The sequence below is a fragment of the Anaerotignum faecicola genome, from assembly GCA_024460105.1.
Classification (GTDB): domain Bacteria; phylum Bacillota; class Clostridia; order Lachnospirales; family Anaerotignaceae; genus JANFXS01.
Window position 1 is genome coordinate 173,015 of the sequence record JANFXS010000003.1, and the last position, 57,671, is coordinate 230,685.

A 57,671-nucleotide genomic window follows, 5' to 3' on the forward strand; every position below is an offset into this window, starting at 1 on the left:
CTGTTCCATAATATTCCCGGCAATTATAAAAAACGGTATCGCCAACAATGAAAACTTGCTCGATGAAGAAAATACGTTTATTGGTATCATCTCCATAGGAAGATCCGCAGCAATAACAGCAATTACGCTTGAAATCCCAAGGGAGATTGCTATTGGTATATTGCATATAAGCAATACCGCAAAAAGACCGAATAAAATTCCAGCTACACTCATGCCGTTTTCTCCCCTTTCCCCGCTAATTTAAAAATTTGTTTTTTCAACGTAATTATATATCTGAGTATAAGAAGCGCCGAACCGACAGGCACTGTCAGCCCGTAAATCCATTCAGGCCACTGCATCGTTGCGGAAACCTGCTTTGACGTATATTCCTGTATAACCATACCAACACCGTAGTACAGAAGCATCATGCAAAAACCCATTGCAAATACGGTTGAAATAATCATGAATAATTCCTGCCCTTTTTTTGGAAGGAAAGATGTAAAAAAATCCAATCCGAGATGCGCTTCCTTCCTAATGGCTATAGACGAACCGGCAAGCGAAGCCAATACGAATAATCCTGTTACAATTTCTTCTGTAAATGATAACGACATATGAAGGCCGAACCTTGACACAACATTTATGAACGTAAGCACAAGCATAACTGTAAACGTAAATATACAAATATAATTTTCAATACTGTCTATTATTTTTTCAAACACTTTCATTTACACTGCCCCTCCTCTTTTTATACGGGGATAGAGGAAAAATTTCCAATATCCCCTTGATAAAATATATTACTATTCAATACCAAAGGCTGTACAAGCTTCTTCGCCGTATTTTTCTTTCATCCTCGCATAGTAATCGTCAAGTTCCGATTTAAATACTTCTATCTGTTCCGGGGTAAGTTCTGTTAACTTATTTTCAGCGTAATCAACAACAAGCTGTTTCTTTTCTTCTTCCGTATCGACAACATTCTGGCATCCAACCTTACATGCCTCCGCAGCGGCTTCCTGAAGAAGCGCCTTTGTATTGTCATCATATGAATCAAATGTAGCTTTATTAAATACAAGGGCAAACGCTCCGTAACTATAGTTCCATGCAGTCGTAAATTTCTGAACCTCATAAAATTTGTTTGTTACAATCAAATCAAAACCGTTTTCCTGCCCATCTACAGTGCCCTGTTGTAAAGCTGTAAAAAGTTCTGAAAAACTCATAGCCACCGGATCGGCGCCAAACTCCTTAAAAAATTCAACAAAAACGTCGCCGCCCGGAACGCGGAGTTTCATATTTTTCAAGTCTTCCGGTTTCGTTACTTCCTGCTTATTATTTGTAAGCTGCCGGAAGCCGTTATGTATTGCTCCGAGATATTCAATTCCCTGTGCGTTTAAAGCCTTCTTAATATATTCCCCGCCGGTCCCTTCCAAATTAGCCTGGGCATCCTCATAACTTTCAAAAGTCCATGGAAGGCTTAACGCAAGCAGACTTTCATCAAGAACCGCAAGCACGTCAACCGGCTCGAAAGCGCAGTCTATGGCTCCCTGCCCAATCATTTCAACACCTTTTGACATGTTTCCTCCCGAAAGCTGATCCGATGGATAAACTGAGATTTTTATTTTACCTCCGCTTCTTTCTTCAACAATATCCGAAAAAAGGTTGGCCGTTATAGACGCATTTGATTGATCGCTTACTGTTGTAGACATTTTTATTTTCAATTCAGGATACTCAATTCCGTCAGCTCCTTCTCCCGACGTTCCCCCGTCTGCAGATGATTCAGCATTTGTCTGCTCGGTTTCAGAGGACGTACCGCCAACACATCCTGCAAATGAAGACAGAGCCAATACTGTTGTAAGCACAATACCTAAAACTCTTTTTTTCATAAATTTATCCTCCTCAAAAATACCTCTCCCGATTATTTACCCTTATTTGTAAAGAAAACCCATCCATTTGTTAATCAAATTATGCGGATGGGTTTCCTATTTAAAAAGGAACATAAACCGTTTGGCTTAATCTCCGGCCGCAAATACATGCCAAATCAAATAAGCCGTTTTTAATCTGTTGGGGCAGTTTAAGGTTTAGTTCCTAAATAAAACTTAACTAAATTTACGAACGTACCTCTACTCCCGCAAGTTCTTCATAAAGTTTGATAACTGCACAATTGTCCTTTTTGCCAAGGCCTTTAACCTGCGCCGTTTTGAAAAGCTCTGCAACAAGATTTGTAGCATATAAAGGAAGGTTCATATTTTTAGCCATCTCAACGGCAAGCTTAACGTCCTTCGTATGTAAGTCTATTGTAAAGCCCGGTTCAAAATTTCCTTTAAGTATTTCCGGCATCCTGTTGTCAACAGCCCAACATTTGCCCGACCCGCCCTGAATAACTTTCATAACAATTTCAGGGTTAACTCCGGCTTTTACGGCAAGCGCAAATGCCTCCGACATGCTTATAAGATTAATGGCGCTCATTAACTGGTTGGCAACCTTAACAACCTGCCCGGCGCCGCATTCGCCGCAGCGCACTATATTTTTTCCTACAGCTTCAAATATCTCCATTGCGTCGTCAATGTCTTTGTCATCTCCGGCGCACATGATAGTAAGAGTGCCGTTATTTGCTCCCGACTGCCCGCCGCTTACAGGCCCTTCGACAAATTTAATGCCTTTGGCTTTAAGATCCTTTCCTATTTCCCTTGTTACATCAGGTGAAATAGAACTCATGTCAATAAGGAACAATCCTTCCGTTTTGCCTGAAAGCAATCCGTTTTCATCATATATAACAGACTGTACATGAGGTGAATTCGGAAGCATTGTAATAACAACGTTTGTATGTTCTGTAACTTCACATGGTTTTGAAACGGCAATCACTTTTGACTGTTCAGGAAGCATTTTGATCCTTTCCTGATTAATATCGCATGCAACAACTGTATATCCGGCCTTTAAAAGGTTTACAGCCATTCCAAATCCCATTACGCCAAGGCCAATCAAACCTACTTTTTCATATTTAGCCATTATAAATTCCTCCCGGTTCGTGCATAAGCACAGTTAATTATTTTTTAGATACAAAAACCTGAGTCAAATCCGTTTCTTCGTCATAAGCGCGAACCATTTCAACTCCGTCGGCCTCCTGTATCATAACGTCAACCGTTGTAAGCACAGGGCACTGTCCCTTTACAATATGTCCGCCGAAAACAACTCCGTCTTTATCGCACATTGTACCATGGAAATGAAGTTCCGTTTTTCCTGAATTTTGAGTTATGATACCCGTTCCCGAAAGAAATTCAATCGGCCCCTCTTTCTTGATTACATCGCCATATCCTGCTCCGACTTTTGCATCCATAGGAACAAGGTACATATATCCTGCCGCCGAAAAACTTCCGAAGCAGTTAACCGCACCATATTTAACTCCATTTTCATCACAAATTGTTTCAAGTCCCGTTAAAAGATCTGTTCCCGGTAAAATCCTTGCTGCAATTACCTTTCCCGCTGTACCGCATGCATAGCTTACTCTCGTTTCCATAAAATAAAACCTCCTTAAAAATTGTTTATTATTTTTTGTTTTGCTTGTAAACAGAGTATATATCCACATGTATTTAAATTCAACATTGTCAATCTCAAAATATGTTTAATTTTCGATCATATTATCAATTTTGTTAATTATATATATTTTAACCAACTTTTTTTAGTTAAAATACACTAAGAAGCCATTTGTATATGATTGTTTTTAAAACAATTAATTTTTATATTGTGTTTTATTATTTTTTGATGTACTATAAAAAATAAATAATGCTCTAAATTAAAACAAATAATAATATAGGAGAACTTTTATGAATAAATACAGAATCTTAGGAATTGCACCTTATGAAGGCTTTAAAGGCTATCTTCTTAATTCGATTAATAAAAGAAACGATATAGATGCCGAGATATATTCCGCTTCCCTCGACACTGCTGTAGATCTTATCAAATCAATCGATTTATCCCAGTACGATGCGGTAATATCCAGAGGACGTACAGGAAAAATGGTTCAAAGCTCTATAAACATACCGTTTGTCAACGTTGAATTTTCCGGATACGATCTTATGCGCGCTTTAAAACTTGCGCAGTTCAGCCAAAATAAAAAAACGGCTTTCCTAACCTTTTTTGACCTTGCGCAAAGCGCTAAATTTTTAACTGAACTGCTTGAATTCAAAACAAATATTATAATACCGGATCCTCCTTCAAACAATCAGGAAATGGAAGAAATAATAATGGATCTTTATTACAGCCAGCATGTTCAGCTTTTTGTCGGCGACGGAGCATGCGTAGAATTTGCGGCCACACTTGGAGCAGAAACCGTACTTATAACATCAGGCTCCGAAGCAATGGACAAAGCCGTTGATGAAGCCGTAAGCATAATTTCATACACAAGGGAAGAACGCGAAAAAAATGAATTTTATCACTCGATTTTAGAACAGTCAAATTCGCTTGTTGCCGTCTTTGACAAAAACGCCGATATTGTATATTCAAAGCTCTTTGCTGACAGTGAAGCGGCTGAAGCTCACAAATTTTTAAAAAAATATATCTCAAAAACGCTTGCCGACGGTTCGGTTAACTGTATTGAAAATACCACAAATACTATGTGGCGCGTATCAGGCAAAGCAATCTTATCAGAGAAAAACGAAAAACTTGCCCTATTTGAAATAAGAAAAGCATTTTCAGTTTCGGATAAAAAAATAATGCCGTTTGAAAGCATAGACATTAAAACATGCCGTGACTGCGCTGCATTAATTTCCGCAAGCGCCGCCCTTTCAGAAATTTGGGAAAAGATTAAGCTTTGGGCTGCGGGACGTACCCCTATACTCATATACGGCAGCTCAGGAACAGGCAAAAAAACGTTGGCTTATGCAATACATTCCGTAAGTAAGTTTGGTCAAAACCCCTTTATTTCAATCGACTGCGGAAATATAGACGCTAAAGCCATGAATAAGCTGTTTGAAGACGAACGTTCCCCACTGTTTGAAAACCACTATACAATTTTATTTAAAAAAATTAATCTGCTGCCTATGGATCTTCAAAATAAACTAAGCTATTATATTTCAAACACAGCGCTTACTTCCCGCAACAGGGTTATAGCCACATTCACCGGTAATGCTCCCGGCTTGATTTCTGACAATCAATTTTCTGAGGATCTGTATCATCAGATTGCAGGCGTACACATATATATGCCAGCCCTTCAGGAACGTAAAGAAGATATACCTACAATAGCGAGGAATTTCCTTACAATCATTAATCAGCAAATGCCTGTTCAAATTGCCGGTTTTGAGCCTGAAGCTATGCAGCTTTTATCAAATTATCATTGGGAATACGGTATTACGCAACTGCATTTTCTTTTGAAACAGCTTGTAGTGATGACAAAACACCAGTTTATAACAATAGAAGACGTTTCGTCTGTTCTATCGCAAAACGGCGAAACAATAAGAAAAGAAAGCCAAGCCGAAACCCCTATAGACATTACAAAAACACTTGATGAAATCAATCTTGACATAATAAACATGGTGCTTGCAGAAGAAAACGGAAACCAATCAAAAACAGCAAAACGACTCGGCATAAGCAGAAGCACTCTTTGGAAAAAACTTAGCCTGTAAAATTACAGAAATCATAAACTTAAATCATACTGAGCAAAAATATCCTTATAACGACAAAAATGCCGTAGTTTTGTTAGTATGACTTAAAGTTTTTTGATGAATTAAAATTAACATCATCCTTCCCCATCTCTTTTTTAGAGTCATAATATAGTTTTTAATAACCTGAAAATTAAAAACCGTACTATAAAATATGCAGAGCAGATGTAATGATTTTATTGTAAAACTTTACTTTTAAGGCTATAATATTTTTCAGGAGGTATACCGAATGGGTAAATATTATCGTGTTAAACCGAAAGAAATTAAAATTTCTTCTCCAAACGGCATTTATATTACAAATGAAGAACAAATAAAAGCAGCTGTAATGCTCCTTTTAACGTCTGCTTATGTTTTGGTACCATTTTTAGTTAAACGAAAAATCACGAGAATTATAAAAAATAGAAAAAGAAAGCATGGTTAAAACATTAAAATGCACTTTATTGTTGCTTAATACCGTTGTATAAAGTATAATAACACCTAATGCATTTTAATAACGAAAGGACGAATTTTATGAAATTAGGAATCGTTGGACTGCCAAATGTTGGAAAGTCAACTTTATTTAATTCAATGACGCTCGGCAAAGCTGAAGCCGCAAATTATCCGTTTTGCACTATCGATCCGAATGTTGGAGTCGTTCCTGTTCCAGATAAACGGCTTGAAAGGCTTACGGAGCTATATTCATCAGAGAAAACGACGCCGGCAGTAATTGAATTTGTTGATATAGCCGGTCTTGTTAAAGGCGCAAGCAAAGGAGAAGGACTCGGAAACAAGTTTTTAAGCCATATAAGGGAAGTTGACGCAATTATACATGTAGTTCGTTGTTTTGACGATCCTAACGTTGTACATGTTGACGGAAACGTTAATCCTATACGCGATATTGAAACTATTAATATTGAACTTATATTTTCAGATCTTGAAATACTTGAAAGACGCATTTCTAAAACTGTTAAAGCGGCGCGTGCCGACAAATCTCTCCAGAAAGAGCTTGATATATTAAATGTGCTTAAAGAAACGCTTGAAAACGGCAAATGTGCACGAAGCATTGTATTTGACGATCCCGATACCGTATCATTTGTCGAAAGCCTTACGCTTTTAACTTCAAAGCCTGTATTATATGCGGCAAACGTACTTGAAGATGACTTGGCCGATGACGGCGCTTCAAATAATTATGTAAAATCCGTAAGGGAATATGCCCAAGCAGAAGGGTCGGAAGTATTTGTTGTCTGCGCAAAAATCGAAGAAGAAATCTCCGAACTCGATAATGATGAAAAGTTGGAATTCCTTGCCGAATTAGGCGTGGAAACAAGCGGCCTTGACAGGCTTATAAGCGCAAGTTACAAGCTTCTTGGATTAATCAGCTACTTAACAGCCGGCCCGCAGGAAAGCCGTGCATGGACGATTAAAAACGGTACAAAGGCTCCCGGGGCTGCCGGAAAAATACACAGCGACTTTGAACGTGGATTTATCCGTGCCGAAGTAGTGTCTTATGACGATCTTAACCGTCTTGGTTCATACAGCGCCGCTAAAGAACAGGGGCTTGTAAGAAGCGAAGGTAAGGAATATGTCGTTAAAGACGGCGACGTTATATTATTTAGATTTAACGTCTGATGTATTATGGCTCTATGTCTACAGTTAAACAAACAGTCTGCTCCGTTTCAAATTTCAGTTTAACAAAAATAAAACCGGTATACAAAAGTATACCGGTTTTATTTTTCTAATATAACTTCAAACATATAATAAAAAAATATATGATTTACCTTAAAGTTCTTAATTTAAATCTTCCTACCAAATTTTTAAGTATGTCTGCCTGTCCGGAAAGTTCTTCACTTGAAGCGGCGCTTTCTTCCGTTGTGGCGCTGCTGCTGTGAACAGAATCGGTTATCTGTTGTATTCCGAACATTACCTCCTCTATAGATTTTGACTGTTCGGCAGTAGCTTCGTTTATTGATGCAACGGCTTCAGAAACTTCATGTGCCATTAAAACTACTTCTTTAAGCATATTGGAGGTCTGTGTTACAATTTCCGTCCCGTTTTTAACAGCTGTCATGGAATCTTTAACAAGTTCATCTGTGCCTTTAACCGAACTGCCGCTTTTATTTGCAAGCGCACGCACCTCGTCCGCAACAACGGCAAACCCTTTTCCTGCTGTTCCAGCACGCGCTGCTTCCACCGATGCATTTAACGCCAACAGGTTTGTTTGAAAAGATATATCTTCTATAGTTTTCGTTACCTTTTCTATTCCGGCCGAACTTTTGGAAATCTTCTCCATCGCACAAACCATTTCCTGCATACATTCCCCACAGTGTCTTATACTCTCACTTACCTTTTGAACCATTTTATCAGCTTTATCAGCATTCTCAGCAGTATTTCCAACCTGTTTCGATATATCGCTTACCTTAGAAGTCAATATCTCCATTGACCTTACTTCTTCTTCCGCATTTTCTGCCAAACTTTGTACGCTGCTTGAAACGTAAGAAGAACTTATTGCAACTTGGTCTGCACTTTCTCCAATATTAGACATAATTTCATTAAGAGAAGCGGTAATACTAATAAGAGAATTTTCAATAGCAACAAAATCACCATTAAATTTAGACTTTATAGTAATATCCAAATTTCCTTTGGAAAGTTCGCTTAACTGATATTGTATTTCTTTTATATATGAATTCATATTGCTTATCATTATGCGCATACTTTCTGCAAGCATGCCCAGTTCATCATTAGAACGGTAACTTATTTGGGCTGACAAATCTCCCTCGGCAACCTGTGCAACACCTTTTTCTATTAGTTTAAGAGGTTTAAGCACCTTTCTGTTCACAATAGCGCCTATTATGATGATACATGACAAATTAATGAAAAATATTATCACTGTCACAATTTTCATGTTTGTAATTCCAATGACAGAATTTTCCTCTGCAATACTTACGGCTTCATCTGTTAAACTGAAAAATACCTCGCTTTTTTTATAAAAACTTTCTACATCATGTTCCCCGGGTTCATGAATCATCTGCTCTTTAAGATCATTATGCCAATATGTACGAACTTCATTCATAGCATCAATAAATTCTTGGTTTCGCGCCTTCGGTATCTCTAAAGATTCATCTCCATCTATAAGCGCGTCAACAATTTTTTCAAGGTTAGCGGCAATATCATCAACGGGCTGTCCCAACATATGAAGTTTGGCAATCCGCTGCGCACTTCCGCGTACAACGCCGCTATAGTTTACAACACGCCCGTTGTCCCTGTTAAAATCAAGCATAATAAACATAAAGGCAGAACCCGCAAAACTTACAACAGCCAACCACGCCAGTACAATAAAGATCAATTTTTTGATATTCAAATTCAATAACCCCTTCCCATAATAAATTTGTGCTTTACCCGTATTATATTAGCTAAAAAAAAGCAATAAAAACAAATTGCTGCAGAAAATATTTCATAATTCCATATACTTGTTTATTGCTTCATATACAGCAAGAAATTAATAATTATTATCTTTTGATAATAACTTTCGCATTATTCAATATACTTTTAAACTGCCGCTTTGTCAAGTCTCTAAGGATATATTCTTAAAATAAATGTTAATTTTTTCTTCTGAAATAAAAATATTTTACAATCAAATAGAAAGTATATCCAAAAATAATTCCGAAATTATTTAATAAAATATCGTCTATATCAAAACTTCCCAATTTTGTAACCATTTGAAAAATTTCGATTATAAAAACAAATAAAATTCCTGTTATAAATACGCTAAAAAAAGAATTAACTTTTTTGTATATTGTCGGCAGCAAAATACCAAATGGAACAAACGGTATAATATTTCCAAGCAAATTTTTCAAAGCCCACCGTTCATTAATATTTTTAACCTGCGCACCTATACTTTTTAACGGAACAATATTACAGTTATACGCTCCCGCCGTGCCGTACGATTCAACCCTGTCCAATAAACTTCCGAATGAACCGTCAAATTTAATAACCACAAAAACGATAAGCGCAACAATATAGATATGCCATATCAAAATTAAATTTTTCTCTTTGTTTTTTTCTGCCCTTCTCCAATATGCACAGTTTTTTGGCATTTTTTTAATGTGCTTATATAAATCTCTGTTTTTTCTGTATATTTTAAACACCTCTCTAAATCCTGTTTTTGAATTTTTAGAATACAAGCCTCTTTCAACACGTTTTCTCTGTTCTTTTTAATTCTTTGATGCTCCAAATACATGTAAAACTCAAAACTCCTAATATACTTGAAAGCAAAAATTTCTACATACAACAGACGCAACAATGAACAGTATTCCGAAAACCAAAAATATTCCCCAAGCTTTATATGTAAAATAATATCTATATTTTAGATGTCGGATAGAATATACCGTTTAATATGAATGTTTCAGCCCAAATTATCAGACCTTCAAAATTCATATCTAACCTCATAAATAATTAATAATTTTTTATTACATCGGAGTTTAAAACAAATTATATATAAAAACTTCGTATACACTAAATAAAACGGCTATTATATTATTACGCCGATTTACATCGTTGCTAAGATTATAAAATTCTTATACTTGAATCTGTCTTGCTATATAATCGTTTCCTCCAAATTAACAGCTTAATATATTATAAACCAAAAACAGAAATCTTTCAAAAAGAATGATTACTTTAAATAAACTATCTTAAATACAATATTAAAGTATATTTTATCAGCCAAAATACTACATTTCAACCCATACTTTTCTGCAACTGGAAATATCTGAAAAAAGCAATACGGAAAAACCGCACTGCTTTTTTCTAAAGTAATATTTATGTTCTTTTAATATGTGATAAATAAATATCCGCAAAGTTATAAATTTTTATTTTCCTGCCGCTTTATCTTCATAAAAAACTTTAAAATCAGGATCAGCCTTACCTATTCCCATATACCGCGCCTTGTAATCTTTAACCAATTTGAAATAAACGCCGCTTAACGCTACAACGCAAATAATATTAAGCGTTGTCGGGACAGCACAGAAAAAATCCGTTACAAGCCAAACCGTTCCGGTGGGGAGGCCGTAATGTACCGTGTAAAAAATTGTAAGTAAGCTCGGAAGAGGATATATAACCCTAAAAAACATAAGTATCTTATTTTTTAGCGCAATATTTTTACTTAATGCATGACGAAGAAGGACATCATAGTACATAAACCAGCCTGTCTGAGTCGTAATACCGAAAAGCAATATTGCAATAGCAATAAGTTTTGCCCCAAGGGCGCCATATACCGCATCAAATGCAGAAACTGACAACGCTGCGCCTTCAAGGCCCGAACTCCACTGACCGCTCACGATAATTGACAGCGACATAACCGTACATACAAGCATAGTGTCAACGAACACTTCAAACATTCCCCAAAGCCCTTGACGTACCGGATGTTCAACATGAGCCTGTGAATGAACCATTGTAGACGAACCCTGTCCGGCTTCGTTGCTGAAAACCGAACGAGCAATCCCGTTTTGAATTGCCGTTTTCGCCGCTGCTCCTGCAAACCCGCCGACTGCCGCTGTACCTGTGAACGCACTTTTCACAATCAAAACAATAGCCGACGGAACTTTCGTAATATTTATTAAAACTATTCCGAGCGCCGCTCCTACAAAAAAAACAACCATAAACGGAACTATTTTTCCTGCAAATTCTACAACACGTTTGCCTCCGCCCCAAACAATTATCCATACTACAATACTATAAATAATTCCAAATGTAAGTATGTCTATACCGAATGCAGATGTAAAACCTTCGGCAATAGTATATCCCTGAACGCCGGAAAAGAAATTACATGCAAAACCAACGCCGAAAACTGTGGCAAGCACAGTTGAGATTTTTGCTATTTTCTTAGGAAGCAACTGTCCTATACCTCTTTGGATATAATATGTAGGGCCGCCATACGGTTCGCCTTTTTCGTCAATGCTCCTATAATAAACGGCAAGCGTAACTTCAGCACACTTTAATCCCATGCCCAAAAGCGCTGCCACCCATAGCCAAAACAGAGCCCCGGGCCCACCGACTGCGATAGCCGTAGCCACACCGCCTATATTCCCTACCCCGACAGCCCCTCCAATGGCCGTCGAAATTGCCTGAAATGCACTGACATGGCCGCTTCCGACTTCACGTTCCTCTTTCTTAAAAAGAGAACCGAACGTTTTGCCCATTAAATATTTAAAATGCCTAAACTGAAAAAAACCTGTGCCAATCGTAAACAACGCCCCTGAACCAAGCACGAGAACAATCAAGGGGGTTCCCCATAAAAAACCAACGGCGTTTCCTAAAAAGGTAACGATAAAATCCATATATTCCCCTCCTGACTAAATAAATAGTTTAGCAGTGACATCTCCATATAAATTTACACAGTTTCCTAATCCATAAAGTGGCTGCAGAACAAAATGCATACGTTATTTTCATCAGTATATAAACGACTTCCGGTTATACATTCCACAAAAACAACCATATTTTAAGAAATATTAAATTAATAAACAATATCAAAACGGATACAGTTAACTTTCAGTGTTACCCATCAATATTTAATTATGTTTTATATAACAAATACCCTTAACATAAGCCATATATTTTCATTCAGTTATAAAACCAAATTCATTCTGTATTTAAAAAACACCGTCTTGACATTATAAAAGCAATAATATATATTTTAATCGGGTTTTAAGTACGCCCTGCCAGTGTATTAAACCCTTCAGCCGTCCCAAAGCTGCAACTTTGAGGCGGCTTTAAATTTACAATATATTTCCGCTAGATAATTCGATCATATTTCAGATTGGATTTGTCATTCTGTGAACTTATGTATTTCTTAGACAATGTAATGCATCATATACAGCAAATTCATAATATAAAACAATTAATATTTAATTCATCTTAAATATTTGCAAATCCAAGTTCAAGATCGGCTATTAAATCTTCGACGTCTTCACAGCCGACAGAAAGCCTGATTAGATTTCCTTCATGCTGTTTAGGGTGTATTAAAGTCTGCACATCTCCAAGAGACGTAGCAATCGGCATAAGTTTAACGCTGTCAACAAATTTTGCCATTGTTTCGTATCCGCCTTTTAAATGGAAGGAAACCATACCTCCAAAACCGTTAGGAAGAAGTTTTTCAGCAAGTTCATGCTGCGGATGACTTTCTAATCCCGGGTAATATACATATTCAACTTCTTCTTTGGCTTCAAGGTACTTTGCAATAGCGAAAGCATTTTCGCACTGTGCTTTAAGCCTTATCGGGAGAGTCCGCACACCTCGAAGCGCAAGCCAAGAATCAAACGGACTTATATGAGTCCCTAAATTGTCGTTGTAATAACGTATACGGTCAACCATTTCTTTTGTGCCCGAAACAAGCCCGCATAAAGCGTCGCCATGGCCAACAACATATTTTGTGCCTGAATGTACAACCATATCTGCACCATGTTCCAGCGGCCTTAAAAGATACGGCGATAAAAACGTATTGTCAACAATAAACCTTATATTATTTTTATGCGCCAGTTCAGCTATTTTAGGTATATCTGCAAGTTCAAGCCGTGGATTTGACAATGCTTCAATATAAATTACTTTTGTGTTCGGACGGATTTTGTTTTCTATATTAGCAATATCAATAACATTTACGATATCGACCTCGATTCCTTTTGAAGGAAGTATATCCTCCAAAGAAGATCTTGTGCAGCAAAAAATGTCGTCTGAAGCTATACAATGATCCCCCGCATTCAAACTGCTTAGCAGCGCAAGATTTACGGCAGCCATACCGCATGCTGTGATAGCCGCGTCTTCCGCCCCTTCAAGAGAAGCAATTTTCCTTTCCAAAGCTATTGTCGTAGGATTTGTAGATCTGCTGTAAAGACATGCCCCGGGCTGCCAGCTCATAGCGTCTTCTATCCCCACTTCAAACTCATGCGTTGAGTTATATGCATAAGTTGATGTTTCATAAATAGGCGTATTAAGAGCTTTGGTAGCTGGATCCGGTCCTTCTCCCGCCTTTATTGCACGGGTTGCAAACTTCATTCGATCATATTTTTCCATAGAAATTCCTCCTTAATATATAAGCTTAATAATAGAATCCCAGATTTTTATCCCTTCCAACATTTATATGTATAACGTTTCAGAAGTTTAAAAATCTCTGGCTTAACCTCATCTTAGCATATATAATAACATTTGTAATACTGTTTATTTCAGTGTATAATACAGTATAAATACTGTTTAATAAAATGTTCTTATGAAATTATAATGTAAAATTTATCGGTTTAACGGAGAATAAACTAAAATATTTTTCAATCAAAATTAAGGCGTAAATTCATACCGCCACACAAAAACATGTGCATCATAATAAAATCTTAACACTCACAACAGCCGATTATAAAACATCATAATAATCCAAAACAAAAAATGCTCCTTAAAACTGCTCAATATTTAATTTTACATCAGTTAAAACGTAATTTTTCATAAAAAACACGGCAATAATTAATTATATTTAAGCATTTCTTAATTATTATAAATAAATATTGCAAATCCGAAAAAAAGATTTATAAAAATTTAAAAAAATTCCGGATATAGTTCATTTCAATTTGGAGGTAATATAAATATGAACTTTTTAAGCATGGAATATTTCATTGCCGTTGCGGCTAAAAAGAGCATCACAAAAGCTGCAGAAGAGCTTTATATAACCCAACAGACACTCAGCGCCCATATATCGTCGATCGAAAAGGAACTTGCCTGTCAGTTAATTGTACGCAGCAATCCTTTGGAACTTACATATGCCGGGGAAATTTTTTTAAAATATGCGTCAATTTTTTATGAAAACTACCAGTCAATGTGGAATGAATTTAATGACATAACAAATAATCAAAGAGGCAAGCTTCTCATAGGCGTCGATTATACACGCAGCCGTTCTATAATGCCCGAAATAATAACGGCCTTTCATGAATGTTATCCAAACATAGAAGTCCGTTTGTTGGAAGGATCCAATAAATCCCTTCATAAAAGCCTTATTAATAAAGATATTGACATTGCTATAGCTTGTTTCCCCGATTCGATTCACGGTATAGAAATACGCAATTTTTATGAAGAAGAGGTAGTTATGCTTGTTCCAAAAAAATTTCTTCCCGAAAGTGTAAATGGCAAAAATCATATAGACGACTTATCAGAGTTCAGTACATGTCCGTTCGTTTTAGGCAGCTTAAATGATATTGCAAGCCAAATAGACAGAAATATGATCATGAAATCCGGTTTCCAGCCGATTATAAAAGCTCAGTCTGACAATATAGAAACGCGTCTTTTACTTTGCGTTAAAGGCACGGGCATTTGTTTCTGCCCCGAAAGTTTTATTAACACTGTGCTTACTCACGAGCAGCTTCAAAATGTTTGTATCTGCCATTTTAATACGGAAATAACATATCCTATACGTTTTGGATACAGAAAATCATCATACCAATGGAAAATGATTACAGAATTTATAAGAATAGCCTTAAAAGAAAAAGAATTAGATTTGATATAAGAAATTATTAATTTATTTCAATTAAGTAAATATTTTTGTAAAAATAAAATTAAGGATAATGAACTGTTTTCAGAAATAAGAGAGGAGTGTTTTATTACTAACCTCCTCTTTTATTTTTATTATTCGGCCACATATTAATACAATTATTTAAATTCTTTGCTAAAATATGCCAAAATATTAATTAAATTACGTAGTTTCTATCTTTCATTATTATATGTAAGTTAACAACTTTGACGAAGCCTAAACTTATAAAATTAAATTTTGGTGTAAAAGCATTTGCAAACCTTTATTCGCAATTATATAAAAACAACATTTTACAGTAAATTAATAATAAACAAACCCTTCCACAAAATTATTCGATTATCATCATATATAAATATACGAATCCATAAGCTTTTTTGTGTATTCATGTTTCGGGCTATTAAATATTTCGTCAACTGTCCCCATCTCGACAATTCTCCCTTTTTCCATAACGGCCACCCTGCTGCACATAGATTGTATTACTTCCAAATCATGGGAAATAAAAAGCATCGAAACGCCGTATTTTTCATTAGCATCTTTAATCAGCCTTAAAATCTGCGCCTGTACTGATACATCAAGCATTGACGTCGGCTCGTCGCATATTAAAAGCTTTGGATTAAGAGAAAGAGCGCGGGCTATTGAAATCCTCTGTGCCTGCCCGCCGCTTATTTCATGAGGGAATTTTTTCATTTGGTCAAATGGGATACCTACCCTTTTAAGCATATGCTTGACCAGATCTTCCTCAGTCATGTTTTTATTAAGTTTATATAAACGTACAGGTTCGGCACATGCAAAATAAATATCTTTTCTCGGATTAAATGTCATTTGCGGGTGCTGGAACACAACTTGTATATCTTTTCTCAGCATACGCCATTGTTTTTGATTTAAGTTAGTAATGTCCCGTCCTTCGAATAATATTCTTCCGCCTGTCGGCTTCAAAAGTCCGAGTATCATCTTTGTAACCGAAGTCTTGCCGCATCCGCTTTCACCAATAAGCCCAAAAATTTCTCCTTTATTTATGCCGAAGCTAACATTATTTACAGCGTCAACAATCCGTGTTCCGAACACTCCGGATTTATAACGCTTACAAAGACCTTCAACACTTAAAAGCATTTGCTTCCCCAGCCTTTCCTAATTGCCGTTAAATAAATGGCATTTCACCATAACGCCGTTTTTTAATATTTCTTTCGGCACAACTGTCCCGCATATTTCTTTTTTATACACACACCTTGTATGAAAGCGGCATCCTTTCGGTATTTCCGAAAAAGACGGCATAAAACCGTCCATTACTTTAAACCCTTTCGACGGCATAGCGTCAATCAGACCCTTTGTATATGGGTGCTTTGGTTCTTTCAAAACCTCCTTCACACTTCCAATTTCGACTACCTCTCCGCAGTACATTACCGCAATTTTATCTGCAATACTGCCGGCTGCCGCTAAATCATGCGTTATAAACATCATTGAACATTTTATTTCTTCTTTGAGTTTACGCATAATTTCTACAACTTCTTTTCTCAATGCCCAATCTATGGCCTTTGTCGGCTCGTCCACAATAAGAAGGTTTGGTTTTGTAATAACTCCCATTGATATTAAAACTCTCTGCCTCATACCGCCGCTTAATTCGCATGGATAACTTGAATAAAGCTCCTTTTCACGCGGCATACTTAATTGTGAAAATATAGAAAAAATCTTTTCTTTTAATATATTTTTTTCTCTCCCTGCCATGCTTTTTCCGTTTGTAACACATTCGGCCACCTGTTCGCCTATTCTCATAAGCGGATCAAGCGACGTTGAAGGGCTCTGCGGCACGGCGGCAATTTCTTTTCCTCTTAAAAGCCTGAAATCTTTTTCCCCCATACTCATAATATCTTTTCCTTTATATAAAACGGTTCCCGTAATAACTGCATTTTCCGGCAGGACACGCAAAACCGAACTTCCCGTAACTGATTTTCCGCACCCCGTTTCCCCTATTACAGCCATAACCTCGTTTTCATTTATATCTATTGAAACATCATTCAAAATATGAACAGGCTTTTTGTCAACTATGAAGCTGACGTTTAAATTTTTTATTTCAAGAAGTTTCATTATTTCCCCCTATTCAGCCTTAACGCTTTCTTTCATCCGCGGATCCAGCAAATCCCTAAGCCCGTCGCCTAGCATATTAAATGCAAGAGCCGAAAAAGCAATCGCCAACCCCGGGAATACGGCAATCCAAGGGGCATACTGCATATATTCTTTTCCTTCGCTTATCATAACTCCCCAATCCGGCGAAGGCGGCTGTGCTCCAAGTCCAAGGAAACTTAAAGACGCGCAATACAATATAATTGAACCGATATCTAAAGACGCCAAAATAATAACTTTTGATATTATATTCGGAAATATATATTTAAGTATAATCTGCGTTGCCGTATTGCCTATAGCTCTGGCCGCTTCTATATACTCGGCATTTTTAAGCATCATGGCCTCTCCCCTTGCAACCCTTGCATAGCGAGTCCACTGTATAAAACAGATGGCAATAATCAAGTTTGTCTGACCCGAACCAATAACTGTCGAAACAGCAAGAGCAAATATAATAGTAGGAAAAGCAAGAAGCACGTCCACCGCTCTCATTATAACCATATCTACAACGCCGCCTAAATATCCTGAAACCATTCCCAGAATAAGCCCTGCAACAGCGCTTATGCCTACAACCGACGCCGCAATAATAAGCGATACCCTTGACCCTTCTATAACTCTGCTTAGTATATCCCTTCCCATATGATCTGTTCCGAACAGGAACTTGCTGCACGGAGCTATAAACTTTTGCGACAGCTCCATTTTTGTCGGGTCGTACGGTTCCAATACAGGGGCAAAAATTGTAACCAATACTATAAAAACCGTGAACAATACCCCTAAAAACAGCATTAAATTTTTCCTGTTTATATAATCCATAAATTTCTTAAAACAATCGGACATCTATTTATCCTCCCCTGAATATTTCAGCCTTGGATCAATACATGCATATATTATATCTACAATTAAATTTATAACAGCATACCCAAAGGCAATTACAAGCACACAACCTTCAATCATAGGCGTGTCTTTTGCGTTTATAGCGTCAATCAGCAGTCCTCCAACTCCGGGCCACGAAAATATATTTTCTATTACCACAGCTCCTCCGAGTATATGCCCTATCTGAAGTCCAACTATTGTGATAATGGGAGGAATTGCGTTTCTCAAAACATGTCTTGTTATAATTTTTCCGTCAGTAAGCCCTTTTGTTTTCGCAGCCCATATGTAGTCCTGGCTCATAACGTCAAGCATGCTTGTGCGCATCATCCTTGTCGTTGCCGCCGTCATTCCAAGCGAAAGAGTAACTCCCGGAAGTATTATACTTCCGAAACCATCCATTCCGCTTACAGGAAATAATTTGAGTTTAAGAGAACAGACTATAATAAGCACTATAGCAATCCAAAAAGGCGGGAATGATGCCGCCGCCAATGTAATTATCCTGCTTAAATGATCTGTCAGTTTATTGTGTTTTAGAGCGCTTAAAATTCCCAAAGGTATCGACACTATAATCGAAATAATGCAGGCAAAGGCGCCAAGCTTAATTGTGTTCGGAACCCTAAGGCCAAGCATATATGAAACGGGTTTATTATATTTATATGAAGTTCCCAATTCGCCTCTAAATACATTTGCCGTCCATTCAAAATACTGTTCAAAAACAGACCTTTCCAGATCAAATTTTTCTCTGACATGTTCGATATTTTCTTTATTTACGGCGTTTTCCCCTCCGATTGAATATAATATTGCAGTCGCCGTATCGCCCGGCGTAACGTGTACTGTAAAATAAGTCATTGTCGCTACAAGCCACAGCACGCCGAAAACTGTTATTAATCTTTTCAAAATGTATCCCAGCATGGACTTTTCCCCTCGATATTAATAGGCAAATATAATCCGCATCTTAATAATGCGGATTATATCAAAAATTTATTTTATTTTAAATCCGTTTCGTATGGAACAATAAAATCGTGCGCCGCCGCATTGTATTCAAAATTTACTACATCATTTGAAATAGCAAAAACCGCCCCATACAACGCCGGCGTAAATACACACGCATCCTGCTGGGCAATAGCCTGCGCCTGTCTGCTGTATTCATATTTTTCTTCCATATCCGCTGTTGCCTGGCACTTGTCAACCAAAGCGTTAAGTTCTTCGTTTACATATCCCGTATCGTTTGTACAGTAGTATTCTTCAAGATAATATGCTGGAGTTGGTATATAAGCAGTAGCCGCCGAATTAAGAACCATGTCATAATCTCCGTCGGCAATAATTTCATTCATTGCGCTCCAGTCAACTATCTCCACGCTTGTATCAATACCTATATTTGCAAAATAGCCCTGTGTAGCCTGAACAATTAAAGGACATCCCGGCCTTTTAGGAAATGAAAGCAATTTAATTGTAAGCTTCTCGCCGTTTTTGTCGATAAATCCGTCATTGTCAGTATCCTTATAACCGGCCTCCGAAAGAAGATCCTTAGCCTTTTCAACATCATAATCATAAGTGTCTACATCTGTATTTGCCCAAGGCATATCGTCCATTAAAATTCCGTTAGGCACTCCGCCCACTCCGAGAAGCACGTCGTTAACAATCTCTTCTTTGTTTATCGCATGGATTAAAGCCTTTCTTACTCTTTCATCCTGAAAAAGTTCTTCATTCATATTAAATTCATAAAAATACGTTCTTGCCGTATTGAACTTTGAAACTGTCACATTTTCAAGATTCGAAAGCGTTTCGAGATCGCTGAACGGCACGTCGGCGGCAATATCCAATTCGCCGTTTTGTACTGCAAGGCTCCTTGCGCTTGCGTCGGTCATACTCTTTACAACACGTCTTGTTACAGAAGTGTCTACATCTCTCCAATATCCGTCGTATACCACAGACTCAAACGTCCCGGAAGTTTCGTCAAATTTGTCCTGCATAAAATAGCCTGTGCCAACCGCTTTGACAAAATTTCCGTTTTCATCAACCGAAGAAGGAGCTACTATGCCTGTACCGACATATGAAAGCGCAGCGGGAAGATCCGTCGTTTTTTCAAACGTATTAAACTGTACCGTATAATCGTCAATTACATCAACAGATTCAATAAATGTAGAACCTTTTAACGCCGAATTATTCACAAGGCTCCTTTCAATACACCATTTAACTGCATCGGCATTGAATTTCGTGCCGTCGTGAAATGTAACGTCGTCCCTTAATTTAAACACCCATGTATAATCGCCTGTCATTTCCCATTCTGTTGCAAGCAGCGGAGTTAAATTAAAATCGGCGTCGGCATAAACAAGAGTTTCAACAACTCCGCCGACTTCTTTAAGCATTGTAGAAGCAGTAACGTCTGCAACGTCGACAGTAGTAAGCGTATCCGGAAAAGCTATGCGCAAAGTTTTTCCATTTCCGTCTGTATCTGCGCTTGTTTCAACGGTTTCACCGTCCAGTTCTGCTTCTTCTTTCGGCGAGCAGCCTGCCGCAATTCCTAAAACTAATAAAGATGCTAAAATAATGCTCAAAAATTTTGCCTTCATAATTATCCCTCTCAATATAATTCATTATTTATTCCCAATAAAAGCATACCAGTTTTCAATATTACTGCCGGCAAGACGGCAGCCTTCCATATGTACCAAATCCACATTCTTAAATCCTGCTTCGATAAAATCTTTTTTTATTTCATCAACACTGGCCGGGCAATACGGAAGTTTATCCACATTAATGTCCCTCATATATTCGCCTATATTATCATATGAAATGCCCTTTCCCGTTTCCAATTCATTAATTGCTATAACTTTACCGCCTTTTTTAAGAACACGCCTCCATTCCTTAACCGCTTTTTCCGGTTCCGTCAAAGTCCATAAAAGTCGTGAATTTATAACAATATCAAATGTTTCATCTTCATAAGGCAATTCCATGGCGTTCCCGTAACAATACTTTACATTGCATAGGCCTTTTTCAGCGGCATGTTTAATCGCTATATTCATCATCCGTTCAGACAGATCGGTTCCTATTACGGTTTCATATCCCGTTTCCGCAAGCATATTAGCAATAATTCCCGTACCCGTCGCAATATCAAGTATCGAAATTTTCCTGTTTTCCCCTATAAAAGAAGTTAAAATTTTAATCCATTTTTCTTTGTCGGATATTTGATGTCCTTCTTCATATGTATCGGCGCTTTTATTCCAGAACATGGCGATTGACTTTTCGTCCTCGAAAGTTTTGCTTACAGGTTTTGTGCCGCAAAGTACGAACCACGGCTCAAACCATTCCTTTTGTTTTATTTCATCATTTTTCGCCGTATCCGGTAGTTTAATTATCTCAACGTCAGTTAATCCGTTTCGTTCCATAAGGCTTTTAAGCTCATCAATTTTTGCGCCGTTAACTTTAAGGCTGCCGTCAACTTCCCTGTCGTTATAAAAATCAGGCGTATAAACAGTCATTCCCACATTTTCTTTCATCCTGATAAAATTAAGAATTTTCCCGCCCGGCTTTATAACCCTTTTCCATTCCTTTATGGCGGTATCCGGCTCCACAAGCGTCCATAGAAGCCTTGCATTAATTACAAAATCAACGGAATTGTCCATCAGCGGAAGAGCAACCGCGTTTCCATACATATACACAGTATTAAGGCCTTTTTCACGGGCGTGGCGTACTGCGTAATCCATCATTCCCTTTGAAATGTCCATGCCTATTGAATTATACCCCAGCTCCGCTGTCATATTGGCTAAAAAGCCTGTTCCTGTTCCGATATCAATAACCGATTTATTTTTATCATCACCCAAAATACTCAAAATAAAACTTTTCCAAATCTCTTCATTTTCGGTATCATGTTCGCTGTCAAACGTATAAGATCTGTCGTCCCAATATTTGCCTATTTTAGAGATAACATAATCAAGCCCCATAAAATTAACCCGCCTTTCCAAAATGCAAAATAAAAAACCATGAATGCGGCATAAATGTCCTGTTCATTTATACATGCAACCTTCATGGTTTTATCTCATAATTTTTAAATTTAAATAAAGGAAATCCATTCCCGAAAACAGCCTTCTTGGCTGATAAAAATTATGTTACAGTATTTTAACAATAATGTCAATATTTTTATGTCAACAGACGCAAAAATATTTATTTTTTATTTGTATAAAACTCCCAAAATTAAATATTTTTTATTTAACTATTGCTTTTAAAAATATATTATATATAATATATAGTATATAATATTTCATTTGAAAAGGAGGATTTATCATGGCACCAATCAGAGCAGAATATTTAGCGGAAGGATTTAACTTGAAAGGCAAGGTAGATGCCGCAAAATTACCAGGCGGATATTCATATCCTCTAACTCCTAATGGTAACGGAAACGTTCTGGGAGAACCGCCATATCATTTTTGCGGAGAAGAAATGGTAATTGTTTATAAAGCGGATCCTGAAGAAGTGAAAAAATTTCTTCCATACCCACTCGAGCCGTCCATTGAAAACCCTGGCGGATGCGTAATCCATTTTAATTCATATGAATCCGTAGTTGAAAGGGATGTAAATTTACTTAGAGATCTTCCGGACCGCTGCTTGTTTACAGAGGCATATATAGAGGTACGATGCAGATTTAAAGGCAAAGAATCAAAAATCTATGTATACTTTTGGGTTGATAAAGATTATTCTCTGCTTAGGGGATGGATTTTCGGAGCGCCGAAAAAAATAGGAGAAGTGCGTACATCATTTGAAAAACATCATATGAACGATTTAAACCCCTACTTTCCAAAATTTGACAAGGGCTTTGAAATAGGCGCCGTATGTTCCGCCCATATGGAAAAATTGATTTTCGGATCATGCAAATTGGATAAAAGAATAGAGCCGTCGCAAATGCATAAAGATATTTTCATACCTACAAATAATCTTATACTTTTTCCAGATGTTCAAATGGGATATAAAGGGCGCTCAGTCAACAAAATTGCACATAACGTAATGGATACATGGTACGGCGATGTTTGGGAATGTTCCGACGCTAAACTTGACTTTTTTGAGTCTGTAGCTGAGGAACACACACTCCTTAAGCCGATAGAAATCACAGCATCCTATTTCTGCCCTCTCGGATTTACCATGTACGGCCATATTGTTGACTATGACAGTAATAAAGAATAAATAAAACTTATTGTTGCTTTAATTTAAAATTACCAACCAATTTTATTTAAACATTATTTTTAAAGCCGCAGGAAGCCGTTCTTGTGGCTTTATTTAATTATATAAATAAAAATTATAAATAAATTATTGTTTTATATTCAAATTTTTAGTTATATAAATGAACAATATAAAATAATTTCATTGACAAAATATTATATATAATGTAAATTTACATTATATATAATATTTATAATATAAAAAATACTTAGAGGTGCGGTTAAAATGTCAGATAAAATAGAAGGTAATTTATTAAAAGATCAAGTATATGAACGTTTAGCAAAAATGATTTCAAATGCCGAGCTTATGCCCGGCGACAGACTAACAGAAGCACAAATCGCCGAAAAATTCGGCGTCAGCTTTACTCCGGTACGTGAAGCGCTTATAAAATTAAATTCCGATGGCATCATTCATAAAATCCCTCATAAAGGATTTTATATAAACAAATACAATGATAAAGAAATAAACGAAATTTATCAAGTATTTGTAAATATACAGGAATTAGCCATACAGCTTATTATTAATAAGCTTACCGAAAGCGATTTTTTAGAGCAGGAATCCATCATAAACGACATGGAAAAAGCTTGTAATTCAAACGACTACAAAAGTTATCTTTTCTCTAACCATAAAATACACGACTATTATATATATAAAGCCGACAACAAGTTCCTCACATCAATTTATAAAAAAATCTCTATTATGCCTATGCCAATCTTCTATTTTGTTGCAGAAGGCGATAAATGCATTGAAAATATGCAGAAAAATATTTCGGAACACAGGTTAATAGTAAAATTAATTAAAGAAAAAGACTTAGACGGAATACGCAAAGCGCTTATCAATCACTATGGGGTTACCTACGACTGAAAATTTATTTCAGCATAAAAAAAGAATACATATATTCATTGTTAATATATGTATTCTTTTTAAATATTGTTTGCTAATATAAATGAGCAGCATCTCCTGTTCCGGCTGAAATAATTCTAAATACAAAATGTTAACAATCCATATCATTTTTTATTCATATTTAAATCATAAAGTGTAATACTTAAATCAAAATTATATTATCTACACAAAAAATTAGATATAAAAACCGCCGAGCATATTGCTTTGGCGGTTCGGCAAATTTAAAAAAGCGTCAGCTGATTGGTATCGGGTATGCCTTTCAGCACATTATTTTCTTTCAGCAATTCTATAAGCGTTTTTCCAACCCCTGTCTTTTCTTTAAATTCTTCAACGGTTTTAAATTCTTCAATCTCTGCCCTTCCGTCAACTATACCCTGAGCCGCTGTTATGCCAAGACCTTGGAGTGAATTAAACGGTGGTATCAATCCGTTTTCATGTATAATAAACTTTTTCGAATCTGATTTATACAAATCAATAGGATAAAATTCAAAACCTCTTGCATAAAATTCTATTACTATTTCAAGTACGGTAAGCTTATTTTTTTCTTTTGCAGTCGCGCCGTTGCCAAGCTGGTATATATTTTTTGCCGCCTGCCTTGCAGTTTCTTCACCTAAGCACATGCATGAATAATCGAAATCATCACATGCCCTTACCGTAAAATAAGAAGCATAATAAGCCAAAGGATAATTTATCTTGAAATAAGCTATTCTGAACGCCATCATAACATATGCCGCCGCATGCGCTTTTGGGAACATATACTTAATCTTCAAACACGAATCTATATACCACTGCGGCACTCCATGCTCCTTCATAACAGCCATGTCTTCCTCTTCCAGTCCTTTTCCTTTCCTAACCTTTTCCATTATTTTAAATGAAGTTTTATTAGGCACGCCTTTAGTTATAAGATAACTCATAATGCTGTCGCGCGTTGAAATTGTATCTTTCAGCGTTATAGTTCCGTCGGCTATTAAATCGGCGGCATTATTTACCCACACGTCGGTACCGTGCGAAAGCCCCGAAATACGAAGAAGGTCTGAAAATGTTTTTGGTTTCGTATCTATAAGCATCTGCCGCACAAATTTTGTACCAAACTCAGGAATTCCGAGCGTACCTGTTTCACAGTTAATCCTTTCGGGCTCGACGCCTAAGGCTTTTGGCGATTCAAAAAGCGACATAGTTTCCGCATCGTCAAGTTTGACTGTCTGAGGATTTATCCCTGTTAGATCATAAAGCATTCTAATAACTGTCGGATCGTCGTGCCCGAGCAGGTCAAGCTTTAAAAGACGGCCTGATATGGAATGGTAATCAAAATGCGTTGTCGTTATGTTCGACGTAACATCGTCTGCCGGCCTTTGTATAGGACAAAATTCACATATGTCATGATCCTTTGGCACAACCATAAGCCCGCCTGGATGCTGTCCTGTTGTCCTTTTAATTCCGGTACAGCCTTCAGCAAGGCGCCTAATTTCAGCATTATGCGCTGTTATTTCCTTTTTTTCAAAATACTTAAGGGCAAAGCCATAAGCTGTTTTATCTGCAAGTGTTCCTATTGTTCCTGCTTTAAAAACTTTTCCTTTTCCGAAAAGTTCTTCTGTGTAAGCATGCGCCTGCTGCTGATATTCACCGGAAAAATTCAGGTCAATATCAGGCTCCTTGTCCCCTTCAAACCCAAGGAAAGTTTCAAACGGTATGTCATGCCCCTCCTTATTTAAAAGAGTACCGCAAACGGGACAATAAGCGTCCGGCATATCGCATCCGCTTCCGCCTTCCATAAAAACTTTTTTAACTACTTCGCTTTCAAAGTCGGAATATTTGCATTTCGGGCAAAGATAATGCGGAGGAAGAGGATTAACCTCGGTTATTCCCGCCATTGTAGCCACAAAAGATGAGCCGACAGATCCCCTAGAGCCGACTAAATATCCATGGTCGTTAGAATTCCAAACAAGCTTTTGAGCTATAATATAAAGCACCGAATAACCGTTATTAATAATTGAGTTCAATTCCCTGTTAAGCCTTTTTTCAACAATTTCAGGCAAAGGATCTCCATACATTGATGTAGCTTTAGTAGTGGTTATACGCCTTAAGTCATCCTCACATCCGTCAAAATGCGGCGGGAACGTACCATCCGGTATAGGTTTAATGTCCTCAATCATATCCGCAATTAAATTTGTATTTGTAACAACTATTTCATATGCCTTCTCTTCGCCAAGGTAGGAAAATTCTTCAAGCATTTCATTTGTTGTCCTGAAATAAAGCGGCGCCTGATTATCCGCATCGCTGAATCCCTCGGCTGTCATTATGATTTTCCTGTAATCGGCGTCCTGCGGATCAATAAAATGCACATCGCATGTCGCAACTGCAAGTTTATTATGTTTTTCCGCCAATCCGAGTATTTTCCTGTTTATATTCATAATATCGTCAAAACTGTTTACCGAGTCAACTTTTGGTGAGTTAATCATAAATTTGTTGTTGCCGTTAGGCTGTATCTCCAGATAATCGTAAAAGTCCACTATACCGTCAATTATTTCAGCGGGTTTATCGTCAAGTATCGCCCTGTAAAGCTCGCCGGCTTCGCATGCGCTTCCCAGTATAAGCCCCTCACGATAAGCCATTAATTTACTTTTCGGTATTCTCGGCCTTTTTTTTGCAAAATATTCTATATGCGACATACTTATAAGCTCATAAAGGTTCCGAAGACCGATATAATTCTTAACAAGTATTATAATGTGGTTTGATTTAAGCTTGCTGTAATTTACCGTTCTGCTGCAAAATACATTCACATCGTCAATATTATATATTTCTTTTTCGGCAAGCATTTCAATAAATTTCTCAAATATTTCGGCAGTACACTGCGCATCATTGACAGCCCGGTGATGGCCTTTAAGTTCCACGCCCATATGTTTCGCAATAATATCAAGCTTGTATTTTCCAAGCTCAGGCAAAAGGCTTTTTGCAAGCTCAAGAGTATCGACAGTTGTGTTTTCTATAGGAGGAAGTCCTGCCCTCTCCGCCGCTTTTCTTATAAAGGACGTGTCAAAAGAAGCATTATGCGCTACAAGCATGCTGTTTCCGAAAAATTTTATAAATTCCGGCAGAACTTCTTCAATCACCGGAGCGTCTTTAACCATTGAATCGTCTATGCCCGTAAGTTTTGTTATTTCTTCGCTTATCGGAACTTGAGGATTTACAAAAGTTGAAAATTTTTCAGTTATTTTTCCGTTTCTGACTTTGACCGCTCCTATTTCGGTTATTCGATCCCTCTCACGTGAAAGTCCTGTCGTTTCAATATCGAAAACAGTAAACTCATCGTCAAGACTTTGCCCCCTCGGACAAAGCGCTGCCGTTCCCAGATCGTCTATTAAATAGCCCTCGACACCGTATATAACTTTAAGTTTTTTATCATACTTGCTTATTAGTTTCTTGTCGCAGCTTGTTTCCATCGCTTCCGGAAAAGCCTGTACAACGCCGTGATCCGTTATCGCAATGGCATTATGTCCCCATTCGAGGGCGCGCTTAATATATTCTTTTGCCGGAGTTATACCGTCCATACGGCTCATTTGCGTATGAAGATGAAGTTCAACCCTCTTTACAGGAGCCGTGTCTTTGCGGCTTTCAGGCTTCTTGCCTATGGAAATATCCCTTGTCATTATATTTATTTCTTTGGCATATTTGTCAAACTGTACCTCGCCTTTAACTTTAAGATAATTTCCGGTTTTAAAAATAGGCTCCATTTCACTGTCGTAAACTTTCTTGTCAGCAAAAAATTTAACGGTTGTAGAATCGGTAAAATCAGTTATATCAAACGATACGATATATCTTTCGCCTTTTATTTCTTTCAATTCAACATTAAATATCCGGCCTTCAATTATTACTTTTTCGCCTTCAATTTTTGTTTCCGCAATATTCGTTACAGTTCCAGAAATCTCTTTTCCGATAATTATACCGTTTGCAATTTTTTCGCTCGCTTTATTTATGGCCTGATTTTCAGCCTCCCTAACAGCTTCTTTCTTACTGTCCTGTAATTCTTTCAGTATGGATATTTCTTTTTCTTCAAGTTCTTTTCTGAAAATAGCCGTTTCTTCAGCCGTAGAAAGTTTATCCTTAAAAACGGTTTTTATGTCAAGGCCATGTTCCTCATAAAGCTTATTTTCAATAAATTTGTCCATGCCGCGCCTAATCATATAATAAGACGCGCTGTTTTTCACATATATTTCAAGCCTGTTTCCCTCTAATCTCCACTCTGCTTTTTGGATAATGTTTTTGCAGAGAGGGCTTTCCTTTGAAATACTGTATACTATATTTTCCCAGTCGTTTTCAACGATTTTTTTCCCATCGGTTTCCAAATGAGGATATACAAATTCAACATGCATATCATTAAGCGGGAGCTGTCCGAGTATTTCACTTTTCATTTTATCTATGTAAGTTTCATTTATAATTTCAGGCAATGAAAGCCCCAATTCAAAATACCGCTCACGCCTATGAAGGACATGTTTTGTTACAATAGCTTTGCTGAAAACTTCCCTTGTATCCGTAGGCAGGGAAAGGAGCCTGAAAACATTATTAAATTCTTTATTTTTTTCCGCGCTTTCCTGCACCATTAAACCATTTCCTTTAAAGTTTTTCTATTTCTTCCATAAGGCTGTCTACAAGCAGTTTTTCATCAACTTTACGTATAATCTCGCCTTTTTTAAAAATTAAACCGACGCCTTTTCCGCCTGCAATTCCGATATCCGCTTCCCTAGCTTCCCCCGGACCGTTGACAGCGCATCCCATTACGGCAACTTTTATATTTTTATTAATTCTGCGGCATCGTTTTTCCACATCCTGCGCTATTGAAATCAAATCAATTTCCGTTCTTCCGCAAGTTGGACATGATATAAACTCAACGCCAAACTTTCCAAGGCCAAGGCTTTTCAAAATTTCTTTTGCCGCCCTGACTTCCTCAACAGGATCTCCGGTAAGCGAAACCCTCACTGTGTCGCCGATGCCCATAGAAAGTATGGCTCCTATACCGACAGCGCTCTTTATAGTGCCGCCCCAAACTGTTCCTGCCTCCGTTATACCCAAATGTATGGGATAATTGCAATTTTCGCTTAAAAGCGTGTATGTTTCTATGCTCATTGGGACATCGGACGCCTTTATGGATATTATAATGTCATGAAAATCAAATTCTTCAAGTATTCTGACATGTTTCATAGCGCTTTTAACAAGAGCCTGCGGCGTAACTTTTCCATATTCCTGCAAAAGCTCCTTCTCAAGAGAGCCTGAATTAACACCGATCCTTATAGGAATATGCTTTTTTCTTGCAGTGTCAACAACCGCTTTTACTTTCTCACGGCTTCCGATATTCCCCGGATTTATCCTTACTTTGTCAACGCCCTGTTCCATTGCCTCAACAGCAAGACGGTAATCGAAATGTATGTCGGCGACAAGCGGAATAGAAATATGCTTTTTTATTTCCCCAATAGCTTTTGCCGCTTCCATATCTACAACAGCCACCCTTACAATTTGGCAGCCTTCATTTGCAAGTTCCGTTATCTGTTTAACAGTTGCGTCTATATCCCTTGTGTCCGTATTGCACATAGACTGAATTACAATAGGATTTCCACCTCCTATTGCAATTCCTCCAACGTTAACGGTTCTTGTGATCTTCCTTTTTAACATTATTTGCCTCCAAAGGTTTTAACCAAAAATAATACGCGAAATATCATTATAAGCAATCATAACCATAAATGCCATAAGCAGTACAAAACCCATAAAATGGATCATGCCTTCACGCTCGGGCGCTATAGGCTTGCGCCGTATAGCTTCGATTATAAGGAATACAAGCCGCCCGCCATCCATGGCAGGTATTGGGAAAAGGTTTATTACTCCGAGGTTAGTGCTTAAAAGCGCCGCTATAGTAAGTACGTTTCTGACGGCGTCCATAAAACTGTATTCTAATCCCTGCTGTACGCTTTCCCCCATAATTTCCACAACTCCTATAGGGCCGGCTATTTCTTCAGGCGAAATGTTCAGTGTAAAAATGCGTACAAAGCCTACGACAACCGATTTTACATAAAACCTCATTGTGTAAAAAGTGTCGGCAACAGCTTCGCCTAACGTCATACTGTCATATCCGCTGACTTTTTCAGAAAACAGCCCTGTTTTAACCTGTGGGCTGAATCCTATTATCCAACGGCTGTCACTTGAAACAACAGGATCTATATACATCTGTACTTTTTCTCCGCCGCGGTCTACAACCACGTCAAGCGTTTTGCCTCCGCATCCGTCAAGCACAAGAAAAAGTTCCTGATAAGTTCCGATATTTTCACCGTTGACTTTTATAATCCTGTCGCCTTCCTCCAAACCGCTTACAGCCGCATTGGAATCTTCCAAAACGCTTGAAACCGTTGGAAAAACAATCGCTTCGGCCGTTGATGTAACAAAAAAGACAGCTATAAAAGCAAATACAAAATTCATTAAAGGTCCGGATATAATCACGACAATTCGCTGCCAAACATTTTTGTTGCTGAAAGCGCGTCTATTGTCTGATTCGCCGTCCTCGCCAAGCATACGGCAAAACCCTCCGAGCGGAAGCGCCCTTATAGTAAAATCAGTTTCTCCCCGCTTGACACGGCAGACAACAGGCCCCATGCCTATTGCAAATTCTTCCACTAAAATTCCGTTTTTTACGGCCGTGTAATAATGGCCGAATTCATGTACCAAAACTAAGATGCTGAACACCAATAAGGAAATCAGTATTGAAAACACGCCTGACATTAACATTTTCCTTCCATATTTAAATTGTTTGAAAACTCACGGCCCCATCTATCGGCTTCTAAAAGTTCGTCAATTGAGTAGTCGTATTTAACAGTATATGCTTCCATAGTTTTTTCTATTATAACAGGAATATCCAAATATTTTATTTCGTTTTTCAAAAATTTTGAAACGGCAATTTCATTTGCCGCATTAAGCACAGCCGGCATCGTCCCTCCCGTTTCAATAGCTTTATATGCAAGGGAAAGGCATTTAAAAGTGTCCATATCAGGCTTTTCAAAAGTTAACGTCCCTATTTCGGCCAACTCAAGCCTTTTAAACGGGCTTTTAATTCTTGTGGGATATGTCAGCGCATATGCTATGGGAACTTTCATATCAGGCACGCCCATCTGGGCGATAACCGCCCCGTCCTCATACTGAACGGCTGAATGAACAATACTTTGAGGATGTACAAGAACTTCTATCCGGCTTATATCAACGTCAAAAAACCACTTTGCCTCAATAACTTCCAGTCCTTTATTCATCATAGTAGACGAATCTATTGTAATTTTTGCACCCATATCCCAGTTAGGATGTGAAAGAGCCATTTGCGGAGTAACATCATTAAGCTCTTCCGCGGATTTACCCCTGAAAGGCCCACCGGAAGCCGTTAAAATTATTTTTTCAATTTTATTCATTGAATTTCCCTGAAGGCATTGGAATATCGCCGAATGTTCGCTGTCTATAGGGTAAATATTAACGCCGTTTCTTTTCGCCTCGGTTGTTATCAGGCTTCCTCCTGAAACAAGCACTTCCTTTGTCGCAAGGGCAATATCCTTTTTTGCCCTAATAGCTTCAAATGTGGGCTTTATTCCGATATTTCCCACAACAGAAACAACAACCGTTTCACATTCGTCCATTACGGCAACCTCAATAAGCCCTTCAATGCCGGATAATATTTCCGGGCCTCTGCCTTTATATATACCTTTCAATTCTTCCGCTTTTTTTTCATCCATCACGGCAACTTTAAGCGGCCTGAATTCTTCTATCTGCCTTATCAAAAGTTCCGTGTTGCTGTTGGCCGTAAGCCCTACAACTTTAAATTCATCTGAAATCCTCACAACATCAAGCGTCTGCACGCCTATAGAGCCTGTAGAGCCCAATATGGATATATTTTTCATACTATCACCTTTACTTCAATTAAAAACAGCATTATATAATAAACAACAGGAGCTGTAAACAAGACGCTGTCAAACCTGTCCAAGATCCCCCCGTGTCCGGGAATAAGGTTTCCATAATCCTTAATTCCGACATAACGCTTTATTGCAGAAGCGGATAAATCTCCAATCTGTGAAAGCATAGAACCAAGTATCCCTGTTATTATGCACAGAGCAACTGTATTAACGCCTTCAAGGGAAAAGTATTTTTCAATCAAAAAGCCATAAACAAAAGCAATCAGAGTGGCTATAACTACTCCTCCTACAGCTCCCTCAACAGTTTTCTTCGGACTCAGAGTCGGTATAAGTTTATGTTTGCCGAAAGCCATTCCCGTAAAATATGCGCCCGTATCGCAGCCAAAAGCCGAAATAAATATCAGCCACACAAAAAAGTTCCCGTATGTAAATTCTCTTACGAGGTATATGTGAGATATTAAAAACGACACATAAAAAAAACCGAAAAACGTAATTATTATGTCCTTGATGTTTACATCATTATGGAAAACGACCATAGTTATAAGCAGTGTAACCAAATAAATAGATACAAGAACATTAAACATATTATTCTCATTTATAAAAAATTCCGCAAACACTACATATACAAAAGAACAAGTATATCCCAAAACACACAATGCTTTTTTATCATGCCCAAAAGCCTTATAAAATTCATTCATCCCGACAAGGCTTAAAAAAAGTGTAAATAACTTCAGCGGCAATCCGCCTGCAACTACAAAAAAAACTACAATCGGCAGAAGAATTATACCGGAAATGATTCTCGTAACCATAAAATCCGCTCCTAACTGTTTCGCCCGCCAAACCGGCGGTCACGGTTTTGATAATCCCAAATAGCCTGTTTAAAATCTTCCGGAGTGTAATCCGGCCATAATTTATCCGAAAAACTAAATTCAGAATATGCAAGCTGCCATAACAAAAAATTGCTTATCCTTTCTTCGCCGCTTGTTCTAATCATGAGTTCCGGATCGGGAATTCCCTTTGTGTCAAGATATGAAGAAAATAAGCTTTCTGTTATATCATTGCAATTTATTGCGCCGTCCATACAGTCATCAGCTATTTTTTTTACTGCCCGTATAATTTCATCACGTCCGCCGTAATTTAAAGCTATATGGAGGTTAAGTCCGGTTTTATTTTTCGTTATGTTTTCAAGTTCTTCAATTTTCTCTTGTATATCTTTATCAAGACGGCTTTTTTCCCCTATAATATCTACTTTGCAGTTTCTAACTTTTGCCGTTTTAATGTTTTCCCTTAAATATTTGCGAAGAAGATCCATTATTCCGCTTACTTCTTCATCGCTTCTTTTCCAGTTTTCAGTTGAAAAAGCATACACCGTCAAGTGCTTTACGCCCAAATCAATGGCTGTGTTTGTTATCTTTTCAAGCGTATCGGCGCCCGCCTTATGCCCGGCTTTTTTTATCAAATTTCTTTTTTTCGCCCATCTTCCGTTTCCATCCATTATTATAGCGATATGATTAGGAATATTGTTTTCATCCAGCTTAATTTCTTCTTTAGCCACAATTTTGCCCCCATTAAGAAAATGCCCCTGTCCGGGGCATATAATCATAATATAAATTCCATAAAAAATTAAACAGAAAGTATGTCCTTGCTTTTAGCTTCGGCTTTCTTATCAATTTCAACAGTGTATTTGTCTGTAATTTTCTGAATTTCATCTTCAAGATCCGAAAGGTCGTCTTTAGTTATTTCTTTAGCTTTTTCCTGCTTTTTAAACATATCAATAGCGTCGCGCCTGATATTCCTTAAAGCAATTTTTGCGTCCTCACCCTTTTTCTTAACTTCTTTTGTAAGGGCAATACGGCGTTCTTCCGTAAGTTCTGGGAAAACAAGACGGATAACCCTTCCGTCGCTGTTTGGATTTATACCCAATTCGGATGTATTAATTGCTTTTTCAATCGCTTTAAGCATAGATGCGTCATATGGCTGTATCTGAATAAGCCTTGCTTCCGGAACGGAAATATTGCCAACTTGATTAATAGGCGTAGGCGTTCCGTAATAATCAACCATAATCCTGTCTAAAACATGCGGATTTGCTCTTCCTGCCCTAATAGTTGAATATTCGCTTTCAAGGTTTGAAATCGTTTTTTTCATTTTTTCTTCAAATACTGCTGTTTTCTCCGACATATTTCTTCCTCCTAGAATATTAATCCTTAAACAGTGACAATAGTTCCGAGCTTTTGCCCGCCTACTGCACGGACAATGCTGTTTTCTTCGTTTAATCCAAATATTACAACAGGTATTTTTTGTTCAAAGCAAAGGGACGCCGCTGTAAGATCTATAACTTTTAAATTGTTTTTAATAATATCTTCGCACTTTATTTCATCAATTTTCTTTGCATTTGGGTTTTCATTAGGATCGCTGTCATAAACTCCGTCTACATTCTTGGCAAAAAACAATGCGTCCGCTTCCAACTCCGCGCCTCTTAACGCGGTTATAGTGTCAGTTGAAAACATCGGATGCCCAAGGCCGCCCGCAAATATAACCACCCTGCCGTTTTTCAGATGGTTCAAAGCGCTTGCTTTTGAAAATTCCTCTGTCATCGTACCGCATTTAAACGGCGTCTGCACAACTGCTTCAACGCCGTCTTGATTTAAAAAGTCAGCAACATAAATGGCGTTCATAACAGTTGCAAGCATGCCTATCTGATCCGCTTTGCACCTGTCCATTTTTGAATCGGCACTTCTGCCGCGCCAAAAATTGCCGCCGCCTATAACAAGCGCAACTTCAGTTCCGTTTGACACAATTTTTTTAATCTGTCCGACAATCGCTTTTATAACGTCATTGTCAAAATTAACTCCGCTTTTTTCACCGGCTAAAGCTTCACCGCTTAACTTAAGAATTATACGGTTATACATTAATCTGCCCCCCTAGAGCCATAAAGTGAAACATACAGTCTCTTTCTATAATAATTTACCATATATTAGGCGAAAATTCAACATTTAGGACAAAAATCGAAATGTTAAAAGCCCTTGCGCCCGTGTTTCAGCCCCCATAAAAGTTTTTCTTTCAGGGGATATAAAAATTTTTAAAGTTTAGCAAGTTCTGAGGCTATAACACTGTTTACCGAAGCCGGATCGGCTTTTCCTTTAAGCTGCTTCATGCACTGTCCCATAAGGAATTTCGAAACTTTTTCGTTTCCTGCTTTAAATTCCGCAATGCTTTTTGGATTATCCTCAATAACTTTAAGCACAACTGCAAGTACGGCTCCGTCGTCATTAACCATTTCAAGTCCGTTTTCCCTAACATATTTCTCAGGTTCAACATTTTCTTTGAACATTTTTTCAAATACGTCTTTTGCCGTCGTTCTGTTAATCACTTTATTTTTAATCAGAAGTATAAGTTTTCCAAGGTTTGCCGCGTCAAAATTTATATTTTCGACTTCCGTTGAAGTTTCCGTTGCCATCCTCAAAACTTCAACCATTATCCAGTTTGAAACATCCTTAGGTTCGCCGCATACTTCCAACGCTTTTTCAAATATATTAACCAGATATTTTGAACCCGTGATAATATCGACGTCATATTCGGGAAGTCCGTAAGTATCCATATATCTTTTTTTCTTAACGTCCGGAAGCTCCGGCATTTCACTTTTAACCCGTTCAATCCATTCGTCGCTTATTTCTATCGGAACAAGATCCGGTTCGGGGAAATACCTGTAATCCTGGGCGTTTTCCTTGCTCCTCATAGGATAGCTTTCGCCTTTATTGTCGTCCCAACGCCTTGTTTCCTGAATTACTTTCCCGCCGTCCTCGATCAGATCTATTTGCCGTTCCTTCTCGCCTTCAATAGCCCTTGCAATAGCCCTGAAAGAGTTTATATTTTTCATTTCCGTCCTTGTTCCTAGTTCTTTCTGCCCCACCGGCCTTATAGAAAGATTTACATCGGCGCGCAGGGAGCCCTGTTCCATTTTACAGTCCGAAACGCCTATATACTGAAGTATCGCTTTAAGCTTTGTCAAATATGCAATTACTTCTTCTCCGTTTTCAAAATCAGGTTCAGAAACAATCTCAAGAAGCGGTATGCCGCATCGGTTATAGTCAACCAGCGTGCAGTCGTCAAACGGATCATGTATGAGTTTTCCGGCGTCCTCTTCCATGTGTATTTCCTTGATCCTGATTGATTTTTTAACGCCGTTTGCTTCTATATCGATATGTCCGTTTTGGCAAATAGGCAGATAAAGCTGTGAAACTTGATAAGCTTTAGGGAGATCGGGGTAAAAATAATTTTTCCTGTCAAATTTATTATATTTTGTTATTTCACAGTTAGTTGCGATGCCCGCTCTTATCGCATATTCAACAACCTGTTTGTTAAGCACGGGAAGCGTTCCCGGCATGCCTGTGCAAACTTCACATACATGAGTATTAGGTTCTCCTCCGAATTCCGTTGAGCAGGAGCAGAAAATTTTTGTTTTGGTGGAGAGCTCCGTATGGACCTCTAATCCAAGGGTGGTTAAAAATTCCATATCATCACGCCTCCTTTACTTCTTTCAAAACTGGTTTCTTAGTATGATAATCCGTATTTTGCTGGAATGTATATCCGACATTCATAATTGTATTTTCGCTGAAAGGCTTGCCTGTAATCTGAAGCCCAACGGGAAGCCCTTCACTGTCAAAACCGCATGGCACAACCATTGAAGGCAATCCCGCAAGGTTTACTGAAACCGTATATATATCGCCCAAGTACATTTTTAACGGATCGCTTAAGTTTTCGCCTATTTTAAGCGCCGTTGTAGGCGCGGTAGGGCTTAAAATCGCATCATATTTTTCAAATGCGTCGTCAAAGCTTTTCTTGATAACGGCTTTAACCTTGAGCGCCTTCTTATAGTAAGCGTCATAGTAGCCGCTTGAAAGAACAAAGGCGCCTATTAAGATCCTTCTTTTAACTTCCGTTCCAAACCCTTGGCTTCTTGACTTATAGTATAAATCCGTCAAATCATCAAAGTCGGGAGCCGAATACCCGTATTTAATGCCGTCAAAACGCGACAAGTTGCTGCTTGCCTCGGCGCATGCAATAATATAGTACGCTGGTATTGCATATTTAAGCGACGGCATTTCAAATTCCTCAATATACGCCCCCAGTTCTTCAAGCTTATTAACGGCTTCAAGCACGCTCTTTTTAACTTCAGGGTTAAGCCCTTCGCCGAAATAGTCTTTAGGAATCCCAATTTTCATGCCTTTAACATTGTTTTCAAGCGAAATTTTAATAGGCCCCATATCAACCGATGTGCTGTCCTTTGGATCATGCCCGCTTATAACGGACAAAACCTCTGCAATGTCCTCAACATTTTTACCCATAGGCCCTATCTGATCAAGGGATGAAGCATATGCAATAAGACCATATCTTGAAACGGTTCCATATGTCGGCTTTATGCCCGTTATTCCGCAAAAAGCGCACGGCTGGCGTATCGATCCGCCTGTATCGGAACCAAGGGTATAATAAACTTCATCAGCCGCAACAGCCGCCGCCGAACCGCCGCTGGAGCCGCCCGGAGCCCTGTTTTCGCCCCAAGGGTTAACGGTAGGGCCATAAAACGAAGTTTCCGTTGTCGAACCCATTGCAAACTCGTCCATGTTAAGCTTGCCTAAGAGTATAGCCCCGGCGTCCTCAAGGCGTTTTACTGCAGTTGACGAATACGTCGGCTTAAACCCTTTAAGTATTTTTGATGAACATGTCGTTAAAATACCTTCTGTACACATATTGTCTTTAACGGCCATAGGCACTCCGGCAAGCGGCGACGTTAAAATACCGCCGTCAATTTTCTTCTGCACTTCCTCGGCCTGTTTTAAAGCCCTCTCGCCGCATATATCAACAAAAGCATGATACGTTTTATCGATTCTTTCTATATTTGAAATAGTATCTTTCGTTACTTCAACTACGCCCAGTTCTTTTGATTTTATTTTTCTGCCTATTTCAAGGGCAGTCATTTTATTTAATTCCATTATATATGGCCCCTCCTATTCAACAGTTTTCGGAACTTTAAAGCAGCCGTCTTTTTTATCAGGCGCATTTAATGTTATAACATCCCTGTCAACAGACTCGCCCACAATATCTTCCCTAAAAACGTTCTTTACAGGGAACGCATGGCTCATTTCCTCAATATTTGTTGTGTCAAGGGAACTAAGAGTGTCCATATAATTTATGATTTTTTCCAATTCGCTTTTAGCGCTTTCCTTTTCGCTGTCATCAAGTTTCAGGCGTGCGAGGATACCGATGTAATCAATAATCTCATCTGTAACTTTCATTAAATTCTCCCTTTCATACAAATTACACAAAAACTATTGCCTCTTAATATATAGAAACAGTTTTGTATTAAAAAACTTCACTAAAAACCTATTTTATTACAATAACATAATTTTAACCTAAAATCAACGTATGCACGGCAATAATATTTATCGCCGTTTATTTAACACTTAAACAAAAAATATGTTATAATCGTATTATAGATTAAATTTTAACAAAAGTCTGCAAAGGAGAATAACAAATGGAAAACGCCGATCTTATTATAAATGGTATACAAGAAGACCGCGAAAAACAAAAAATATCAAAAAATACGGAACTTTTTATAGAACAAACGCTTCAATTTCAGGAACTTATGATGATGTATAACTCAGCTATCCGCGAAATAAGGACAAAACTTGAAACCCTTAACGACGATCTTGCCATGCGTTACAGCAGAAACCCTATAGAATTTATAACCCAGCGTATCAAAAAACCAATGAGTATTGTAAAGAAATTAAAATCAAGAAGTTATGACGTTTCATGTCCTTCAATAGTAAAAAACCTTAACGACGTCGCAGGAATAAGGGTAATATGTTCTTTTATAGACGATATATACCGCGTTTCGGATATGCTTACATCCCAGGATGATATTACATTAATAGCGGTAAAAGACTACATAAAAAACCCAAAACCAAACGGCTACAGAAGTTACCACATCATAGTGGAAATACCGGTATTTTTCTCAGACAGGAAAGAAAACATACGGGTTGAAATACAATTCAGGACTATAGCGATGGACTTTTGGGCAAGCCTTGAACATACGCTTAAATATAAAAGGAATATACCGAATGAAAGCATGATTTCGAGCCGTCTTTACAACTGTGCCGAAATAATATCGTCCATTGACAGGGAAATGCTGAATATACGCAATGAAATTGACGAAAACGGCGAACCTGTCGAAGATGATGCAATAAGCAAGCTTGAACGCCTGTCAAACGGACTTATCCGCCCAAACTATCAATAAATAACAATACCGCGGCTTTGCGGCCGCGGTATTTTAATGTATTGAAAACGCATAACCAAAAAAACAATTTACATTTGCAGATGTCTGCAAGGCATAAAATACCTTCATTATTTACATGCAAAACTGAATTTGAAATAAACGGCTTTTTATATCATAATTAAAAATTCAGCTGTTCCGATAAATTAATAAAGCTATAGCCTGTATTAAAAATCGATTTTTAAGTTTTATTTATTTACGCGTTACAGATTTAAATTGCAACCGTATCTAAAAATTTACATTTTAACAGCTTTGTCATATTATAAATTATTTCTCCCTCAGCTCTGCCCCGAATTCCTCTTTAAGGGATGCAAGTATCCTGTCCATTACGGAATTTACCTCATCGTCCACCAATGTCCGTTCAGAAGCCCTGAAAGTTAACGAATATGATACGGATTTCAGCCCTTTTTCAATCTGGCCGCCTGTATATACGTCAAAAAGGGATATTTCTTCAAGGAGTTTTCCTCCTTTTTTCTTAATAACCTTTTCAATATCCTTAACAAATACGCCGCTGTCAACAACCATTGAAATATCCCTTGTCATTGCAGGGAATTTCGGCAGAGGCTTATACTCGCGAACCATATCGCTTTTTGCAAATACAGTTTCAATATCAATTACGGCAATATATACTCTCGTGCCGATAGAATAATTTTTAGCTACAGTCGGATGAAGCTCCCCTATATATCCGAAGCTTTCGCCGTTTACAGAAACGTCGGCGGTCCTTCCCGGATGCATCCAGCTTATATTTTTATTTGGTATATATTCAACCTCTTTATCCATGCCAACCGCTTCAAAAAGATTCTCTGCAATGCCTTTAAGCCTGTAGAAATCGCATCCCGCGCCATACATTCCAATCGTAAGTTTCTTTGGTTCGTCCGGGAGCTCTGTCAGAGGAAGAGATTTTGGTATATAAACTTTGCCTACTTCAAACAGCGCCGCTTCCATATTTCTCCTGTTGTAATTTGTAGAGAGGGAATTAAGCATGCTGTTTAAAGTTGTGGTTCTCATAACAGAAAAATCTTCACCGAGCGGATTCAATATCTTAATAGAATTCCTTAAATGCGAGTCTTTTTCTATATTAAGCTTATCATAAACTTTAGGGCTCTCGAATGTAAAATTCATAGCCTCAAAGATGCCGTTTTTAATCATTGTTTGTTTAATTATATCTTCAATTATCTGGCTGTACGTCTTTTTGCCTACAGTAGGCGTCCCAGCCGCAAGCGTAGGCTCTATTTTATCATATCCGTAAAATCTCGCAACCTCCTCGGCAAGATCCGCCTGAGCTTCAAGATCCGGCCTGAAAGTAGGTATTGTTACAACTCTTCTTTTCCTGTCAACATCAATTTCAAGACGTTTAAATATTTCAACCATTTCGTCCTCTGAAATATCTGTCCCAAGCAGTCTGTTTATCCATTCCGGATCGTATGAAAGTTCCCACGGCTCCCTTTTATTCGGATAACAGTCCACAGCGCCTTTTACAACCTCGCCGCATCCCAAAAGTTCCACAAGCTGAACGGCCCTGTCTGCCGCAATCCTGTTTAAATTAGGATCCAAACCCTTTTCATACTTGCTTGACGCGTCAGTTCTCAAACCTACTTTTTTAGCCGTTATCCTTACGCTCGGCCCGTTAAAATTAGCAGATTCAAATAACACTGTTTCCGTATCGCCTGTAATCATAGAGTTTTCGCCGCCCATAACTCCCGCAATGGCCACCGCCTTATTAGGATCCGAGATAACAAGCATGGAAGGATCCAGCTGCCTTTCAACTCCGTCGAGCGTCTTGAATTTCTCGCCTTCTTTTGCATTCCTTACGATAATCTTATGTTCGTCAATAGTGTCAATGCTGAAAGCGTGCAGAGGCTGGCCCATTTCAGCCATTACATAGTTAGTTATATCGACAATGTTATTTATCGGCCTAATCCCGACTGAACGCAGCCTTTTCCTCATCCACCTGGGAGACGGGCCTATTTTTACGTTTTTAACAATCCTTGCGACATATCTTGGACAAAGATCGGGATTTAATATCTCAACCGATACCATTGAATTAATATCCCCGTCTGCCGTTTCATTTACTTTTATTTCCGGCATACGAAAAACTTTTTTGTATGTTGCCGCCGCTTCCCTCGCGATTCCCAACATGCTGAAACAGTCCGGCCTGTTTGAAGTTATTTCAAATTCAACCGAAGTGTCAATTAAATCGAGAGCTTCCCTTGCGTCCATTCCGAGCTCTTTTTCTTCCGGGAATATATAAATACCGTTTTCGGGAGCTTCCGGGAAATCATGCCTGTCGCATCCCAGTTCCTCAACGGAACAAAGCATGCCGTTGCTTTCAACTCCCCTTAACTTTCCTTTTTTTATCTTTACGCCGTTTGCAAGGTGCGAACCGTCTGTTGCAACAGGAACATAGGCGCCCGCAAAAAGATTTGTCGCCCCCGTTACAATTTGGAGAGGTTCATTCTTTCCTATATCGATTTTAGTTACGACAAGTTTATCGGCGTCTGGATGCTTTTCAATAGAAAGCACTTTTCCAACAACAACGCCCGTAATATCCGACGCAATTTCAGTATATCCTTCAACCTTTGAACCCGATAAGGTTATATCCTCGACAAAATCTTTAATATCGGCGTCTATGTCAACATAGTCCTTTAACCATGACATTGAAATATCCATTTGTATCTTCCTCCTCAATTAGAATTGCTTTAAGAATTTAACGTCATTTTCAAATAAAAGCCTAAGATCTGTTATTCCGTAACGCTGCATTGCAACGCGCTCAAGCCCCATTCCGAAAGCAAATCCACTGTAAACTTCAGGATCAATGCCGCTCATTTTAAGCACTTTAGGGTGAACCATGCCGCACCCTAAAAGTTCTATATATCCTTCGCCTTTACAAACTTTGCATCCCTTTCCGCCGCATGCAAAACATGTAACGTCCATTTCGGCGCTCGGCTCCGTAAACGGGAAATGATGCGGCCTGAATCTTACTTTAACATCTTCTCCGAAAAGCTCCTTTGCAAAAACCGCAAGAGCCCCTTTAAGATCCCCCATTGTTATTCCTTTATCTACGACAAGCCCCTCCAACTGATGGAATATAGGCGAATGTGTCGCATCAACATTATCGGAACGGTAAACGGTTCCTGGGCATACAACCCTTATAGGCAGACTGCCCTTTTCCATTGTCCTTACCTGCACCGGAGAAGTTTGCGTTCTCAAAACAATATCGCTGTTTATATAAAACGTATCCTGTTCGTCTTTAGCCGGATGGTTTGCCGGTATATTTAAAGCCTCAAAATTGTAATAATCTTTTTCAATTTCCGGCCCTTCCGCAATAGAATATCCCATGCCTATAAATATATTTGTTATCTCGTCTATAACCGTAGTCATAGGGTGTTTGTGCCCGCTTGGCTCAGCCTTTCCCGGCATTGTAACGTCTATGCTTTCAGCCTCAAGCCTGTTTTTCATCTCAAGTTCGGCAAGCTTGTTCTTTGCCTCCTCGATTTTTGTTTCAATATCGTTTCTTATTTCGTTCGCAAGCTGGCCGATAACCGGTCTTTCCTCATTCGATAAATCTTTCATTCCTTTAAGTATAGCCGTCAGCTCGCCCTTTTTGCCGAGAAGTTTAACTTTAAGGTCGTCAAGCTCCTTTGTTTCCTTAATATCCGACAGCCTGTTTAAGGCCATGTCATGAATATCTTTCAGTTGTTTTTTCATTTCCGATGCTCCCTTCAAAAATCATACAAAAAAGCCCCCGCCCCTGTTAATCAAGGGACGAAGGCAAAATTCCGCGGTACCACCCATATTCCCGCTCATGCGGGCTCTCTTTCATGCTCTGACAAGCGTTAAGCGCATAACGCGCGCTAGACGTATTTTCCTACTTAAATCTCAGAAAGTTCAGAAAATAAGCTCCGGTGGGAACTTCAATATCAAATGCTTCCCGAAAATGCTTGCAGCCATGGCATTTCTTCTCTGGGCGGGGTTTCAGATACCTACTTTACACCTTCACAGCTTTTATCATTATCTTAATAATATTACCATAAAATTTATAATTGTCAATGCTATAATTAAAATAAACATTGCAATTTGTTAATAATATTGTTATACTAACGCGTAAACTATTTTTTTGTAAACGATTTCAGGAAGGAAATAATTAATGGAAAATTTGAAATTTGAAGATATGAATCTTCTGCCCGGCACGCTCAAAGCCGTTTTAGATATGGGTTTTGAGGAGGCAACTCCTATTCAAAGCCAGGCAATACCAATTATAATGTCCGGACGCGATATAATCGGCCAGTCACAAACGGGGACAGGCAAAACCGCTTCTTTCGGAATACCATGCCTAGAAAAAATCAATCCGAAAAGCCGCAGCCTTCAAGCCCTCATACTGTGCCCTACAAGGGAACTTACAATCCAAGTAAGCGAAGAATTCAGGAAGCTTTTAAAATTCAGGAGCAATATAATGGTGCTTCCTATATACGGCGGTCAGCCTATAGACAGGCAGATTACGGCGTTAAAAAAAGGCGTTCAGGTTGTAATCGGCACTCCCGGGCGCGTTATGGATCATATGAAACGCCGCACATTAAAAATGGAATCCGTTAAATACGCCGTACTTGATGAAGCCGACGAAATGCTCGATATGGGATTTAGGGACGATATAGAAGAAATACTTTCTAAAGTTCCGCAAGAAAGGCAGACAGTTATGTTTTCAGCAACAATGTCGCCGGAAATTATGGATCTTTCAAAAAAATATCTCAGAGATCCGGAACTTGTAAAAATAACAAGAAAAGAACTTACGGTCCCTCAAATAGAACAAGTATATTTTGACGTAAAGGAAAAATATAAGCTTGAAGCCCTTTGCAGGCTCATTGATATATATTCGCCGAAACTTGCCGTTGTGTTCTGCAATACCAAAAAGCGCGTAGACGACGTCGTCGAGCAGCTTCTCGGACGCGGATACTTCGCCGACGGCCTTCATGGGGATCTCAAACAGATACAGCGCGACAGGGTTATGCAGAAATTCAGGAGCGGAAAAATAGAAATACTTGTGGCTACCGACGTTGCCGCAAGGGGTATAGACGTTGACAACGTAGACGTTGTATTCAATTATGACATACCCCAAGATGAAGAATATTATGTTCATCGTATAGGCCGTACAGGCCGCGCCGGTAAAAGCGGAAAAGCTTTTACATTCTGCTGCGGGAAAGAAATATATAAGCTTAGGGATATAATGAGATATGCCAAAACAAAAATCATACAGCAAAAACTGCCTACCCTGACAGATATTGAAACAACAAAAACGAACATGTTCATAGAAAAAATCAACACCGTAATAGAAGAAGGCGCTTTAAACAAGTATGTTAATATAGTTGAAAATATGCTTAACGATGATATTTCCGCCATGGATATAGCGGCCGCCTTGCTCAAGCTTCAGCTTGGCGATGCAATAAGCGATTACAGCGACGCCGAAGACGACTTAAACGCCAAAAATTCATTTGTCGGCAATAAAAAAATTGATCCTTCAAAAGAAATGGTACGTCTTTTTGTTAACGCCGGAAAAAGCAGCCAGATACATGCAAAAGATATTGTAGGCGCCTTTGCCGGAGAAACAGGCGTTCCTGGACGTCTTATAGGCTCCATTGAAATTTATGACGACTTCACTTACGTAGACGTACCCTATAAATATGCAAAAGATATAATAGACGGAATGAACAACAGCAAAATCAAAGGCAAAAAAGTTAACATAGAACGGGCAAAAAAGGCCAAAGTAAAACCGAAAAATTTCTCAAAAAAGCATCGCCGTTAAATCATGCAAAAAAACCAGCCGCAGTTAAAATGAAGCGGCTGGTTTTTATCTTTTTTTGTTTTTTCGTTTTTACAGCCGCATGACGTTTTAATCGGCAAACGTTTGCCTTAAAAAATGGCATAAACAATAAATTTCAGTTAAAACTAAAAATATTAAAAATTATTATTTCACAAAAACAATATTACTGTTTATTTCGTTCCGCAACCCACGGCAGACTGTTTTTTATGTACATCGAAATAACGACGGCTCCAAAAAGTTTCAATGAATCTAAAACCACAAACGGCGCGACAGCCGATGCAACAGCCTCCGCAAGCCCAACTCCGGCCACAGCCATAAATTGGATTGTGCCGCAGACATAGACGGCGGCAAGACCCAATAAAAGCGACAGGAATTCCAGCATTATTTTACCTTTATTCCCTTTGTTGTTTTTCTCAATAAATTCAATTAAGCTTCCGGATATAAATGCAAACGGTATAAATCCCCATATATATCCGCCTGTAGGCCCCAATATAGAACCAACGCCGCCTTTCATTCCGGAAAAAACCGGCAGTCCGACCGCCCCAAGCAGAACATAAATCAAAACGGAAAGCGTCCCCTTCCTGCCGCCCAGAACGGCCGCGGTAATACCAAGGGCCATAACCTGAAACGTTATCGGAATCGGGGTAAAAAACATCGGAATAACTAAAATTGAACTTACGCCTAATACGGCTGCAAAAATACCGCAAATTAAATAGTCTCTTGTTGTCATTATATATTTCCCTCCTTACATTGTATTATATTTTATAAGTTTTACATTGTCAACCATTTTATTTAATAGGTTTACAATTCTGTTGTTAAAATTGTTGTTTGAAGTTGAATTTTGCTGTATAATAGTAACTCAGAATAAAAAAGGAGAATTATAATTCATGAGAAAACTAATGATTTTATTAATTTCAGTCCTTATGTTTTCCGGCTGCACCCCAAAACAGGCTGAACCTGTATCACAAACCAGCTTTCTTCTTAATACTATATCAACAATATCAGTTTACAACATGCCGGAAGAAAAAGCCAATAAGATAATAGAAGATACATTTGCCTTATGCAGTGAATATGAAAATAAGCTCAGCAAAACAATAAGCTCCAGTGAGATAAGCAAAATTAACAGCAGTAACGGGGAATGGGTGGAAGTAAGCGACGAAACCGCCGAACTTATAAATTTATCGCTTAAATACAGCGAAATATCAAACGGAAAGTTTGACATAACAATATCCCCTGTGACAGATTTATGGGATTTTAACGGAAACGGCTCGAAAAAACCGGCTGAACACGAAATAGCCGAAGCCCTTAAACATGTCGGATATGAAAATATTGAAATTAGCGGCAATAAAATACGGCTTTCCGATCCTAAAGCATCAATAGATCTCGGCGGAATTGCAAAAGGCTTTATCGGCGACAAAGCAAAAGAATTTATGCTTGAAAACGGAGTTTCAAAAGCAATTATATCTTTGGGAGGCAATATACTCCTAATAGGCCCTGAAGATGAAGACCCTCTTTTTTCCGTAGGTATACAAGAGCCGTTTTCACAAACAGGCGTCTTATTCGGCAAATTATATTTAAAAGATACATCGGTTGTTACGTCAGGCGTATATGAAAGGTTTTTATATGATAATAACACCCTGTATCATCATATACTTGATACAAACACAGGATATTCGGCAAATACAGGCTTAAATTCTGTAACAATCATATCATCGTCATCAGCAGACGCCGATGCCCTCAGCACGACGTGTTTTCTTCTCGGAGCCGAAAAAGGTATGGAATTAATCGAAAATACCGATGATACCGAAGCTGTATTTATAACCGATAAAAACGAACCGATATATTCATCCGGTATAAACAAAACAATTAAATTTGAGACAGTTAACAATCAATAAAGGAGAATTTTATGAACCCGACTGAACACCGCACCACAAACAGAGTTCTTGACATACTTGAATTATTGGCGTCAAGTGAAACAGGATACAGTTTAACAGAAGTTTCAAAAATTATAGGGGCTCCGAAAAGCAGCATATTTCCTATGATACACACGCTTGAAAGCAGGCATTATATATCTCTTAATCCAAATACTCTCAAATATACAATCGGCGTCAGCACATTCGCAATCGGTTCTACATATGTAAATAACCAGAATCTTCTTTCTCACATTAGCGAAGAAATGTCAAAACTTGTTGAAATATGTAATGAAACTTGCAGCTTGGGAATACTTGACGGACCTAATGTGCTTTATATTGCAAAAAAAGACTCACCTCAGTCGCTTCGTCTTGTAACGTATGTCGGCAAGCAAGTTTCCGCCAACTGCACAGCCCTCGGCAAGTGCCTTCTTTGTAAAATGCAGTTTGAAGAAATACTTGAATTATTTCCCGATAAAATGCCTTCATGCACAAAATATTCGATTACGGATATCAACATATTTTACAATCAGCTTAAACAGGTTGAAGCAGAAGGTTTTGCATATGAAAACGAAGAATTTTCAGAACAGATACAATGCATAGCCGTCCCAATAATGAAAAACGGCAAACCAATAGTTGCCGTAAGCGTATCAATTCCGAGTTTTAGAAATGATAATAAAAAAATCGAAATTATAAAGCGAGAACTTCTTAACATTAAGCTTAAAGCAGAACTTCTGCTCAGAAATTCCGATATGAGTCTTAAACCGTAATATCATGGTATAATTATGCATAAAATCCCATTATGAAAACAAAAATATTTTCCTAATGGGATTTTATTTCCATAAGCCTATAAAAATATTTCCTTCCTCCGGCTTAAAAAATTCGCCGCGCAAATAATTATATCACATCCTAAAATTCAAACATCATCTCTTCTTAATATCAAAATAAATCATTAACATATAAAACATGTTTTATAGATTTATGTTATTCTGAAATCAAAACCTTATGTATTTCTAAAATCCGTAAAAATATAATAACAAAAAAATTAATCCTCTGCTTTTTAATTCCCTATAAAACTTTACACTATAAAAGAATTAATATAAATACACAGCTTCAGTTTACAAGAACATACACACCCCATCATGAAAAATTTTCCGCATTTCCATGTTGCATACGCTTGCCGTAGGCTCCGCTGTGCCGGCTCGTGCATCTTGAACTGCAAAAAATTTTCCCCTTGCGATATCGAGAGTTTTAACAGGCATTAGCAGTATAAGAGCAGGGCAAATATGCACAGGCGCAGCGGGTTCCTACGTCAAGCGGCTTTAACACAGCCATTACGCCGCTAACGTCCGTTAAAACCATGTGTGCTCTTGTAAACTGAAGCTATTATAAATTTAAATCAAATTAATTTAAAGTTACAGAATTAAAGTCAAAATACATTTTCCATGTTGTAATGAAATTCCCACTTTCTGTCTAAAAACCGAATTATTATATAATTATATATAATAGCAGTAGGTCAAAGTTTATTAAAATTTCATTTCATTATATCATTTATACTCCATCCAAAATCATTTCTTATATGCCGAAACATAGAACTTGCCTTTTTCACCGCACCCGTCTGAAACAAAAATATACAGTCGGCATTTGCTTTTTAAATATTGTTCAGCCAATAAAACAGCCTTTTCATTGTCATATTCGAGAAACTCAATAAAGCTTTTCTTAACGCTTTCAGCCGTTTCCCTTCCTCCGTCGAAAACAGCCCCAAATCTGCCTGAAAAAGCAATACAGTAAAGCCCGTTGCCTATATAATCGATATCGTCGTCCGCCGACTCGCCTTCGATAAAAGGATTTCCTATTATTCCGCCGCTGTTATATTTAACCCCTTCAACAAACACGCTTGCTCCAACTGCAAACACCTCTTTGATTGAAATACTGACAATTAATCGGTTTAAATTTAAGTCAACTATATATTCGTCATGTGTTTCCTGAAAAACTGCGCTGCTTATACCGTTTTTATATTCACTGCATGCCTTTGCGGCATATCCCATTTTGCATATGCCGCAAACTTTAATGCGTATACCGTTTTTTGTAGCGCTCTCCGTCAAAAATATTTCCATCTCATTTAATATGTTTTTTAACAAAAATCTCAATCCTATCAAGCGCCTCTTCTATATTTTCAACCGAATATGCATATGAACAGCGGATAAACCCTTCCCCACATTCGCCGAACGCAGTTCCCGGTACAACGGCAACTTTCTGGTCATAGAGAAGTTCTTTGCAGAAGTCTTTACTTTTCATGCCCGTCTTTTGTATACTTGGAAAAACATAAAACGCTCCCCTCGGCTCAAAACAATCAAGCCCCATCTGCCTGAAACGCCCTACAATCAATTTTCTCCTTGCATCATATGCTTCCCGCATAATTTCTATATCATTGTCCCTGTCCGCTCCCCTTAACGCCTCAATACCCGCAAACTGGCTTGGCGTCGGAGCGCACATGGCAATATACTGATGTATTTTATTCATATTATAAATAAACTCCTCCGGGCCGGCCGCATATCCCAAACGCCATCCTGTCATGGCAAACGCTTTTGAAAAACCGTTTAACACAATAGTCCTTTCGTACATTCCCGGAAGCGAAGCAATGGAGGCATGCCTTCCTCCGTAAGTAAGTTCCGAATATATTTCATCGCTTATTACAATTATGTCATTTTCAATTATTACTTTTGAAATCGCCGCCAGATCATCAATTTCCATTATACCGCCTGTAGGGTTATTAGGATATGGCAGTATAAGAGCTTTTGTTTTTGGAGTTATACAAGCTTTAAGCTCGTCAGGGGTAAGCCTGAATTCATTTTCGGCTTTTGTAACAATAGGTACTGCAATACCGCCGCACATGGTTATACAAGGCTTATAGCTTACATATGAAGGCTCCACAACAAGAACCTCGTCGCCGGGATTAACCAAGGCCCTCAAGGCTAAATCAATTCCCTCGCTTGCTCCTATTGTAACAAGTATCTGATGCTCAGGCGCATATTGTATATCATACCTTTCATCGAGATAATCGGAAATTGCTTCCCTAAGTTCAATCATTCCGGTATTAGAAGAATATGACGTAAGGCCTTTTTCAATGGAAGAAATAGCCGCTTCTCTGACATGCCACGGCGTTTCAAAATCCGGTTCGCCAACGCCAAGCGAAATAGCGTCTTTCATCATATTTGCAACGTCAAAAAATTCCCTGATGCCGGAACTCGGCATATCTATGATTCCTTTTGCGATATATTTAGACATAAAATAAACCTCTTTGCTTATAAAATTATTAGAATTGATATAATCTTTATAATACCATAAAGTATATATATTTATCTACCTAAAATTAAAAAATATGTTTAAAAAGGCCGCATAATGCATATTTACATTAAGCAGCCTCTTTTAAATTACCGATTTTATTTTTCCCGGCCTTTAAAATATTTGCTGTCGCAAAACTTACTGGAAGGATTGCTTTCAACCAAAGCTTTTAATTCTTCAAACTGAATATCAGCCTTTTCAAGTTCTTTGGATTTTAAAAATAATTTAGCTTTTTCATAAATTACCGAAGCATATTCATCCGATTTGTTTCCAAATTCATCTTTGTATATCTGCCCGCATTTATTCAATAATGTTTCCGATACGGCATACTTTTTTAACTCTGCATTCAACTTTGCCATTTTAAATACAATATCTGCAAAATCAGCGGTTTCACCATCTTTATTTACAATTATCACAGATACTTCATGCATACATTCGAGAGCTTCTGTTTTCTTTCCTGTCCTTTTATACAAGACTGCCAGCTTCAAAAGGTCGTTTAAATATTCCCGGCTGTCATCACCGATAAGCCTTCTTATTGAAACGCTTAAATTCATATTTGAAACCGCTTTCTCATAGTCCTTATTTTTTTCGTCAATAACGGCCATTTTTTTTGTTACGTCGGAAAAAATAAGGCTCTCCGTTCCAATATATTTTTCCATAAAATTCTTTACATTTTCAAAATGTTTATAAGCCTCATTATAATCTTTCCGTTCAAATTCACACATTCCAAGCCCAACGCCGCCAAGATAACTTACGGAATCATCATCGTTTGAACTGGCCTTTAAAAAATAACCGTAAGCTTTATCAATTTTCTTATCTTTTAGAAGGGCGTTTCCCATAAAAACAGATATCTCTCCTATGGATCTTCCTTTGTCCCCGACAATTATAAATTCTGTTTCAAGAGCCTTTACAAGCAATTTTTCACCTTCCGGCAAATTGCCTGTTTCAACCAGAAGTTTGCCTTCCGCCTTCAATGCATCGGCATACTGAAGGCTGCATTCTCCATATTTACACAATATTATATTTTTAGCGCTTTCGAGTATTTCAAATGCGCGTTTCTCTTCACCGGTTTTGGCATAAAGAAAAGCATATTTTAAGATTATGTCAAGCCTTTCCTCATTGTTTTTGCACCCAGAAAGCTCAACCGCTTTTAAAAAATGTTCAAGGGCTTTTTCGTATTGTCCCAGCTCACTATAATATTTGCAAAGTTCTATTCTGGAATTTCTTAATTCGTTTACAGTATCTTTAAAATCCGGGTTATCATCGCCCATGGCAATTTTTTGTATTTCCATTGCATATTCAAAATCGCTTACAGCCGTTTCAAACTTACCGCATTTCATTTCAGCCATAGCTAAATAATAAAGGCCCCTGGCAAACCTAGGGTGGTTTCTTCCATAAATATGTTTCCTGATGGAAAGAGCTTCTTCCATATATTCAACGGCCGCCTTAAAATTACATTTATTAAAGTTCGTTTCAGCCATAAACTGTAAATTTACAATGTACGGCATATCGTTGTCAGCCTTTATATTTTTCCTAATCCTCAAAGCTTCTTTAAAATACTCCTCAGCCCTATTGTAGTTTTTCTCTTTTAAACATAAACGCCCCAACGCGGTTAATGCGTCTATATATAAAGAATCGTTTTCACCCGAAAGCTGTTTCCTCAATATTCTGGCTTCATTATACTTTTCAAAAGCCATTTCAAAATCTCCCTTTTCGCTGTAAACATGGCCAAGGCTTTCAATACCGATTGTGTAGCTTAATGTTCCTTCGCCCACATTTTTTTTCTTATAGTCAAGGGATTTTAATATATACTCGGCTGCATCGTCGCATTTTCCCATTTTTAAATAATCAAGCCCTATATTGTTAAGGCAGTCGGCATAAAATTGATGTTCCTCGCCTACAAGATTTTTTAATACTGCAAGAGCCTCTTTATGCGTTGCGAGGGCCCTGCCGTAATCTTTCTTTTTTATAAAAGCATTTGCAAGCGAATTCAGGTTTGTTATATAATCTAAATGTGTTTTTTCAAGAAGTGTTTTTCTTGCCTCAATAGCCCTTTTATAGTAAACGACAGCTTGATCGTAAAGCTTTGATTTCTCACAAACCGCTGCCGCTTCAAGAAGGGTTGACAAATAATAAAAGTTTTCCTTGCCGCCTTCCATTTTTATAATTTCAATAGCTTTGCTGTAATTTGAAATAGATTTCTTAAACATTCCCTTAACGGCGTATACTCTTGCACAGCCGCAAAGTATATCGGCATAATCGCTTTTTGAAAAATCTGTCCTTTTTTCAGCAAGTTTCATGGCTGCTTCAAAATTTTCCAATGCTTTTTCATAATTTTTCAGATCCTCATAAGCATTTGCAAGGTTATACCTGCCTATTATACAGTCATTGTGAGTTTCAGGAAGGTTGTTTTCCCTTATTTTCAGCGATTTTTTATGCAACGCCAACGCTTCGTTGTAATTTCCCTCAAGACTTATTGACACGGCCATGTTCCCTATTGTATCGGCATATGTCAAATCATTTTCACCAAGAAGCCTGCTTCTTATTTCAGCGGCGTTTTTATAACAGCTTACCGCTTTAGAATGAGCCATTACATCATCATAAACAATAGCCATATTATTTATATCATTAGCATATTCAAGGCTTTTTGTGTCTTTATTGTCCTTATACAATTTTATAATTTGATTTCCTAGGCGCAGCGCTTCAGTATATTCGCCGTCGTTATAGGCATTAAAAAAGTCGCTGCGCAGTTTAACGATTTCCCCTATGTAATGAGCCATTTTTACCTCCCGGTACATTTTCTGGTTATATATCCGAATTATCAATTTTAATTTCTAAATCCAAAAACGCTTCTTTTATTATATCATAAGAATAGCCTCTTCTCAGTAGAAATTCTTGGAGCCTGCGTTTTTCTTTAAAAGAAATTTTCCTGTTCCCCTTCAGCTTCTTTTCTAAAAGCTGCTGCGCGCCCTTTGTTTCATTGAGTTCTTCGTCAATAAAAGCTTTATCTATTATTCCGTCCTTAACGCCTAATTCCCTTAATTTACATCGTACGGCATATCTTCCTTTAGGATTCAATTTTGAACACTGCCGTATATAAGCCTTAGAATATTCCAAATCGTTTAAATAATTATATTTTTCAAGAAATTCAATAACTCTGTCTGTAACATCGCTGTCATAACCGCTGTCGTTAAGTTTTCTTAAAACTTCTTTTTCCGTACGCATTTTATATCCGAGAAACTTGAGAGCTGTATCCTGAGCTTTAATATATAAAACTGTATCTTTAATATAATTGTACTTCTCCTCTGATATTTCATAGCCCTCTTTAATCTTAAAATAAAGTATATCCTCCATTATAAGCCCAAAAGCAAATTCTCCGTCTATAAAAATATTATATCTTTCTTTATCTTTTTTTTGCTGTTTAATAGATGTTACTATCATATTTATACCCCTTAAATTATAAAAACTGCCCAAGCCATAAATAACCGGGCAGTTTGCAGACGTTGGCCTTTCTACTCCATAAAAAGTTCATTTGACGCGTCGTCTTTATCTTCTTCAAGTTCATTCAAAAAATCAGCCTCAAATTCATCGTCAGCATCCTTTTTGCCTTTTGATTTCTTTTTGTTTGCGGCAATTTCTTCTTGCGAAATTTCTCCCGTAATTTCTACTTTATTTCCATCCGAATCAAAGCCGTAATATGCCCTCACTTTTGCATCAATTTCCTTAGCAATATCAGGGTTTTCAATTATAAACTGCTTTGCATTTTCACGTCCCTGGCCTATTCTCGTTTCACCATATGAAAACCACGATCCGCTTTTTTTAACTATACCGAGATCAGTGGCAAGGTCAAGTATATCTCCCTCTTTTGAAATTCCCTTGCCATACATTATATCGAATTCAGCCACTTTAAACGGAGGGGCAATCTTATTTTTTGATATTTTTGCTTTAGTTCTGCTTCCGACAATTTCATCCCCCTGTTTAATAGCTTCCTGTTTCCTGATTTCGATCCTGACGGAAGCATAAAATTTCAGCGCCCGTCCGCCGGTTGTGGTTTCGGGATTTCCATAAGCTATTCCTATTTTTTCCCTCAGCTGGTTAATAAATATAACCGTACAATTAGTCTTGCCGATTATACCGGTCAATTTCCTCAGTGCCTGACTCATGAGCCTTGCTTGAAGCCCCACATGGCTGTCTCCCATTTCGCCCTCAATTTCGGCACGCGGAACAAGGGCGGCGACAGAATCGACAATTATAATGTCAATGGCTCCGCTTCTAACCATAGTTTCAGTAATTTCAAGAGCTTCCTCACCGTCGCTTGGCTGTGATATATAAAGATTGTTTATATCTACGCCAAGAGCTTTTGCATACAAAGGATCGAGCGCATGCTCCGCATCCACAAAACCGGCGATTCCTCCTTTTTTCTGAACTTCGGCAACCATATGTAAAGCTACCGTTGTCTTTCCCGACGACTCCGGGCCGTAAATCTCAACTATACGACCTTTCGGCACCCCTCCGGCCCCAAGAGCAATATCAAGGCTCAATGAACCTGTCGGCGTAACTTCCACATTCATCTTATGGTCGTTATCGCCAAGCTTCATTACAGCTCCGTCTCCGAATTTTTTTTCTATATACCCCAAAGCTGCCTCAAGGGCTTTTTCCTTGCTTTCAAATTGTTTATCTAAATCTTTTTTTAAATTTTTCTTCTCAGCCATATATACCTCCGGTAATCAAAAAGCAAACTTATGTTCTGTATTTTATATCATTTAGCTTTTCCAGTCAATAATTTGCCGGCAAAGTTTAAATAAAATTTCGGTTTTATTTCCGCTGTAATAACAGCGGCAAATATAAGGGAACAGCCGACCAACATCCTAAAGCTGATTTGTTCGCCGTAAAAAACAGCTGAAGAAACAGCGGCAAAAACCGATTCCGACGTTATTATAATAGACGTGCTTGTCGGAGTTGTAACTTTCTGACCAATACTTTGAAAAAGGAAATATAAAAATGTACAGAATATACCCGAAACCAACATCATTATTATATCAAACGCTTTCGGAAAAGGAAGCGCGGCATGTTCAAATAAAGATACTGCCACCGCTAAAATCATAACCACAACGCTTTCAACAATAGTGAGACTTACAGGACTGCACTGCGAAACATATCTGTCCATAATAACTATTTGAAATGCAAACATTACCGCCGCTCCAAATGAAATTACCGCTCCAAGACTTATTTCCATTTTCTCGTTAAGAGACAACATTGCAACGCCAATTACCGCTAATAAAGCTCCCAAAACGGCGTATATATCAGGCCGCTTCTTAAATACTGCCCATACAATAAAAGGAACTATCACAGCAGTTGTACATGAAAGGAAAGCGTTTACAGACGGCGTAGTACGTTTAAGGCCCTCCATAAGCATAAAGAAAAGCATAAACAATAAAATCCCCATAACGGCGCCGCCTTTAAGCTCTTTTTCAGTAATCCTCTTTAATTCTTTTATATAAAACAAACACATAAAAATAACAGCTATTATATATCTGATCGCAACACACTGTATAGGGGTATACCCTGCATCTAACACATTTTTCATTGCCACAAAGCCAAAGCCGCCCATTGCCGCCGCCAAAAAAAGCAGAGCCGTTCCCTTCCTTTTGCTCATTAAACCTCTTCCTCCGCCAAAATTGTACGCCTTAGCCAGTCAAAAACAGAATCAACCGTTTTTTCCCGTATCCTCTCACGGTTGCCGACCATATGCAGTTCTTTGGTTTTGACTTTTCCTTTGTAGTACATGCCTATAAATACCATTCCAACAGGTTTTTCGGGCGTTCCTCCTCCAGGTCCAGCAATACCCGTAGTTGAAAGGCCTATATCGGTTTTTGCCGCTTTTGCAATGCCATAAGCCATTTCTTCCGCAACTTCATGGCTTACGGCTCCGTATTTTTCAAGCGTTTCTCTTTTTACGCCAAGCCTTCTCATTTTTGCATCGTTACTGTATGTAACGTCGCCCTCGACAAATATCTTTGATATGCCCGGAATGTCCGTAAATCTTGAAGCAAGGAGCCCCCCCGTACAGCTTTCGCTTACAGCCGCGGTAAGCCCTCTTTCCATGAGCATGCCGCATGTAACTTCGCTTATTGTCGTATCTCCCTCGGCGTATAAATCCGAACCTAGCCTTCTGTAAATTTCATCTGCCACAGGCTTAATAATATCATTCGCCTCATCCTTGCTTTTTGCTTTGGCAGTAAGACGGACAACAGCCTCAAACTTTTTCACATATGTTGCAATGGTAGGATTTGTTTGATTGTCAATAAGATCTATAAGCCTGTTTTCCAGTTCGCTTTCGCCTATTTTAGAAACTCTCAACACCCTTGAAACAAATGTATACTCCTGTTTAGCGGCAAGGAACGGCTCTGCATATTCTTCAAACATCGGTATAAGTTCCCTCGGAGGCCCCGGCAGCATTATAAGTATTTTATTTCCGTCCTCCACAATAATTCCCGGCGCAGTTCCGTTTTTATTGTACATAACAATAGAACCTTCAGGAACTCGAACCTGTTTGAGATTATTATCTGTCATTTTCCTGTTAAGCTTTGCAAAAAAGCCTTTCAGCATTTCAAGGGCTTTTTCGTCATATACAAATTTTTTGCCGAAATATTTTGTACATGTTTCTTTTGTTATATCGTCCTCCGTAGGCCCCAGCCCTCCGGAGGTAATAATAAGATCCGCTCTGCCAAATGCATTTTTAACTGCTTGGGAAAGCCTTTCCTCATTGTCTCCTACCACTGTTTGAAAATGTACGTCTATTCCCAAAGCCGCAAGCTTTTTTGATATATACTGAGCGTTCGTATTAACTATATCTCCAAGCAAAAGTTCAGTTCCGACAGCTAAAATTTCTGCTTTCATTTAATGTCACCTTACCCTTTTAAAACGTTAATATTTTTAACTATATAGTCAACTCCTGATATTATAGTTAAAACAGCAGAAACGTATATAAGTATTTGTTCAATTATATTGCCTTGAAACGCCCCGCTTAAAACAATTATTATCATAATCATTTGGCTTACGGTTTTAGCTTTTCC

At 38.1% G+C, this 57,671-nt stretch carries 47 protein-coding genes and 1 other annotated feature (2 of these 48 running past the window's edge); of the genes, 10 read left to right on the forward strand and 37 right to left on the reverse strand.

Going from position 1 to position 57,671, the window contains the following annotated elements; genetic code table 11:
• The 5 genes from NE664_05790 to NE664_05810 all read right to left on the reverse strand — a co-directional run.
• Positions 1-213, reverse strand: the start of a protein-coding gene (locus tag NE664_05790; GenBank protein ID MCQ4726173.1) for a TRAP transporter large permease subunit. Its footprint begins 1,074 nt before the window's first position; only the first 213 of its 1,287 coding nucleotides appear in the window; its start codon is at positions 211-213; the stop codon falls past the left edge of the window.
• Positions 210-704 (reverse strand): TRAP transporter small permease, encoded by a 495-nt coding sequence (locus tag NE664_05795; GenBank protein MCQ4726174.1) that lies wholly within the window; start codon positions 702-704, stop codon positions 210-212. Before NE664_05795 ends, NE664_05790 begins: the two co-directional genes overlap by 4 nt.
• A 72-nt stretch (positions 705-776) precedes the next feature.
• Positions 777-1,856, reverse strand: a complete 1,080-nt coding sequence (locus NE664_05800; GenBank protein ID MCQ4726175.1) for a DctP family TRAP transporter solute-binding subunit — start codon at positions 1,854-1,856, stop codon at positions 777-779.
• Positions 1,857-2,079: 223 nt separating this feature from the next.
• The gene (locus tag NE664_05805; protein MCQ4726176.1) at positions 2,080-2,979 is read right to left on the reverse strand and encodes an NAD(P)-dependent oxidoreductase; all 900 of its coding nucleotides are present in this window, start codon (positions 2,977-2,979) and stop codon (positions 2,080-2,082) included.
• Positions 2,980-3,016: 37 nt separating this feature from the next.
• Positions 3,017-3,487, reverse strand: coding sequence for a DUF296 domain-containing protein (locus NE664_05810; protein MCQ4726177.1), 471 nt, complete (start codon positions 3,485-3,487; stop codon positions 3,017-3,019).
• Between the two features lie 307 nt (positions 3,488-3,794).
• Between NE664_05810 and NE664_05815 the strand changes: the two genes are divergently transcribed.
• The 3 genes from NE664_05815 to ychF all read left to right on the forward strand — a co-directional run bounded on the left by NE664_05815 (position 3,795) and on the right by ychF (position 7,235).
• Positions 3,795-5,591, forward strand: coding sequence for a PrpR N-terminal domain-containing protein (locus NE664_05815; protein ID MCQ4726178.1), 1,797 nt, complete (start codon positions 3,795-3,797; stop codon positions 5,589-5,591).
• 265 nt (positions 5,592-5,856) lie between these two features.
• Positions 5,857-6,048 (forward strand): hypothetical protein, encoded by a 192-nt coding sequence (locus NE664_05820; GenBank protein ID MCQ4726179.1) that lies wholly within the window; start codon positions 5,857-5,859, stop codon positions 6,046-6,048.
• An 89-nt stretch (positions 6,049-6,137) separates the two neighbouring features.
• Positions 6,138-7,235 (forward strand): redox-regulated ATPase YchF, encoded by a 1,098-nt coding sequence (ychF, locus tag NE664_05825; GenBank protein MCQ4726180.1) that lies wholly within the window; start codon positions 6,138-6,140, stop codon positions 7,233-7,235.
• 145 nt (positions 7,236-7,380) lie between these two features.
• Here the strand turns inward: ychF and NE664_05830 are convergent, their stop codons facing one another.
• The 4 genes from NE664_05830 to NE664_05845 all read right to left on the reverse strand — a co-directional run bounded on the left by NE664_05830 (position 7,381) and on the right by NE664_05845 (position 13,667).
• On the reverse strand, positions 7,381-8,964 hold the full coding sequence (locus tag NE664_05830) for a methyl-accepting chemotaxis protein (protein ID MCQ4726181.1): 1,584 nt from the start codon (positions 8,962-8,964) through the stop codon (positions 7,381-7,383).
• 238 nt (positions 8,965-9,202) lie between these two features.
• Complete coding sequence (locus NE664_05835) at positions 9,203-9,640, reverse strand: VanZ family protein (protein MCQ4726182.1); 438 nt, start codon at positions 9,638-9,640, stop codon at positions 9,203-9,205.
• An 831-nt stretch (positions 9,641-10,471) separates the two neighbouring features.
• Complete coding sequence (locus tag NE664_05840) at positions 10,472-11,938, reverse strand: amino acid carrier protein (protein MCQ4726183.1); 1,467 nt, start codon at positions 11,936-11,938, stop codon at positions 10,472-10,474.
• A 577-nt stretch (positions 11,939-12,515) separates the two neighbouring features.
• Positions 12,516-13,667, reverse strand: a complete 1,152-nt coding sequence (locus NE664_05845) for a PLP-dependent aspartate aminotransferase family protein (protein ID MCQ4726184.1) — start codon at positions 13,665-13,667, stop codon at positions 12,516-12,518.
• 559 nt (positions 13,668-14,226) lie between these two features.
• On the opposite strand from NE664_05845, the gene NE664_05850 reads away from it, so the two are divergent.
• Positions 14,227-15,138 (forward strand): LysR family transcriptional regulator, encoded by a 912-nt coding sequence (locus tag NE664_05850; protein MCQ4726185.1) that lies wholly within the window; start codon positions 14,227-14,229, stop codon positions 15,136-15,138.
• Positions 15,139-15,504: 366 nt separating this feature from the next.
• Here NE664_05850 and NE664_05855 read toward each other — a convergent pair whose 3' ends face one another.
• The 6 genes from NE664_05855 to NE664_05880 all read right to left on the reverse strand — a co-directional run bounded on the left by NE664_05855 (position 15,505) and on the right by NE664_05880 (position 22,091).
• Positions 15,505-16,272 (reverse strand): ATP-binding cassette domain-containing protein, encoded by a 768-nt coding sequence (locus tag NE664_05855; GenBank protein ID MCQ4726186.1) that lies wholly within the window; start codon positions 16,270-16,272, stop codon positions 15,505-15,507.
• A gap of 18 nt (positions 16,273-16,290) precedes the next feature.
• Positions 16,291-17,244: an ABC transporter ATP-binding protein gene (locus tag NE664_05860; GenBank protein ID MCQ4726187.1), complete on the reverse strand. Its 954-nt coding sequence runs from the start codon at positions 17,242-17,244 to the stop codon at positions 16,291-16,293.
• A 9-nt stretch (positions 17,245-17,253) separates the two neighbouring features.
• Positions 17,254-18,114: an ABC transporter permease gene (locus NE664_05865; protein ID MCQ4726188.1), complete on the reverse strand. Its 861-nt coding sequence runs from the start codon at positions 18,112-18,114 to the stop codon at positions 17,254-17,256.
• Positions 18,115-19,062 (reverse strand): ABC transporter permease, encoded by a 948-nt coding sequence (locus NE664_05870; protein ID MCQ4726189.1) that lies wholly within the window; start codon positions 19,060-19,062, stop codon positions 18,115-18,117.
• A gap of 74 nt (positions 19,063-19,136) precedes the next feature.
• Positions 19,137-20,723: an ABC transporter substrate-binding protein gene (locus tag NE664_05875; protein MCQ4726190.1), complete on the reverse strand. Its 1,587-nt coding sequence runs from the start codon at positions 20,721-20,723 to the stop codon at positions 19,137-19,139.
• Between the two features lie 24 nt (positions 20,724-20,747).
• On the reverse strand, positions 20,748-22,091 hold the full coding sequence (locus NE664_05880) for a class I SAM-dependent methyltransferase (GenBank protein MCQ4726191.1): 1,344 nt from the start codon (positions 22,089-22,091) through the stop codon (positions 20,748-20,750).
• Positions 22,092-22,431: 340 nt separating this feature from the next.
• On the opposite strand from NE664_05880, the gene NE664_05885 reads away from it, so the two are divergent.
• Together NE664_05885 and NE664_05890 are read left to right on the forward strand one after the other, a co-directional pair.
• Positions 22,432-23,325, forward strand: a complete 894-nt coding sequence (locus tag NE664_05885; GenBank protein ID MCQ4726192.1) for an acetoacetate decarboxylase family protein — start codon at positions 22,432-22,434, stop codon at positions 23,323-23,325.
• 261 nt (positions 23,326-23,586) lie between these two features.
• On the forward strand, positions 23,587-24,225 hold the full coding sequence (locus NE664_05890; GenBank protein MCQ4726193.1) for a GntR family transcriptional regulator: 639 nt from the start codon (positions 23,587-23,589) through the stop codon (positions 24,223-24,225).
• A 260-nt stretch (positions 24,226-24,485) separates the two neighbouring features.
• On the opposite strand, the gene NE664_05895 is transcribed toward NE664_05890, so the two are convergent.
• From NE664_05895 to gatC, 11 genes are all read right to left on the reverse strand, one after another.
• A complete protein-coding gene (locus tag NE664_05895; GenBank protein MCQ4726194.1) occupies positions 24,486-28,862 on the reverse strand; it encodes a PolC-type DNA polymerase III in 4,377 nt (1,458 codons plus the stop codon).
• Positions 28,863-28,875: 13 nt separating this feature from the next.
• Positions 28,876-29,928, reverse strand: a complete 1,053-nt coding sequence (gene ispG, locus NE664_05900; protein ID MCQ4726195.1) for a flavodoxin-dependent (E)-4-hydroxy-3-methylbut-2-enyl-diphosphate synthase — start codon at positions 29,926-29,928, stop codon at positions 28,876-28,878.
• A gap of 18 nt (positions 29,929-29,946) precedes the next feature.
• Positions 29,947-31,026, reverse strand: a complete 1,080-nt coding sequence (locus tag NE664_05905; GenBank protein MCQ4726196.1) for a site-2 protease family protein — start codon at positions 31,024-31,026, stop codon at positions 29,947-29,949.
• Positions 31,026-32,183, reverse strand: coding sequence for a 1-deoxy-D-xylulose-5-phosphate reductoisomerase (locus tag NE664_05910; GenBank protein ID MCQ4726197.1), 1,158 nt, complete (start codon positions 32,181-32,183; stop codon positions 31,026-31,028). Before NE664_05910 ends, NE664_05905 begins: the two co-directional genes overlap by 1 nt.
• Positions 32,180-33,004: a phosphatidate cytidylyltransferase gene (locus tag NE664_05915; protein ID MCQ4726198.1), complete on the reverse strand. Its 825-nt coding sequence runs from the start codon at positions 33,002-33,004 to the stop codon at positions 32,180-32,182. The genes NE664_05910 and NE664_05915 overlap by 4 nt, the downstream gene beginning before the upstream one ends.
• Positions 33,005-33,015: 11 nt before the next feature.
• On the reverse strand, positions 33,016-33,750 hold the full coding sequence (locus tag NE664_05920; protein MCQ4726199.1) for an isoprenyl transferase: 735 nt from the start codon (positions 33,748-33,750) through the stop codon (positions 33,016-33,018).
• Positions 33,751-33,818: 68 nt separating this feature from the next.
• Positions 33,819-34,373: a ribosome recycling factor gene (gene frr / locus NE664_05925; protein MCQ4726200.1), complete on the reverse strand. Its 555-nt coding sequence runs from the start codon at positions 34,371-34,373 to the stop codon at positions 33,819-33,821.
• Between the two features lie 26 nt (positions 34,374-34,399).
• Complete coding sequence (pyrH, locus tag NE664_05930) at positions 34,400-35,104, reverse strand: UMP kinase (GenBank protein ID MCQ4726201.1); 705 nt, start codon at positions 35,102-35,104, stop codon at positions 34,400-34,402.
• A gap of 170 nt (positions 35,105-35,274) precedes the next feature.
• Positions 35,275-36,708 (reverse strand): Asp-tRNA(Asn)/Glu-tRNA(Gln) amidotransferase subunit GatB, encoded by a 1,434-nt coding sequence (gene gatB / locus NE664_05935; protein MCQ4726202.1) that lies wholly within the window; start codon positions 36,706-36,708, stop codon positions 35,275-35,277.
• A gap of 4 nt (positions 36,709-36,712) precedes the next feature.
• Complete coding sequence (gene gatA, locus NE664_05940; GenBank protein ID MCQ4726203.1) at positions 36,713-38,185, reverse strand: Asp-tRNA(Asn)/Glu-tRNA(Gln) amidotransferase subunit GatA; 1,473 nt, start codon at positions 38,183-38,185, stop codon at positions 36,713-36,715.
• Positions 38,186-38,200: 15 nt separating this feature from the next.
• Positions 38,201-38,488, reverse strand: coding sequence for an Asp-tRNA(Asn)/Glu-tRNA(Gln) amidotransferase subunit GatC (gene gatC, locus NE664_05945; GenBank protein MCQ4726204.1), 288 nt, complete (start codon positions 38,486-38,488; stop codon positions 38,201-38,203).
• A 239-nt stretch (positions 38,489-38,727) separates the two neighbouring features.
• On the opposite strand from gatC, the gene NE664_05950 reads away from it, so the two are divergent.
• Entirely contained in the window at positions 38,728-39,489 is a 762-nt protein-coding gene (locus NE664_05950; protein MCQ4726205.1) for a GTP pyrophosphokinase family protein, read from the forward strand.
• Between the two features lie 303 nt (positions 39,490-39,792).
• On the opposite strand, the gene pheT is transcribed toward NE664_05950, so the two are convergent.
• Both pheT and NE664_05960 read right to left on the reverse strand, forming a co-directional pair.
• Complete coding sequence (pheT, locus tag NE664_05955; protein ID MCQ4726206.1) at positions 39,793-42,195, reverse strand: phenylalanine--tRNA ligase subunit beta; 2,403 nt, start codon at positions 42,193-42,195, stop codon at positions 39,793-39,795.
• 18 nt (positions 42,196-42,213) lie between these two features.
• Positions 42,214-43,233, reverse strand: a complete 1,020-nt coding sequence (locus NE664_05960; protein MCQ4726207.1) for a phenylalanine--tRNA ligase subunit alpha — start codon at positions 43,231-43,233, stop codon at positions 42,214-42,216.
• Positions 43,234-43,283: 50 nt separating this feature from the next.
• Positions 43,284-43,534: a binding site (T-box leader), on the reverse strand.
• A gap of 138 nt (positions 43,535-43,672) precedes the next feature.
• Between NE664_05960 and NE664_05965 the strand changes: the two genes are divergently transcribed.
• A complete protein-coding gene (locus NE664_05965; GenBank protein MCQ4726208.1) occupies positions 43,673-45,322 on the forward strand; it encodes a DEAD/DEAH box helicase in 1,650 nt (549 codons plus the stop codon).
• Between the two features lie 181 nt (positions 45,323-45,503).
• Here the strand turns inward: NE664_05965 and NE664_05970 are convergent, their stop codons facing one another.
• Positions 45,504-46,070 (reverse strand): biotin transporter BioY, encoded by a 567-nt coding sequence (locus NE664_05970; GenBank protein MCQ4726209.1) that lies wholly within the window; start codon positions 46,068-46,070, stop codon positions 45,504-45,506.
• Positions 46,071-46,227: 157 nt separating this feature from the next.
• Between NE664_05970 and NE664_05975 the strand changes: the two genes are divergently transcribed.
• Positions 46,228-47,235, forward strand: a complete 1,008-nt coding sequence (locus tag NE664_05975) for an FAD:protein FMN transferase (GenBank protein ID MCQ4726210.1) — start codon at positions 46,228-46,230, stop codon at positions 47,233-47,235.
• Positions 47,236-47,246: 11 nt separating this feature from the next.
• Positions 47,247-48,020: an IclR family transcriptional regulator gene (locus NE664_05980; protein MCQ4726211.1), complete on the forward strand. Its 774-nt coding sequence runs from the start codon at positions 47,247-47,249 to the stop codon at positions 48,018-48,020.
• Positions 48,021-48,818: 798 nt separating this feature from the next.
• On the opposite strand, the gene NE664_05985 is transcribed toward NE664_05980, so the two are convergent.
• The 8 genes from NE664_05985 to pgsA all read right to left on the reverse strand — a co-directional run.
• Positions 48,819-49,391 carry a hypothetical protein gene (locus tag NE664_05985; protein ID MCQ4726212.1) on the reverse strand — a complete coding sequence of 191 codons (573 nt, stop codon included), beginning with the start codon at positions 49,389-49,391 and terminating at the stop codon, positions 48,819-48,821.
• Complete coding sequence (locus NE664_05990; protein MCQ4726213.1) at positions 49,369-50,538, reverse strand: aminotransferase class I/II-fold pyridoxal phosphate-dependent enzyme; 1,170 nt, start codon at positions 50,536-50,538, stop codon at positions 49,369-49,371. Before NE664_05990 ends, NE664_05985 begins: the two co-directional genes overlap by 23 nt.
• A gap of 155 nt (positions 50,539-50,693) precedes the next feature.
• Entirely contained in the window at positions 50,694-53,375 is a 2,682-nt protein-coding gene (locus NE664_05995; protein MCQ4726214.1) for a tetratricopeptide repeat protein, read from the reverse strand.
• A 25-nt stretch (positions 53,376-53,400) separates the two neighbouring features.
• Positions 53,401-54,036: a RecX family transcriptional regulator gene (locus tag NE664_06000; protein MCQ4726215.1), complete on the reverse strand. Its 636-nt coding sequence runs from the start codon at positions 54,034-54,036 to the stop codon at positions 53,401-53,403.
• 71 nt (positions 54,037-54,107) lie between these two features.
• Positions 54,108-55,307 (reverse strand): recombinase RecA, encoded by a 1,200-nt coding sequence (gene recA, locus NE664_06005; GenBank protein MCQ4726216.1) that lies wholly within the window; start codon positions 55,305-55,307, stop codon positions 54,108-54,110.
• A gap of 47 nt (positions 55,308-55,354) precedes the next feature.
• Entirely contained in the window at positions 55,355-56,251 is an 897-nt protein-coding gene (locus tag NE664_06010; protein ID MCQ4726217.1) for a DMT family transporter, read from the reverse strand.
• Positions 56,251-57,495: a competence/damage-inducible protein A gene (locus NE664_06015; GenBank protein MCQ4726218.1), complete on the reverse strand. Its 1,245-nt coding sequence runs from the start codon at positions 57,493-57,495 to the stop codon at positions 56,251-56,253. Before NE664_06015 ends, NE664_06010 begins: the two co-directional genes overlap by 1 nt.
• Before the next feature lie 11 nt (positions 57,496-57,506).
• On the reverse strand, positions 57,507-57,671 hold the 3' end of the coding sequence (pgsA, locus tag NE664_06020) for a CDP-diacylglycerol--glycerol-3-phosphate 3-phosphatidyltransferase (GenBank protein MCQ4726219.1). The gene runs 369 nt beyond the window's last position; only the last 165 of its 534 coding nucleotides appear in the window; the start codon falls outside the window, past its right edge — the gene reads right to left on this strand; it ends in the stop codon at positions 57,507-57,509.

What these genes read in the sequence shown, in the direction of transcription:
- NE664_05795 (MCQ4726174.1), bottom strand. Translation starts at nt 704, where the DNA reads ATGAAAGTGTTTGAAAAAATAATAGACAGTATTGAAAATTATATTTGT.
- NE664_05800 (MCQ4726175.1), bottom strand. Translation starts at nt 1,856, where the DNA reads ATGAAAAAAAGAGTTTTAGGTATTGTGCTTACAACAGTATTGGCTCTG.
- NE664_05805 (MCQ4726176.1), bottom strand. Translation starts at nt 2,979, where the DNA reads ATGGCTAAATATGAAAAAGTAGGTTTGATTGGCCTTGGCGTAATGGGA.
- NE664_05810 (MCQ4726177.1), bottom strand. Translation starts at nt 3,487, where the DNA reads ATGGAAACGAGAGTAAGCTATGCATGCGGTACAGCGGGAAAGGTAATT.
- NE664_05815 (MCQ4726178.1), top strand. Translation starts at nt 3,795, where the DNA reads ATGAATAAATACAGAATCTTAGGAATTGCACCTTATGAAGGCTTTAAA.
- NE664_05820 (MCQ4726179.1), top strand. Translation starts at nt 5,857, where the DNA reads ATGGGTAAATATTATCGTGTTAAACCGAAAGAAATTAAAATTTCTTCT.
- ychF (MCQ4726180.1), top strand. Translation starts at nt 6,138, where the DNA reads ATGAAATTAGGAATCGTTGGACTGCCAAATGTTGGAAAGTCAACTTTA.
- NE664_05840 (MCQ4726183.1), bottom strand. Translation starts at nt 11,938, where the DNA reads ATGGATTTTATCGTTACCTTTTTAGGAAACGCCGTTGGTTTTTTATGG.
- NE664_05845 (MCQ4726184.1), bottom strand. Translation starts at nt 13,667, where the DNA reads ATGGAAAAATATGATCGAATGAAGTTTGCAACCCGTGCAATAAAGGCG.
- NE664_05850 (MCQ4726185.1), top strand. Translation starts at nt 14,227, where the DNA reads ATGAACTTTTTAAGCATGGAATATTTCATTGCCGTTGCGGCTAAAAAG.
- NE664_05855 (MCQ4726186.1), bottom strand. Translation starts at nt 16,272, where the DNA reads ATGCTTTTAAGTGTTGAAGGTCTTTGTAAGCGTTATAAATCCGGAGTG.
- NE664_05860 (MCQ4726187.1), bottom strand. Translation starts at nt 17,244, where the DNA reads ATGAAACTTCTTGAAATAAAAAATTTAAACGTCAGCTTCATAGTTGAC.
- NE664_05865 (MCQ4726188.1), bottom strand. Translation starts at nt 18,114, where the DNA reads ATGTCCGATTGTTTTAAGAAATTTATGGATTATATAAACAGGAAAAAT.
- NE664_05870 (MCQ4726189.1), bottom strand. Translation starts at nt 19,062, where the DNA reads ATGCTGGGATACATTTTGAAAAGATTAATAACAGTTTTCGGCGTGCTG.
- NE664_05875 (MCQ4726190.1), bottom strand. Translation starts at nt 20,723, where the DNA reads ATGAAGGCAAAATTTTTGAGCATTATTTTAGCATCTTTATTAGTTTTA.
- NE664_05880 (MCQ4726191.1), bottom strand. Translation starts at nt 22,091, where the DNA reads ATGGGGCTTGATTATGTTATCTCTAAAATAGGCAAATATTGGGACGAC.
- NE664_05885 (MCQ4726192.1), top strand. Translation starts at nt 22,432, where the DNA reads ATGGCACCAATCAGAGCAGAATATTTAGCGGAAGGATTTAACTTGAAA.
- NE664_05890 (MCQ4726193.1), top strand. Translation starts at nt 23,587, where the DNA reads ATGTCAGATAAAATAGAAGGTAATTTATTAAAAGATCAAGTATATGAA.
- NE664_05895 (MCQ4726194.1), bottom strand. Translation starts at nt 28,862, where the DNA reads ATGGTGCAGGAAAGCGCGGAAAAAAATAAAGAATTTAATAATGTTTTC.
- ispG (MCQ4726195.1), bottom strand. Translation starts at nt 29,928, where the DNA reads ATGTTAAAAAGGAAGATCACAAGAACCGTTAACGTTGGAGGAATTGCA.
- NE664_05905 (MCQ4726196.1), bottom strand. Translation starts at nt 31,026, where the DNA reads ATGTCAGGCGTGTTTTCAATACTGATTTCCTTATTGGTGTTCAGCATC.
- NE664_05910 (MCQ4726197.1), bottom strand. Translation starts at nt 32,183, where the DNA reads ATGAAAAATATATCCATATTGGGCTCTACAGGCTCTATAGGCGTGCAG.
- NE664_05915 (MCQ4726198.1), bottom strand. Translation starts at nt 33,004, where the DNA reads ATGGTTACGAGAATCATTTCCGGTATAATTCTTCTGCCGATTGTAGTT.
- frr (MCQ4726200.1), bottom strand. Translation starts at nt 34,373, where the DNA reads ATGTCGGAGAAAACAGCAGTATTTGAAGAAAAAATGAAAAAAACGATT.
- pyrH (MCQ4726201.1), bottom strand. Translation starts at nt 35,104, where the DNA reads ATGTATAACCGTATAATTCTTAAGTTAAGCGGTGAAGCTTTAGCCGGT.
- gatB (MCQ4726202.1), bottom strand. Translation starts at nt 36,708, where the DNA reads ATGGAATTTTTAACCACCCTTGGATTAGAGGTCCATACGGAGCTCTCC.
- gatA (MCQ4726203.1), bottom strand. Translation starts at nt 38,185, where the DNA reads ATGGAATTAAATAAAATGACTGCCCTTGAAATAGGCAGAAAAATAAAA.
- gatC (MCQ4726204.1), bottom strand. Translation starts at nt 38,488, where the DNA reads ATGAAAGTTACAGATGAGATTATTGATTACATCGGTATCCTCGCACGC.
- NE664_05950 (MCQ4726205.1), top strand. Translation starts at nt 38,728, where the DNA reads ATGGAAAACGCCGATCTTATTATAAATGGTATACAAGAAGACCGCGAA.
- pheT (MCQ4726206.1), bottom strand. Translation starts at nt 42,195, where the DNA reads ATGGATATTTCAATGTCATGGTTAAAGGACTATGTTGACATAGACGCC.
- NE664_05960 (MCQ4726207.1), bottom strand. Translation starts at nt 43,233, where the DNA reads ATGAAAAAACAACTGAAAGATATTCATGACATGGCCTTAAACAGGCTG.
- NE664_05965 (MCQ4726208.1), top strand. Translation starts at nt 43,673, where the DNA reads ATGGAAAATTTGAAATTTGAAGATATGAATCTTCTGCCCGGCACGCTC.
- NE664_05970 (MCQ4726209.1), bottom strand. Translation starts at nt 46,070, where the DNA reads ATGACAACAAGAGACTATTTAATTTGCGGTATTTTTGCAGCCGTATTA.
- NE664_05975 (MCQ4726210.1), top strand. Translation starts at nt 46,228, where the DNA reads ATGAGAAAACTAATGATTTTATTAATTTCAGTCCTTATGTTTTCCGGC.
- NE664_05980 (MCQ4726211.1), top strand. Translation starts at nt 47,247, where the DNA reads ATGAACCCGACTGAACACCGCACCACAAACAGAGTTCTTGACATACTT.
- NE664_05990 (MCQ4726213.1), bottom strand. Translation starts at nt 50,538, where the DNA reads ATGTCTAAATATATCGCAAAAGGAATCATAGATATGCCGAGTTCCGGC.
- NE664_05995 (MCQ4726214.1), bottom strand. Translation starts at nt 53,375, where the DNA reads ATGGCTCATTACATAGGGGAAATCGTTAAACTGCGCAGCGACTTTTTT.
- NE664_06000 (MCQ4726215.1), bottom strand. Translation starts at nt 54,036, where the DNA reads ATGATAGTAACATCTATTAAACAGCAAAAAAAAGATAAAGAAAGATAT.
- recA (MCQ4726216.1), bottom strand. Translation starts at nt 55,307, where the DNA reads ATGGCTGAGAAGAAAAATTTAAAAAAAGATTTAGATAAACAATTTGAA.
- NE664_06010 (MCQ4726217.1), bottom strand. Translation starts at nt 56,251, where the DNA reads ATGAGCAAAAGGAAGGGAACGGCTCTGCTTTTTTTGGCGGCGGCAATG.
- NE664_06015 (MCQ4726218.1), bottom strand. Translation starts at nt 57,495, where the DNA reads ATGAAAGCAGAAATTTTAGCTGTCGGAACTGAACTTTTGCTTGGAGAT.